The sequence below is a fragment of the Streptomyces sp. NPDC088817 genome (genome assembly GCF_044750345.1).
Taxonomy (GTDB): domain Bacteria; phylum Actinomycetota; class Actinomycetes; order Streptomycetales; family Streptomycetaceae; genus Streptomyces.
The window spans coordinates 224,428-282,098 of record NZ_JBIVJN010000001.1 but is presented as its reverse complement, the minus strand read 5'-3'; the positions used below and the strand labels follow the sequence as shown (position 1 = coordinate 282,098).

The 57,671-nt window shown below is 72.1% G+C and carries 45 protein-coding genes and 1 tRNA gene (2 of these 46 only partly in view); 24 read left to right on the top strand and 22 right to left on the bottom strand.

Annotated features, from left to right (window positions below; all coding sequences use genetic code 11):
- The 9 genes from ACIP4X_RS01315 to lgt form a co-directional block, all read left to right on the top strand.
- A protein-coding gene (locus ACIP4X_RS01315; RefSeq protein ID WP_401346062.1) for a TIGR02234 family membrane protein crosses the window boundary here: on the top strand, window positions 1–44 show its 3' portion. It extends 592 nt beyond the left edge of the window; only the last 44 of its 636 coding nucleotides appear in the window; the start codon falls outside the window, past its left edge; it ends in the stop codon at window positions 42–44.
- A 153-nt stretch (window positions 45–197) separates the two neighbouring features.
- A complete protein-coding gene (locus tag ACIP4X_RS01310; protein WP_358731267.1) occupies window positions 198–443 on the top strand; it encodes an HGxxPAAW family protein in 246 nt (81 codons plus the stop codon).
- Between the two features lie 92 nt (window positions 444–535).
- Window positions 536–1,036, top strand: coding sequence for a DUF2752 domain-containing protein (locus ACIP4X_RS01305; protein WP_358731269.1), 501 nt, complete (start codon window positions 536–538; stop codon window positions 1,034–1,036).
- Window positions 1,037–1,213: 177 nt separating this feature from the next.
- Entirely contained in the window at window positions 1,214–2,023 is an 810-nt protein-coding gene (gene trpC, locus ACIP4X_RS01300; RefSeq protein ID WP_358731271.1) for an indole-3-glycerol phosphate synthase TrpC, read from the top strand.
- Between the two features lie 46 nt (window positions 2,024–2,069).
- Window positions 2,070–2,258, top strand: coding sequence for a tryptophan biosynthesis modulator TrpM (gene trpM, locus ACIP4X_RS01295; protein ID WP_100569584.1), 189 nt, complete (start codon window positions 2,070–2,072; stop codon window positions 2,256–2,258).
- A gap of 209 nt (window positions 2,259–2,467) precedes the next feature.
- Window positions 2,468–3,751, top strand: coding sequence for a tryptophan synthase subunit beta (gene trpB, locus ACIP4X_RS01290; protein ID WP_358731273.1), 1,284 nt, complete (start codon window positions 2,468–2,470; stop codon window positions 3,749–3,751).
- On the top strand, window positions 3,748–4,584 hold the full coding sequence (trpA, locus tag ACIP4X_RS01285) for a tryptophan synthase subunit alpha (RefSeq protein ID WP_358731275.1): 837 nt from the start codon (window positions 3,748–3,750) through the stop codon (window positions 4,582–4,584). The genes trpB and trpA overlap by 4 nt, the downstream gene beginning before the upstream one ends.
- A 90-nt stretch (window positions 4,585–4,674) precedes the next feature.
- The gene (locus ACIP4X_RS01280; RefSeq protein ID WP_401346056.1) at window positions 4,675–5,451 is read left to right on the top strand and encodes a DsbA family protein; all 777 of its coding nucleotides are present in this window, start codon (window positions 4,675–4,677) and stop codon (window positions 5,449–5,451) included.
- Window positions 5,452–5,535: 84 nt separating this feature from the next.
- Window positions 5,536–6,543 (top strand): prolipoprotein diacylglyceryl transferase, encoded by a 1,008-nt coding sequence (gene lgt, locus ACIP4X_RS01275; protein ID WP_358731278.1) that lies wholly within the window; start codon window positions 5,536–5,538, stop codon window positions 6,541–6,543.
- 57 nt (window positions 6,544–6,600) lie between these two features.
- Here the strand turns inward: lgt and ACIP4X_RS01270 are convergent, their stop codons facing one another.
- Genes ACIP4X_RS01270 through ACIP4X_RS01245 form a run of 6 tightly spaced genes read right to left on the bottom strand, consistent with a single transcriptional unit; the run spans window position 6,601 to window position 13,576 of the window.
- Complete coding sequence (locus ACIP4X_RS01270; RefSeq protein WP_358731279.1) at window positions 6,601–7,455, bottom strand: CoA ester lyase; 855 nt, start codon at window positions 7,453–7,455, stop codon at window positions 6,601–6,603.
- Window positions 7,452–8,669 (bottom strand): CoA transferase, encoded by a 1,218-nt coding sequence (locus ACIP4X_RS01265; protein WP_358731280.1) that lies wholly within the window; start codon window positions 8,667–8,669, stop codon window positions 7,452–7,454. The genes ACIP4X_RS01270 and ACIP4X_RS01265 overlap by 4 nt, the downstream gene beginning before the upstream one ends.
- Window positions 8,666–10,057 carry an ADP-ribosylglycohydrolase family protein gene (locus ACIP4X_RS01260; RefSeq protein WP_358731282.1) on the bottom strand — a complete coding sequence of 464 codons (1,392 nt, stop codon included), beginning with the start codon at window positions 10,055–10,057 and terminating at the stop codon, window positions 8,666–8,668. The genes ACIP4X_RS01265 and ACIP4X_RS01260 overlap by 4 nt, the downstream gene beginning before the upstream one ends.
- Window positions 10,045–11,232, bottom strand: a complete 1,188-nt coding sequence (locus ACIP4X_RS01255) for an ADP-ribosylglycohydrolase family protein (RefSeq protein WP_401346053.1) — start codon at window positions 11,230–11,232, stop codon at window positions 10,045–10,047. The genes ACIP4X_RS01260 and ACIP4X_RS01255 overlap by 13 nt, the downstream gene beginning before the upstream one ends.
- Entirely contained in the window at window positions 11,229–12,482 is a 1,254-nt protein-coding gene (locus tag ACIP4X_RS01250) for an ADP-ribosylglycohydrolase family protein (RefSeq protein ID WP_358731286.1), read from the bottom strand. The genes ACIP4X_RS01255 and ACIP4X_RS01250 overlap by 4 nt, the downstream gene beginning before the upstream one ends.
- Window positions 12,479–13,576 (bottom strand): ADP-ribosylglycohydrolase family protein, encoded by a 1,098-nt coding sequence (locus ACIP4X_RS01245; RefSeq protein ID WP_358731287.1) that lies wholly within the window; start codon window positions 13,574–13,576, stop codon window positions 12,479–12,481. Before ACIP4X_RS01245 ends, ACIP4X_RS01250 begins: the two co-directional genes overlap by 4 nt.
- A 285-nt stretch (window positions 13,577–13,861) precedes the next feature.
- Between ACIP4X_RS01245 and ACIP4X_RS01240 the strand changes: the two genes are divergently transcribed.
- The 3 genes from ACIP4X_RS01240 (at window position 13,862) to ACIP4X_RS01230 (ending at window position 21,092) form a co-directional block, all read left to right on the top strand.
- Window positions 13,862–14,593 carry a VIT1/CCC1 transporter family protein gene (locus ACIP4X_RS01240; protein WP_391453575.1) on the top strand — a complete coding sequence of 244 codons (732 nt, stop codon included), beginning with the start codon at window positions 13,862–13,864 and terminating at the stop codon, window positions 14,591–14,593.
- Window positions 14,594–15,097: 504 nt separating this feature from the next.
- Complete coding sequence (gene gltB, locus ACIP4X_RS01235) at window positions 15,098–19,636, top strand: glutamate synthase large subunit (protein WP_391453836.1); 4,539 nt, start codon at window positions 15,098–15,100, stop codon at window positions 19,634–19,636.
- Window positions 19,629–21,092 (top strand): glutamate synthase subunit beta, encoded by a 1,464-nt coding sequence (locus ACIP4X_RS01230; protein ID WP_401346049.1) that lies wholly within the window; start codon window positions 19,629–19,631, stop codon window positions 21,090–21,092. Before gltB ends, ACIP4X_RS01230 begins: the two co-directional genes overlap by 8 nt.
- A 145-nt stretch (window positions 21,093–21,237) precedes the next feature.
- On the opposite strand, the gene ACIP4X_RS01225 is transcribed toward ACIP4X_RS01230, so the two are convergent.
- The 3 genes from ACIP4X_RS01225 to ACIP4X_RS01215 all read right to left on the bottom strand — a co-directional run bounded on the left by ACIP4X_RS01225 (window position 21,238) and on the right by ACIP4X_RS01215 (window position 24,134).
- The gene (locus ACIP4X_RS01225; RefSeq protein WP_358731293.1) at window positions 21,238–22,143 is read right to left on the bottom strand and encodes a chitosanase; all 906 of its coding nucleotides are present in this window, start codon (window positions 22,141–22,143) and stop codon (window positions 21,238–21,240) included.
- A 26-nt stretch (window positions 22,144–22,169) separates the two neighbouring features.
- The gene (locus ACIP4X_RS01220) at window positions 22,170–23,090 is read right to left on the bottom strand and encodes a rhomboid family intramembrane serine protease (protein WP_358731295.1); all 921 of its coding nucleotides are present in this window, start codon (window positions 23,088–23,090) and stop codon (window positions 22,170–22,172) included.
- 144 nt (window positions 23,091–23,234) lie between these two features.
- Window positions 23,235–24,134 carry a hypothetical protein gene (locus ACIP4X_RS01215; protein ID WP_358731296.1) on the bottom strand — a complete coding sequence of 300 codons (900 nt, stop codon included), beginning with the start codon at window positions 24,132–24,134 and terminating at the stop codon, window positions 23,235–23,237.
- Window positions 24,135–24,295: 161 nt separating this feature from the next.
- Here ACIP4X_RS01215 and ACIP4X_RS01210 point away from each other — a divergent pair, with 161 nt between their 5' ends.
- The 6 genes from ACIP4X_RS01210 to ACIP4X_RS01185 all read left to right on the top strand — a co-directional run bounded on the left by ACIP4X_RS01210 (window position 24,296) and on the right by ACIP4X_RS01185 (window position 31,546).
- Window positions 24,296–24,643 carry a chorismate mutase gene (locus tag ACIP4X_RS01210; RefSeq protein ID WP_358731298.1) on the top strand — a complete coding sequence of 116 codons (348 nt, stop codon included), beginning with the start codon at window positions 24,296–24,298 and terminating at the stop codon, window positions 24,641–24,643.
- Between the two features lie 109 nt (window positions 24,644–24,752).
- Window positions 24,753–27,266, top strand: a complete 2,514-nt coding sequence (gene pepN, locus ACIP4X_RS01205; protein WP_391453582.1) for an aminopeptidase N — start codon at window positions 24,753–24,755, stop codon at window positions 27,264–27,266.
- Window positions 27,267–27,412: 146 nt separating this feature from the next.
- On the top strand, window positions 27,413–27,856 hold the full coding sequence (locus ACIP4X_RS01200; RefSeq protein ID WP_358731302.1) for a helix-turn-helix domain-containing protein: 444 nt from the start codon (window positions 27,413–27,415) through the stop codon (window positions 27,854–27,856).
- Entirely contained in the window at window positions 27,853–28,734 is an 882-nt protein-coding gene (locus tag ACIP4X_RS01195) for an RNA-guided endonuclease InsQ/TnpB family protein (protein ID WP_401346043.1), read from the top strand. The genes ACIP4X_RS01200 and ACIP4X_RS01195 overlap by 4 nt, the downstream gene beginning before the upstream one ends.
- Complete coding sequence (locus ACIP4X_RS01190) at window positions 28,731–30,128, top strand: pyridoxal-dependent decarboxylase (protein WP_358731305.1); 1,398 nt, start codon at window positions 28,731–28,733, stop codon at window positions 30,126–30,128. Before ACIP4X_RS01195 ends, ACIP4X_RS01190 begins: the two co-directional genes overlap by 4 nt.
- Window positions 30,125–31,546: a SidA/IucD/PvdA family monooxygenase gene (locus ACIP4X_RS01185; RefSeq protein WP_358731306.1), complete on the top strand. Its 1,422-nt coding sequence runs from the start codon at window positions 30,125–30,127 to the stop codon at window positions 31,544–31,546. Before ACIP4X_RS01190 ends, ACIP4X_RS01185 begins: the two co-directional genes overlap by 4 nt.
- A 26-nt stretch (window positions 31,547–31,572) precedes the next feature.
- On the opposite strand, the gene ACIP4X_RS01180 is transcribed toward ACIP4X_RS01185, so the two are convergent.
- The gene (locus tag ACIP4X_RS01180; protein ID WP_358731308.1) at window positions 31,573–33,396 is read right to left on the bottom strand and encodes a 5'-nucleotidase C-terminal domain-containing protein; all 1,824 of its coding nucleotides are present in this window, start codon (window positions 33,394–33,396) and stop codon (window positions 31,573–31,575) included.
- Window positions 33,397–33,534: 138 nt separating this feature from the next.
- On the opposite strand from ACIP4X_RS01180, the gene ACIP4X_RS01175 reads away from it, so the two are divergent.
- The gene (locus ACIP4X_RS01175) at window positions 33,535–34,254 is read left to right on the top strand and encodes an SIMPL domain-containing protein (RefSeq protein WP_358731309.1); all 720 of its coding nucleotides are present in this window, start codon (window positions 33,535–33,537) and stop codon (window positions 34,252–34,254) included.
- 180 nt (window positions 34,255–34,434) lie between these two features.
- Window positions 34,435–35,871 carry a pyruvate kinase gene (pyk, locus tag ACIP4X_RS01170; protein ID WP_358731311.1) on the top strand — a complete coding sequence of 479 codons (1,437 nt, stop codon included), beginning with the start codon at window positions 34,435–34,437 and terminating at the stop codon, window positions 35,869–35,871.
- A 7-nt stretch (window positions 35,872–35,878) separates the two neighbouring features.
- Here the strand turns inward: pyk and ACIP4X_RS01165 are convergent, their stop codons facing one another.
- Both ACIP4X_RS01165 and ACIP4X_RS01160 read right to left on the bottom strand, forming a co-directional pair.
- Window positions 35,879–36,667, bottom strand: coding sequence for a helix-turn-helix domain-containing protein (locus tag ACIP4X_RS01165; RefSeq protein ID WP_358731312.1), 789 nt, complete (start codon window positions 36,665–36,667; stop codon window positions 35,879–35,881).
- An 81-nt stretch (window positions 36,668–36,748) separates the two neighbouring features.
- Window positions 36,749–36,831, bottom strand: a tRNA-Leu gene (locus ACIP4X_RS01160).
- 101 nt (window positions 36,832–36,932) lie between these two features.
- Between ACIP4X_RS01160 and ACIP4X_RS01155 the strand changes: the two genes are divergently transcribed.
- Window positions 36,933–37,604, top strand: a complete 672-nt coding sequence (locus ACIP4X_RS01155) for a response regulator (RefSeq protein ID WP_358731314.1) — start codon at window positions 36,933–36,935, stop codon at window positions 37,602–37,604.
- 86 nt (window positions 37,605–37,690) lie between these two features.
- Here the strand turns inward: ACIP4X_RS01155 and ACIP4X_RS01150 are convergent, their stop codons facing one another.
- The 8 genes from ACIP4X_RS01150 to ACIP4X_RS01115 form a co-directional block, all read right to left on the bottom strand.
- Window positions 37,691–38,407 carry an ABC transporter ATP-binding protein gene (locus ACIP4X_RS01150; protein ID WP_358731316.1) on the bottom strand — a complete coding sequence of 239 codons (717 nt, stop codon included), beginning with the start codon at window positions 38,405–38,407 and terminating at the stop codon, window positions 37,691–37,693.
- Entirely contained in the window at window positions 38,404–39,411 is a 1,008-nt protein-coding gene (locus tag ACIP4X_RS01145) for an ABC transporter ATP-binding protein (RefSeq protein WP_358731318.1), read from the bottom strand. The genes ACIP4X_RS01150 and ACIP4X_RS01145 overlap by 4 nt, the downstream gene beginning before the upstream one ends.
- 6 nt (window positions 39,412–39,417) lie before the next feature.
- Complete coding sequence (locus tag ACIP4X_RS01140; RefSeq protein WP_391453592.1) at window positions 39,418–41,247, bottom strand: branched-chain amino acid ABC transporter permease; 1,830 nt, start codon at window positions 41,245–41,247, stop codon at window positions 39,418–39,420.
- A gap of 5 nt (window positions 41,248–41,252) precedes the next feature.
- Complete coding sequence (locus ACIP4X_RS01135) at window positions 41,253–42,185, bottom strand: branched-chain amino acid ABC transporter permease (RefSeq protein ID WP_358731322.1); 933 nt, start codon at window positions 42,183–42,185, stop codon at window positions 41,253–41,255.
- Between the two features lie 110 nt (window positions 42,186–42,295).
- Window positions 42,296–43,525, bottom strand: coding sequence for a branched-chain amino acid ABC transporter substrate-binding protein (locus ACIP4X_RS01130; protein ID WP_358731324.1), 1,230 nt, complete (start codon window positions 43,523–43,525; stop codon window positions 42,296–42,298).
- A 287-nt stretch (window positions 43,526–43,812) separates the two neighbouring features.
- A complete protein-coding gene (locus ACIP4X_RS01125) occupies window positions 43,813–44,481 on the bottom strand; it encodes a Tat pathway signal sequence domain protein (RefSeq protein WP_358731326.1) in 669 nt (222 codons plus the stop codon).
- Window positions 44,482–44,668: 187 nt separating this feature from the next.
- Window positions 44,669–45,154 carry a hotdog fold thioesterase gene (locus ACIP4X_RS01120; RefSeq protein ID WP_358731328.1) on the bottom strand — a complete coding sequence of 162 codons (486 nt, stop codon included), beginning with the start codon at window positions 45,152–45,154 and terminating at the stop codon, window positions 44,669–44,671.
- Window positions 45,155–45,237: 83 nt separating this feature from the next.
- The gene (locus ACIP4X_RS01115) at window positions 45,238–47,517 is read right to left on the bottom strand and encodes an FdhF/YdeP family oxidoreductase (RefSeq protein WP_391453596.1); all 2,280 of its coding nucleotides are present in this window, start codon (window positions 47,515–47,517) and stop codon (window positions 45,238–45,240) included.
- 589 nt (window positions 47,518–48,106) lie between these two features.
- On the opposite strand from ACIP4X_RS01115, the gene polA reads away from it, so the two are divergent.
- Window positions 48,107–50,833, top strand: coding sequence for a DNA polymerase I (gene polA, locus ACIP4X_RS01110; RefSeq protein ID WP_358731330.1), 2,727 nt, complete (start codon window positions 48,107–48,109; stop codon window positions 50,831–50,833).
- 434 nt (window positions 50,834–51,267) lie between these two features.
- Window positions 51,268–51,654 (top strand): hypothetical protein, encoded by a 387-nt coding sequence (locus ACIP4X_RS01105; RefSeq protein WP_358732753.1) that lies wholly within the window; start codon window positions 51,268–51,270, stop codon window positions 51,652–51,654.
- Window positions 51,655–51,693: 39 nt separating this feature from the next.
- Here ACIP4X_RS01105 and ACIP4X_RS01100 read toward each other — a convergent pair whose 3' ends face one another.
- Window positions 51,694–52,635, bottom strand: coding sequence for a DUF4184 family protein (locus tag ACIP4X_RS01100; RefSeq protein ID WP_358732751.1), 942 nt, complete (start codon window positions 52,633–52,635; stop codon window positions 51,694–51,696).
- 284 nt (window positions 52,636–52,919) lie between these two features.
- Between ACIP4X_RS01100 and ACIP4X_RS01095 the strand changes: the two genes are divergently transcribed.
- Window positions 52,920–54,680, top strand: coding sequence for a lytic murein transglycosylase (locus ACIP4X_RS01095; protein ID WP_401346030.1), 1,761 nt, complete (start codon window positions 52,920–52,922; stop codon window positions 54,678–54,680).
- A 94-nt stretch (window positions 54,681–54,774) separates the two neighbouring features.
- Here the strand turns inward: ACIP4X_RS01095 and ACIP4X_RS01090 are convergent, their stop codons facing one another.
- Window positions 54,775–57,671: the 3' portion of an ATP-dependent RNA helicase gene (locus ACIP4X_RS01090; RefSeq protein WP_401346028.1), read on the bottom strand. Its footprint extends 31 nt past the window's final position; the window shows 2,897 of its 2,928 coding nt (coding positions 32–2,928); its start codon lies off the right edge, out of view — the gene reads right to left on this strand; the stop codon is at window positions 54,775–54,777.

Here is a 57,671-nt window from a genome sequence, read left to right as displayed (position 1 = left end):
TGTGGAAGGCCCTGGACCGCGGCGAGGACCCGACCGGCTCCTGACCCGCCCCGACCGGCCCCGGCCGGGGCGCGCGTCCCGCCCGCACCCGAACGGCGGTCGCGAGGAGCCACCCCCGCTCACGTCGCGTGCGCGCGTGCGGGACAATGGAGCCGAGCGTCCGGCTCAGACAAGAACACAGCAACGAGGAGCAAGTCATGGCGGGCAGCAGCCACGGTCACACCCCGGCCGCCTGGACCGGTGTCATCATCGCCTTCATCGGTTTCTGCGTCGCGGGCGCCTTCATGGTGATGGCCCAGCCGGTCGGCTTCTGGGTCGGCATCGGGGTCGTGCTGGCCGGCGGCGTCGTCGGCGGGGTCATGCGCATGATGGGCCTCGGCCAGAAGAACGAGCACCCGGTCCACCAGGTCGGCCCGCGCGAGGCGGCCCGCGCCGAGAGCTGAGGCCCGCGCGGGGGCGGGCCCGCACGACCCGAAAGCCCCAGGGGCGGCCCGGTGCCGCCCCTCGCGCGCGTGGGCGCCCGCTCCGGGGCACAATGCGAGGCGTGAACCCCGACAGCCAGAGGGTGACGCAGGACCGGACGCCCGTACCCCGCCCCCGGCGCAGCCCGGACGCCACCGCCGTCCCCCCGCACATCACCGCCGTCCTCAGGCGGCTCGCGGTCCCCGCCGGGGTGCTGACCGCCGTCGCCGGCGCCTTCGCCTACGTCGGGGCCGTGGACCCCAACCAGCCAGGCCACTACCCGGTCTGCCCCCTGCTGCGCTACGCCGGTGTCTACTGCCCGGGCTGCGGCGGGCTGCGCAGCGCCCACGCCTTCGTCCACGGGGACTTCGCGACGGCCCTGCACGACAACGCCCTGGCCGTCACGGGCTATCTGGTCTTCGCCGTGGCCTGGACGCTGTGGGCCCTGCGCGCCGCGCGCGGACGGCCGCCGCGCCCCGTGCTCGGACCGGCGCACCTGTGGGGCCTCGGTGCCCTGGTGCTGGCATTCACCGTTGTCCGCAACCTGCCGTTCGGTGGCCGGCTGCACCCTTGATCGGGCACGGTATGTCCAGGTAGTGGGACCGCCGTCCACCGGATGCGAGGTCGGTGCCCGCCTCCGGATACCATCGCAAGTACCACCGGTCCCGCCCGCCTGATCGGTTTCGCGGCGGGCCACCGGGGGCCGCAAGACCCGCTGGAACAGTCCACCGCCCGGAAGGGGGCCGCTCGCGTGAGTGTGCTCGACGAGATCATCGACGGAGTCCGTGCCGACCTTTCGGAGCGGCAGGCGCGCGTCAGCCTCGACGAGCTCAAGGAGCGCGCGGCGAAGGCACCCGCGGCCAAGGACGGCGCGGCCGCGCTGCGCGGCGACGGCGTCAAGGTCATCTGCGAGGTCAAGCGCTCCAGCCCGTCCAAGGGCGCGCTGGCCGCGATCGCCGACCCGGCCGGGCTCGCCGCGGACTACGAGGCGGGCGGCGCCGCCGTCATCTCCGTGCTGACCGAGCAGCGCCGCTTCGGCGGCTCCCTCGCCGACCTGGAGGCGGTCCGCGCGCGCGTGGACATCCCGGTCCTGCGCAAGGACTTCATCGTCACCTCGTACCAGCTCTGGGAGGCCCGCGCCCACGGCGCCGACCTCGCCCTGCTGATCGTCGCCGCCCTGGACCAGCCGGCCCTGGAGTCGCTGATCGAGCGCGCGGTGTCCATCGGACTCACCCCGCTCGTCGAGGTCCACGACGAGGAGGAGGTCGAGCGTGCGGTGGACGCGGGCGCCAAGGTGATCGGCGTCAACGCGCGCAACCTGAAGACCCTCGAGGTCGACCGCGACACCTTCGAGCGGGTGGCCCCGGAGATCCCCGACGGCCTCGTCAAGATCGCCGAGTCCGGCGTGCGCGGCCCGCACGACCTCATCGCCTACGCCAACGCCGGGGCCGACGCGGTCCTGGTCGGGGAGTCCCTCGTCACCGGCCGCGACCCGAAGACGGCGGTCGCCGACCTGGTGGCGGCCGGGGCGCACCCCGCGCTGCGGCACGGCCGGAGCTGAGCACGCCGCTCACCCGAGCGGCCGTACGCCGGTAGAGTGTGCCCCGATGACCCTCCCGATCGCCGAACCCGCCAGGGACCCGTACGCCCGCCTCGCGCGCGGCTGCCGGCCCCGGGGCTGCCGCGCGCCCGCACGCCGTGTGCACGGCCGCCGGGTGCGGTACGTCATCGGCGACGAACCGGGCCAGGTCAACGGCATGCGATGGCGTCGCCCGCGTGCGCGCCACCAGCGGTGAGCTGAGCCCCGTCGTCCGGTCCGAGGACCCCCGCCGGTCTCCGCCGCTCCCGGCCCCTGCCGCCGTACCGCGACCGCGGTCCGGCCGCCGGCCCGGTGGCCCGCCCGCCGGCACCCGTGCCCGCACAGCCGGAGCACGGCACGCGCACGCGACCACCGTGACCCTCAGACCGACCGATCCCGGGGCAGACGCCCCTGTGAGGTATCCGCATGCCCAGTGAGTTCTTCATTCCCGACCCGGAGGGCCAGGTGCCGAGCGCCGAGGGCTACTTCGGCGCGTTCGGCGGCAAGTTCATCCCGGAGGCGCTCGTCGCCGCCGTGGACGAGGTCGCCGTCGAGTACGACAAGGCCAAGGCCGACCCCGAGTTCGCGCGCGAGCTCGACGACCTGCTCGCCCACTACACCGGCCGCCCCAGCGCGCTGACCGAGGTGCCCCGCTTCGCCGAGCACGCGGGCGGCGCCCGTGTGTTCCTCAAGCGCGAGGACCTCAACCACACCGGCTCCCACAAGATCAACAACGTGCTCGGCCAGGCCCTGCTCACCCGGCGCATGGGCAAGACCCGGGTGATCGCCGAGACCGGCGCCGGACAGCACGGCGTCGCCACCGCCACCGCCTGCGCGCTCTTCGGCCTCCAGTGCACGATCTACATGGGTGAGATCGACACGGAGCGGCAGGCCCTGAACGTGGCCCGGATGCGGATGCTCGGCGCCGAGGTCGTCGCCGTGAAGTCCGGCAGCCGCACCCTGAAGGACGCCATCAACGAGGCGTTCCGCGACTGGGTCGCCAACGTCGACCACACCCACTACCTGTTCGGGACCGTCGCCGGACCGCACCCCTTCCCGGCCATGGTCCGCGACTTCCACCGGGTCATCGGCGTCGAGGCGCGCCGCCAGCTCCTCGAGCGCGCCGGACGCCTGCCCGACGCGGCCGTCGCCTGTGTCGGCGGCGGCTCCAACGCCATCGGCCTCTTCCACGCCTTCATCCCGGACGGCGGCGTCCGCCTCATCGGCTGCGAGCCCGCCGGGCACGGCGTCGACACCGGCGAGCACGCGGCCACCCTGACCGCGGGCGAGCCCGGCATCCTGCACGGCTCGCGCTCCTACGTCCTCCAGGACGACGAGGGCCAGATCACCGAGCCGTACTCCATCTCCGCCGGCCTCGACTACCCCGGCATCGGCCCCGAGCACTCCTACCTCAAGGACTCCGGCCGCGGCGAGTACCGCGCGATCACCGACGACGCGGCCATGCAGGCGCTGCGCCTGCTGTCGCGGACCGAGGGCATCATCCCGGCGATCGAGAGCGCGCACGCGCTGGCCGGCGCCCTGGAAGTGGGCCGTGAACTGGGCCGGGACGGGCTGATCGTGGTCAACCTCTCCGGCCGCGGCGACAAGGACATGGACACCGCCGCCCGCTACTTCGGCCTCTACGACACCGACGCCGAGGTGGCCGCCGACGCAGCCGACACCGCCGAGATCGAGGGGGACGCCAAGTGAGCGGGACCGTGACGACCGGTGGACAGGCCCGGCTGCTGGCCGACACCCTGGCCACCGCCAAGGCGGAGGGCCGGTCCGCCCTCATCGCCTATCTTCCGGCCGGGTTCCCGACCGTGGACGGCGGCATCGAGGCGATCAAGGCCGTCTTCGACGGCGGCGCCGACGTCGTCGAGGTCGGGCTGCCGCACAGCGACCCGGTCCTGGACGGTCCGGTCATCCAGACCGCGGACGACATCGCGCTGCGCGGCGGTGTCAGGATCGCGGACGTCATGCGCACGGTGAAGGAGGCCCACGCGGCCACCGGCAAGCCGGTGCTCGTCATGACGTACTGGAACCCGGTCGACCGCTACGGCGTCGAGCGGTTCACCGCCGAACTCGCCGCGGCGGGCGGCGCCGGCTGCATCCTGCCGGACCTGCCGGTCCAGGAGTCGGCCCTGTGGCGGGAGCACGCCGAGAAGCACGGCCTGGCGACGGTGTTCGTCGTCGCGCCCAGCAGCAGGGACGAGCGCCTCGCCGAGATCACCGCGGCCGGCTCCGGATTCGTCTACGCCGCCTCCCTGATGGGCGTCACCGGCACCCGTGAGTCGGTGGGCACACAGGCCCAGGACCTGGTGGAACGCACCCGGGCCACCGGCACCGGCCTGCCCGTCTGCGTCGGCCTCGGCGTGTCCAACCGCGCCCAGGCCGCCGAGGTCGCCGGCTTCGCCGACGGAGTGATCGTCGGTTCGGCCTTCGTCAAGCGGATGCTGGAGGCCCCGGACCCGGCCGCCGGCGTCGAGGCAGTCCGCGCCCTCGCGGGCGAGCTGGCGAGCGGGGTGCGCGGACAGGCGTAACCGACGGCCGCGGCACATCCTTCGATCGCCCGAACGGGTGGTCCTGGCACCGGGGAGGCGCAATGCGCCTCCCCGGTTCGTTCAGGGGGTGTGAGCGAGAAGAACCATCAGGGAAAGCGCGGCGCCCGGCAGCGTCTGGCGGCCGAGCGTGAGAAGCAGAAGGCCTCGGAGAGGCGACGGCGGACGCTGATCGTGGCCGCGACCGTCGTCTGCGTCCTGGGCCTGGCGGCGGTGATCGGCGTCGTCGCCGCCAACTCCGGCAAGCACAGGAGCAGCGGCGCGGCGGGCCCGGTCGTGGTGCCCTCCGGCGCTCAGGGCAAGGACAGCCTGGCGATCCCGGTCGGCCCGGGCGGAGCCAGGTCGACGCTCACCGTGTGGGAGGACTTCCGCTGCCCGGCCTGCCAGGCCTTCGAGACGATGTACCGGCCGACGATCCGGGAGCTGACCGAGGCCGGCAAGCTCAGGGTCGAGTACCACCTGGTCAGACTGATCGACGGCAACCTCGGGGGCACGGGCTCCCTGCGCGCGGCCAACGCGGCGGCCTGCGCCCAGGACGCCGGAAAGTTCCCCGCCTACCACGACGTGCTCTACCAGCACCAGCCCCACGAGACCGACGACGCCTTCGCGGACAACGACAAGCTCATCGGGCTCGCGGGCAAGGTGAGCGGCCTGAACACCCCGGCCTTCGACAAGTGCGTACGCGACGGCACGCACGACAGCTGGGTCGACAAGTCCCACCAGGCCTTCCAGTCCGGCAGCTTCTCGGGCACCCCGACCGTCCTGCTGAACGGGAAGAACATCCTCCAGGACCGGACGATGACCCCGGCGAAGCTGAAGCAGATGGTGGAAGCGGCCGCCAGCAAATGAGTGAGGCACGAGCCGCCCGTTATGGACCCGTAGCCGGGCCGCTTGCCGTGGCCCCGCACCGGCTGCGGTAGCGTCGACCCTGCCATGGAACTTGCCTACATTCCCAGCCCGTCGCGCGGGGTGCTGTACCTCGGTCCCATTCCGCTGCGCGGCTACGCCTTCAGCATCCTCGTCGGCCTCTTCGTCGCCCTCTGGATCGTCGACCGCCGGTGGGTCGCGCGTGGTGGCAAGAAGGGCACCGCCTGGGACATCGCCGTCTGGGCCGTCCCGTTCGGCCTGGTGGGCGGTCGCCTCTACCACGTCATCACCGACTACGAGCTCTATTTCGGTGACGGGCGGAACTGGGTCGACGCCTTCAAGGTCTGGGAGGGCGGACTCGGCATCTGGGGCGCCGTCGCGCTGGGCGCGCTCGGTGCCTGGGTCGGCTGCCGGCGCCGGGGCATCGCGCTGCCGCCGTACGCCGACGCCGTGGCCCCCGGACTGGCGATCGCGCAGGCGTTCGGGCGCTGGGGCAACTGGTTCAACCAGGAGCTGTACGGCCGGGAGACGCACGTCCCGTGGGCGCTGCACATCACGTCCTCGGCGGACGGCCGCGTTCCGGGGTACTACCACCCGACGTTCCTGTACGAGTCGCTGTGGTGCGTCGGTGTCGCGCTGCTGGTGATCTGGGCCGACCGCCGTTTCAAGCTGGGTCACGGACGGGCGTTCGCGCTGTACGTCGCCGCGTACTGCACGGGCCGGTTCTGGATCGAGTACATGCGGGTCGACGAGGCCCACCACATCCTCGGCCTGCGGCTGAACAACTGGACCGCGCTGATCCTCTTCCTCGCGGCCGTGGCCTACATGATCGTCTCGGCCCGGCTCCGGCCCGGCCGCGAGGAGACGGTCGAGCCGGACCTGCCGTCCTCCGAGGAGAGCGCCACGACCGCGGCCGGGACGGACACCGAGGACGAGAAGCCGGCCCGGGAGCAGGACGCGGAGGACGCGCCGGGCACCGAGGACACGCGAGCGGCCGCCGACAAGTCCCCCGACGCGGAGGACGGCGCGGCCGACGGCGGGAAGGACGGGGCCGAGACGGTTCGCAAGAACTGAGTCCGGCCGGACATACGGCTACGAGGGCGCCCGGATCACCCGGGCGCCCTCGTCGCGTCAGCACCGCCGGGCCAGGGCGAGGGTGCGCCGGGCCGCCGCCACCACCGCCGCGTCGACGAAACGGCCGTCCGGAAGGGCCTGCGCCCCCCGGTCCGCGGCGGCCGCCTTGACGACCGTCTCGGCCTCCTCCAGCTCCCGGTCGGTCGGCAGATAGGCGCGCTCGATGATCGGGAGCTGTCGCGGGTGGATGGCCGCGCGGCCGAGGAAGCCGAGGGCGCGGCCGTGCGCGCAGGAGGCCGCCAGGCCCTCCAGATCGCGGATGTCGGGGTGCACGGACTGGGTCGGCGGGGCGAGACCGGCCGCGCGGGCGGCGACGACGACCCGGGCGCGGCACCAGTCCAGCCCGGAGTCCTGCCGTACCCCCAGGTCGGCGCGGAGGTCGGCCTCGCCGATCGAGATGCCGCGCAGAGCGGGGTGCGCGCAGGCGATGGTGTGGGCGCGCTCGATGGCCAGCGCGGTCTCCAGGAGGGCGTACAGCGGAGGCCCCGAACCGTCCGCTGGCGGGTCCTGCGCGGTCTCCGTCCGTGCCACGACCCGGGCGACCTGCCCGGCGGACGTCACCTTCGGCAGCCGCAGCCCCGCGAGGCCCGGCCGGGGCGCCACCGCCGCCAGGTCCGCGGCGGCCAGCGGCCCGTCGACCGCGTTGATCCGCACATGCACCGGGACCGGCGGCGGCTCGGTCAGCAGCTCGGCGGTGGCCGCGCGGGCGTACTCCTTGCGCTCCGGGGCGACCGCGTCCTCCAGGTCGACGACCACCACGTCGGCGCCGGAGGCCAGCGCCTTGGCCACGACGTGCGGGCGGTCGCCCGGGGCGTACAGCCAGGTGAGCGGGCAGAAGGCGGTGGCCGTCACAGGGCGCCCTCCGCACGCAGCGCGGCCAGCTCCTCCACGGTGAGGCCGAGCTCGGTCAGGACCGCGTCCGTGTCCGCGCCGTGCGGGCGGCCCGCCCAGCGGATCGCGCCCGGGGTGGCGGAGAGCCGGAAGAGGACGTTCTGCATGCGCATCCGGCCGAGCTCCGGGTCGTGCAGGGTGGTCAGGGTACCGAGGGCCCGGTACTGCGGGTCGGCCATCACGTCCCGTACGTCCTGGATCGGCGCGATCGCCGCCTGGGCCTTCGCGAAGGCGGCCAGGACCTCGGTGCGGGTGTGCCGGGCGATCCAGCCGCCGACCGCCTCGTCGAGCAGGTCGGCGTGCGCGGCCCGCTCCTCGCCGCTCGCGAACCAGGGCTCGTCGATCAGCTCCGGGCGGCCCACCAGCCGCATCACGCGTTCCGCGACCGACTGGGCCGAGGTGGAGACCGCCACCCACGTGCCGTCGCTGGTGCGGTAGGTGTTGCGTGGGGCGTTGTTCCCGGTGCGGTTGCCGGTGCGGGGCTGGATGTAGCCGAGCTGGTCGTACCACAGGGGCTGCGGGCCGAGGACGGTCAGGATCGGCTCGATGATCGCCATGTCCACGATCTGGCCGGTCCCGGTGCGCTCCCGTGCCGTGAGCGCGGTCATCACCGCGTACGCCGTGGCCAGGCCCGCGATCGAGTCGGCGAGCCCGAACGGCGGGAGCGTCGGGGGCGCGTCCGGCTCGCCGGTGATCGCCGCGAACCCGCTCAGCGCCTCCGCCAGGGTGCCGAACCCGGGCCGGGAAGCGTACGGGCCGAACTGCCCGAACCCGGTGACCCGGGCCAGCACCAGGCGCGGATTGGCCGCCGCCAGCTCCGGCCAGCCGAGCTCCCACTTCTCCAGGGTGCCGGGCCGGAAGTTCTCGACGATCACGTCGGCGGTGGCCGCCAGCCGCAGCAGGGTGTCGCGGCCACCGGGTTTCGACAGGTCCAGTGTGATGGTGCGCTTGTTGCGGCCGAGCAGCTTCCACCACAGGCCCACCCCGTCCTTCGACGGCCCGTGGCCCCGGGACGGGTCCGGCTTCACCGGGTGCTCGACCTTGATCACCTCGGCGCCGAAGTCACCGAGCATGGTGGCGGCGATGGGCCCGGCGAAAAGGGTGGCGAGGTCGAGCACGCGCAGACCGGCGAGCGGGCCGCCGCCGTCGGACGCGGTGTCGTCGGGTCCGGTCATGAGGCGGACCCGTCGGCGTCGCCCATGGGGCGGGAGGCCTCCAGGTGCGTGAGGCGGGCCAGCGTGTCGAAGCCGGTGCCGTCGAAGTCGCCCACCGAAGTGGCCAGCCGGTTCTTGAGCGGCGCCGTCCAGCGGTCGGGCAGCGCGCCCGGGGAACCGGCGAGGAGGGCCGCGACACCGCCGGCCGTGGCACCGTTGGAGTCGGTGTCCCAGCCGCCGGAGACGGCACGGCAGACGGAACCGGTGAAGTCGCCGCCGGCGTGGGTCAGCGCGGCGGCGATCAACGCGGTGTTGGGCACGGCGTGCACCCAGTGGAAGTCGGCGTGGACGGCGTGGAGTTCGTCCACGACCCTGTCGAAGTCCTCGTGTTCCCGCGCCAGTCGGACGGCATGGCGCACCGCGCGGGCGAGGCGGGAGCCGGGCGGTACGACGGAAAGCCCGGTGGCCAGGCAGGTGTGGACGTCGTGGGTTCCGGTCGCCGCGGCGGCGATGACGGCGGCGGCGAACATCGCGGCGTAGACGCCGTTCGCGGTGTGCGTCAGGGCGGCGTCGCGGTGGGCCTGAGCCGCCGCAGCCGCCGGATCGCCCGGGTTGGTCCAGCCGTGCACGTCGGCGCGGGTCAGGGCGCCGATCCACTCGCGGAAGGGGTTGCGGTACCGGGCGGTGTACGGGGGTTCGATGCCGAGCAGCAGATTGCGGTAGGCGACGCGTTCGGCGGTGAAGGCGCGGCCGGCGGGGAGTTCGTCCAGCCAGAGGCGGGCGGTGTCGGCGGTCGTGAACCGCTTCCCGTGCCGTTGCAGCAGAAGGAGGTTGAGCAGCGGGTAGTTGAGGTCGTCGTCCTCGGGCATGCCGTCGATGTTCTCGGCCAGGGAATCGGCCGCCGAGCGGCGGTTCCAGGGATACTGGGCGGCCAGGTCCTCGGGCACGCCCCTGGCGGTGAACCAGGTGCGCAGGGGCCAGTTGCCGGTGGCCCGGGCGAGTTGGCGGATACCGGTGAGGGGCAGCTTCTCCACGGGCTTGCCCAGCAGACAGCCCGCGGCCCGGCCGAGCCAGGCAGCCTCCAGGCGCTCGGCGGTCACCGAGGGGGCGGGACCTTTTGGCGGCTGCGGCCAGTCCGGGCACAGCGCCTTGATCGCGGCCGGGTCCGTCGGTTCCGCGTCCGCCAACCGGCTGGGCAGTTCGGCCAGTTCGTCCAGCAGGTCCTCCGCCAGGAGGCGCAGATAGCGGGAGGCGCGCCCCGGGGAGGCGCCCGCGCGGGCCGGGGCCTCGGGGCCGCCCGCCGCGCGCCAGCGGGCGGCGATCGCCGACGGTTCGCGGCCGTCCTGCACCGCCTGGCGCAGTTCGTGGCCGAGCAGGTCCTCCGGCTGGACCCAGGTCAGTCGGAGCATTCCGGGCCTCCCATCCCGGCGAACGCCCGCTCGTGCGCGCGCCGCCGCCGTACGTCCTTCTCGAAGATCTCCCGGGTCACCCCGGCCAGTGTGCGCGCCGGTTCCCACAGGTCCAGGCGGCTGGCCTCGGCCACCGTCTTCGCCCAGTCCCCGGGAACGGGCGAGCCCAGCGCGCCCGCCAGCGCCCCGGCCATCGTCGCGATGGAGTCGCAGTCGCGGCCGTAGTTCACCGCGCCGAGCACGGCCTGCCGGAAGTCGCCGCGCGCCACCGTCAACATGCCGAGCGCGACGGGCAGTTCCTCGATCGCGTGCAGCCGGGAGGGGCGGCGGGCGCCAAGGGACGGGTTGCGGTAGTCCGGCCCGACCGTGTCGTACGGCGCCACCGCCTCCCGCAGCGGGCCGAGCGCCGACTCGAAGTCCGGGCAGCCGCGGGCCACTTCGCAGACCCGCTCGATCGCGGCGCGGGTGCCGTCCTTCGCCGACGACAGGCACGCCGCCACCACCGAGTCCGGGCTCGCCCCCGGCGCGCACGCCGCCGCCACCGCGGCCGCCAGCACGCCCGCCGCCTCCCGGCCGTAGGAGGACTGGTGGGCGCCCGCGATGTCCAGGCCCTCGGCGTACGCGGCCGCCGGGTTGGCCGCGTTGACCAGGCCCACCGGCGCCATGTACATCGCGGCACCGCAGTTGACGATGTTTCCGACGCCTGCCTCGCGCGGATCGACGTGGCCGTAGTGCAGCCGCGCCACCAGCCACTTCTCCGCCAGGAACACCCGGTGCAGCGGCAGCGCCTCCGCCTGGAGCTCCGGGATCCAGCGCGGGTTCGTCATCAGGTCGGGCACCAGGTGGTCGGCGACCGCGTGGGCGTCGAGGTGGTCGCGGACGCGCCCGTACACCCGGACCAGGGCGTGTGTCATCAAGGTGTCGTCGGTGACGTGGCCGTCGCCCTTGTGGTACGGGGCGATGGGGCGGGCGGTGCGCCACCGCTCGCCGTGCCAGGGGCCGACGACGCCGTGCACGCGGCCGCCGTGCCGCTCCAGGATCTGGTCGGGGGAGTAGCCCTCGACGGGGCCGCCGAGCGCGTCGCCGACGGCCGCTCCGACGAGCGCGCCGGTGATCCGCTCCTCCAGGTCCGCGTCCCGGAGCGCGCCTCGGCTCTGTTCTCTTTTGGGCGTCATGCCCGGAATCCTCCTCCTGGAGGGGCCGGTTGTGCGGCTTCCAGGAGTTCGGCGAGTTCCACCAGGTCGGTTCCGGTGAGGCGGGGCAGCACGCAGCCGGACAGGGTGCGGCAGGCCTCCCGCCAGGACGCCGGGATCGCCTCGCCGCCGCCGAGCGCGCCGGTCAGCGCGCCCGCCAGGGCCGGGGCTGAGTCGGCGACCCGGGACAGGCAGGCCGCGGCCGGCAGCGCCTCGGCGATCCGGCCGTCCGCGGCCGTGGCCAGGGCGAGGGCGACCGGTACGGTCTCGGCGGCGGCGACACCGTAGCTGTAGACGTGGTCGACGATCCGGTGTTCGAGCAGCGGCACGAGCGCGAACGTGCCCTCCGTGTCCCGGGCCAGGCGCAGCGCCAGCCGGGCGTTGCGGCCGATCTCCGTCCGCTCGGGCAGCTCGGCCAGCGCCGCCGCGACGCACACCCCGACCTTCGCGCCCGCCAGCGCCTCGGCGAGCGCCGCCGCCATCGCGCGGGCCCCGTGGACGCCGTCGCCGTCCTGGGTGTAGCGGGCGTCGAACTCGGCCAGGCAGGCCGCGCGCCGGGGGTCGCCCGGGTGGGCGGTGGCCAGCACACAGGCCCGTACGCAGGCGGCGTCGTCGAAGTAGTGCGGGTTGTCGTGCCCGCTGGCGGGCGGGCGCAGTCCGGTCGCCAGGTTGCCGAGCCCGGCCCGCACGGAGATGCGGGCGCGCAGCGGCAGCACCACCGACTCGGCCTCGGGGGCGCGTTCGGCCGCCGCCGCGACCTCGCCGGCGACGGCGTTCCAGGTCAGGTCGATCGCGGCCCGGACCCGCCGCTCCCGGCCGAGGTCGCCGAACGCCTCGTCGTCCCCCGCCCGCAGCAGGGCCTGCGCGGTGAACACCGCCCACTCGGCGTCGTCGGAGGGGCCGAGGCACAGCGGCTCGGGCGGCTGGTTCAGCGCGAGGGGTACCGGAAGGGTCGTCGTCGCGTTCAGCTCGGCGAAGGCGTCCAGCTCCCGGGTGAGACGACGGGTCCACTCCGGCAGCCGGGCGGCCCGGTGCCGCGCGGAGGGCCACCCGGCGGCGTCCCCGGCGGCCAGCCCCAGCAGCAGCCCCTCGACCCGCCGCGTCACGACCGTCTCCCCCCGCGGCCGTCCGGGGAGCCGTGGCTCGGGGCGCGCGTGCGGGCCGGGCGTCGCGAGCGTGTGGTCGCGGTGCACCGGGGGATCGGTGACCGGCACCTCGGTCTGATGGCTCATGTCCGGATCTCCTCGTCGCCCGCGATGAGGGCGTGGGCCGCGCGGTCGGGAACGGGGGGTGCCCCATGACGTGCGGGGGCTTCGTGACGGGGGAGCCACGCGGAGGTACTCGCGGCCACCAGCAGGTCGGCGACGTCCAGTACGTGCCGCCCCGCCATCGCCGGCAGGCAGCTTCCCCGGGCGGGGCCGATGACGCTCGCCCACTCGTCGGGGACGGCCGGGAGACCCTGCGTCGCGCCGGCCAGCGCGCCCGCGACCGCCGCCGTGGTGTCGGCGTCGCGGCCCATGTTGACGGCGGTGAGGACCGCCTCGCGGAAGTCGCCGTCGGCGGCGGCGTACGCGCCGAAGGCGAGGGCGACCGCCTCGGGGGCCAGGTCGGTCCACGGATAGCCGTCGACGACCACCGCGGAGCGGATCGCGCGTTCGCCGCGGTGGGCGGCGGCCGTGGCCCGGCGCAGCGAGCGGGCCGTCCAGGAGCCGTCGGGGACCACGGCGAGGGCGGCGGCCACGACCGCGACCGGCGGCGCGCCCGCCATCGCCGCCGCGACCCCGGCCGCCACCGCCCGGCCGCCGTGGATGCCCTCGCCCTCGTGGCTGACCGAGCCGTCGATCGCCACCAGCCGGGCCGCCTCGGCGGGCCGCCCGGCCGCGAACACGCCGAACGGCGCCGCCCGCATGGCCAGCCCGTCGCTCCAGGCGTGCCGGTGCTGGGCGGAGAAGGGAGCGGCCAGCCCCCGGCGCAGGTTCTCCAGCGTGCCCCGCTCGCTGAACCCGGCCCCGCGGAAGGGGCCCTCCTCGCGGTCGGCGATGAACTCGTGCCAGGCCGCCTCCACCCGGTCCGTGGTGAGCGCGTGGCCGTGCCGGGCCAGCAGCAGCCCGGAGAAGATCGCGTACTCGGTGTCGTCCGTGCCGGCCGGCCGGTCGGCGACGTAACCGGTGATCCGGCCCCAGCGGGCGCGGATCTCGGACGGCGTCAGATTCTCCGCGGGCGCCCCGAGAGCGTCTCCGACGGCGAGACCGAGCAGCGCGCCGCGGGCCCGTTCGCGCGAGACGGCCGGCGCCGGGGTCTGCGGGGCACGGATGGTCGATCCCATGGCGGGCGCTCCTCTCGGGGCGACCCGCAGCGCGGGAGCACCCCAGCGGAAACTGTCCCCGGCGCGGGGCCCGGTGCAGCCTCCGGCACCTCACCATCACCCGTACGACATGTGTGCGGATGGATTCACGGGTGAGCGTTCCAGTGCAAAACCGCAGGTAAGCACAGCCTTCCCTTGCTGGCGGCCGTGAAATGCGGAGCGTAGATTCAGTGTTGTCGAAAAATAGAACTCGTCCAAAAGTCAGCCTTACCTAAGTTCTCGCCCAGCTCCCAGGGGGACCACGCCATGGCCATCATCGACACCGAAGCGACGCTCCACGAGGCGCACCGCGACAACCACACGCACCGCGACGTGAACGGTGGCTGGCTGCGCCCCGCGGTCTTCGGCGCGATGGACGGCCTGGTCTCCAACCTCGCCCTGATGACCGGTGTGGCGGGCGGCGCGCTGGGCCGGCAGACCATTGTCCTCACCGGCCTCGCGGGCCTGGCCGCGGGTGCCTTCTCCATGGCCGCCGGCGAGTACACCTCCGTCGCCTCGCAGCGCGAGCTCGTCGAGGCCGAGCTGGACGTCGAGCGCCGCGAGCTGCGCAAGCACCCCGAGGACGAGGAGCGGGAACTCGCCGCCCTGTACGTCTCGCGCGGAGTGGAGCCCGCACTCGCCCAGGAAGTGGCACGGCAGCTGTCGAAGGACCCCGAGCAGGCCCTTGAGATACACGCCAGGGAGGAGCTGGGGATCGACCCCGGCGACCTGCCGTCCCCGCTGGTCGCCGCGGTGTCGTCGTTCGGCTCGTTCGCGCTCGGCGCGCTCCTGCCGGTGCTGCCCTACCTGCTGGGGGCCACCGTGCTGTGGCCGGCCGTGCTGCTCGCTCTCGTGGGACTGTTCGCCTGCGGCGCCGTGGTGGCCCGGGTGACGGCGCGGAGCTGGTGGTACAGCGGTCTGCGGCAGCTCGCTCTGGGCGGTGCCGCCGCCGGCGTGACCTACGCGCTGGGCACCCTGTTCGGCGCCGCCGTGGGATGACGCGCCGGACTTGTACGGTGTCGGTGTCACAAGTGAGCCAACAGTCGCTCATCCCCTGGTTTCGGCCGTGTGACCACGGGGCATGAGCCGTAGGCACCCTCAGGCAACGAGGCCTGTCGCGCATGCGCAGGGCCGGGCGACGCCGCCCTCCCTGTCCCCTCCGGGCCGACGGACACCGATCCGACCGATCTCGTCCGCCGCCCCCACAGCCTTCACCGCCGGGCGCGGTACCCCCGCCGTCAGCCCGAGGTGCCCGCATGCTGGAACCCGGTTTCCGATTCTTGAGAAACCGTCCATCATGTAATCTGCACGAAATCTCGCATTTCCGGCAGAGGGCCAGCGTCGTCCCTCGGCACTTCCCCCCAAAGCCTGAACGGCCTGGGAGGGACCCCCAGCCACATGACGACGACGGGAGAGCCGATGCGTATGCCGCGCCAGCCGTCCCAGCATCCCTCGAACGGCCAGAACTGGTCCTTCATGGATGCCCGCCCTGCCGCGCAGGGCATGTACGACCCCCGCGACGAGCACGACGCCTGCGGCGTCGGCTTCGTGGCCACCCTCACCGGCGAGGCGAGCCATGCGCTGGTCGAGCAGGCGCTCACGGTTCTGCGCAACCTGGAACACCGCGGCGCGACCGGCTCGGAGCCCGACTCCGGCGACGGCGCCGGCCTGCTGTCCCAGGTGCCCGACGCCTTCCTGCGCGAGGTGGCCGGATTCGGACTTCCCGCGGCCGGCGCCTACGCCGTCGGCATCGCCTTCCTGCCCGGCGACGGCACCGAGGACGCCGTCGCGCGCATCGAGGCCATCGCGGACGACGAGGACCTGACCGTCCTCGGCTGGCGCGAGGTCCCCGTCGCCCCCGAACTGCTCGGCGCCACCGCCCGCTCCACCATGCCCGTCTTCCGCCAGCTCTTCGTCACTGGGGGCACCTCCCGGACGGAGTCCGGGGGAGGCGCGAGCGAGGGCATCGCCCTGGACCGCAAGGCGTTCGTGCTGCGCAAGCGCGCCGAACGCGAGGCCGGCGTCTACTTCCCGTCGCTGTCGGCCCGCACCCTCGTCTACAAGGGCATGCTCACCACCGGCCAGCTCGAGCCCTTCTTCCCGGACCTGTCCGACCGCCGCTTCGCCTCGGCCATCGCGCTCGTCCACTCCCGCTTCTCCACGAACACCTTCCCGAGCTGGCCGCTCGCGCACCCGTACCGCTTCGTCGCCCACAACGGCGAGATCAACACCGTCCAGGGCAACCGCAACTGGATGCGCGCCCGCGAGTCCCGGCTGGCCTCCGACCTGTTCGGCCCCCGGGAGAGGCTGGAGCGGATCTTCCCGGTGTGCACACCCGGCGCCTCCGACTCCGCCACCTTCGACGAGGTCCTGGAACTGCTCCACCTCGGCGGACGCTCACTGCCGCACTCCGTGCTGATGATGATCCCGGAGGCGTGGGAGAACCACGACGCCATGGACCCGACCCGGCGCGCCTTCTACGAGTACCACTCCACGATGATGGAGCCCTGGGACGGCCCGGCCTGCGTCACCTTCACCGACGGCACCCAGGTCGGCGCCGTCCTCGACCGCAACGGCCTGCGCCCCGGCCGCTACTGGGTCACCGACGACGGACTCGTCGTCCTCGGCTCCGAGGTCGGCGTCCTCGACATCGACCCGGCCAGGGTCGTCCGCAAGGGCCGGCTCCAGCCCGGCCGCATGTTCCTCGTCGACACCGCCGAGCACCGCATCATCGAGGACGACGAGATCAAGGCGGCCCTCGCCGTCGAGCAGCCCTACGCCGAATGGGTCCAGGCCGGCGAGATCGCCCTGGGCGACCTGCCCGAGCGCGAGCACATCGTGCACACCCACGCCTCCGTCACCCGCCGCCAGCAGACCTTCGGCTACACCGAGGAGGAACTGCGCGTCCTGCTCGCGCCGATGGCCAAGAGCGGAGCCGAGCCGATCGGCTCCATGGGCACCGACAGTCCGATCGCGGCCCTCTCCGAGCGCCCGCGGCTGCTCTTCGACTACTTCACCCAGCTGTTCGCGCAGGTCACCAACCCGCCGCTGGACGCGATCCGCGAGGAACTGGTCACCTCCCTGCGCAGCTCGCTCGGCCCGCAGGGCAACCTCCTGGAGCCCACCGCGGCCTCCTGCCGCAGCGTCGTCCTGCCCTTCCCGGTGATCGACAACGACGAGCTGGCCAAGCTCATCCACATCAACGCCGACGGCGACATGCCCGGCTTCAAGGCCGCCACCCTCTCCGGCCTGTACCGGGTCTCCGGCGGCGGCGACGCGCTCGCCGCGCGCCTCGAGGAGGTCTGCGCCGAGGCCGACGCCGCCATCGGCAACGGCGCCCGCCTGATCGTCCTGTCCGACCGCCACTCGGACGCCGAACACGCCCCGATCCCGTCGCTGCTGCTCACCGCGGCCGTCCACCACCACCTCATCCGCACCAAGCAGCGCACCCACGTGGGCCTGCTCGTCGAGGCCGGCGACGTCCGCGAGGTCCACCACGTCGCCCTGCTGATCGGCTACGGCGCCGCCGCGGTCAACCCGTACCTGGCGATGGAGTCCGTCGAGGACCTGGTCCGCGCGGGCACCTTCCTGCCGGGCGGCGAACCCGAGAACGCCATCCGCAACCTGATCCACGCCCTCGGCAAGGGCGTACTGAAGGTCATGTCCAAGATGGGCATCTCCACCGTCGCCTCCTACCGCGGCGCCCAGGTCTTCGAGGCCGTCGGCCTGGACGAGACCTTCGTCGGCAAGTACTTCGACGGCACCGCCACCAAGATCGGCGGGGTCGGCATCGACGTCATCGCCAAGGAGGTCGCCGCCCGCCACGCCAAGGCCTACCCGGCCTCCGGCATCGCCCCCGCGCACCGCGCGCTGGAGATCGGCGGCGAGTACCAGTGGCGCCGCGAGGGCGAGCCGCACCTGTTCGACCCGGAGACGGTCTTCCGCCTCCAGCACTCCACGCGCACCGGCCGCTACGACATCTTCAAGAAGTACACGGACCGGGTGAACGAGCAGTCCGAGCGCCTGATGACGCTCCGCGGCCTGTTCGGCTTCGCCTCCGGCCGGACGCCGGTCCCCGTCGACGAGGTCGAGCCGGTCTCCGAGATCGTCAGGCGCTTCTCCACCGGCGCCATGTCGTACGGCTCCATCTCCAAGGAGGCGCACGAGACCCTCGCCATCGCCATGAACCAGCTCGGCGGCAAGTCCAACACCGGTGAGGGCGGCGAGGACGCGGACCGCCTCTACGACCCGGCCCGCCGGTCCGCCATCAAGCAGGTCGCCTCCGGCCGCTTCGGAGTGACCAGCGAGTACCTCGTCAACTCCGACGACATCCAGATCAAGATGGCCCAGGGCGCCAAGCCCGGCGAGGGCGGCCAGCTGCCCGGCCACAAGGTCTACCCGTGGATCGCCGGGACCCGTCACTCCACCCCCGGCGTCGGCCTGATCTCCCCGCCGCCGCACCACGACATCTACTCCATCGAGGACCTGGCCCAGCTGATCCACGACCTGAAGAACGCCAACCCGCGGGCCCGGATCCACGTCAAGCTGGTTTCCGAGGTCGGCGTCGGCACGGTCGCCGCGGGCGTCTCCAAGGCCCACGCGGACGTGGTCCTGATCTCCGGCCATGACGGCGGCACCGGCGCCTCCCCGCTGACCTCACTGAAGCACGCGGGCGGCCCCTGGGAACTCGGCCTGGCCGAGACCCAGCAGACGCTCCTCCTCAACGGACTGCGGGACCGGATCGTCGTGCAGACCGACGGCCAGCTCAAGACCGGCCGCGACGTGGTGATCGCCGCGCTGCTCGGCGCCGAGGAGTTCGGCTTCGCGACCGCGCCGCTGGTCGTCTCCGGCTGCATCATGATGCGCGTCTGCCACCTGGACACCTGCCCGGTCGGCATCGCCACCCAGAACCCGGTGCTGCGCGAGCGGTTCACCGGCCAGGCCGAGCACGTGGTGAACTTCTTCCGCTTCATCGCCGAGGAGGTCCGCGAACTCCTCGCCGAACTGGGCTTCCGCTCGATCGAGGAGGCCGTCGGCCACGCCGAGGCCCTCGACGTGACCCGCGCGGTCGACCACTGGAAGGCACAGGGCCTGGACCTGGAACCGCTGCTCCACGTGCCCGAACTGCCCGAGGGCGCGGTGCGCCACCAGGTGACCGCCCAGGACCACGGCCTGGAGAAGGCGCTCGACAACGAGCTGATCAGGCTCGCCGCCGACTCCCTGGCCGCGCCCGGCGCCGCCGGCGCCCAGCCGGTGCGCGCCCAGGTCGCCATCCGCAACATCAACCGCACGGTCGGCACCATGCTCGGCCACGAGGTGACGAAGAAGTTCGGCGGCGCGGGACTGCCCGACGACACCATCGACATCACCTTCACCGGCTCCGCCGGCCAGTCCTTCGGCGCCTTCGTCCCGCGCGGCATCACGCTGCGCCTGGAGGGCGACGCCAACGACTACGTCGGCAAGGGCCTGTCGGGCGGCCGGATCGTGGTCCGCCCGGACCGCGCCGCCGAACACCTCGCCGAGTACAGCGTCATCGCGGGCAACACCCTCGCCTACGGCGCGACCGGCGGCGAGATGTTCCTGCGCGGCCGGACCGGTGAGCGGTTCTGCGTGCGCAACTCCGGCGCGCTGGTCGTCTCCGAGGGCGTGGGCGACCACGGCTGCGAGTACATGACCGGCGGACACGCGGTGGTCCTCGGCGAGACCGGCCGCAACTTCGCGGCCGGCATGTCCGGCGGCATCGCCTACGTCATCGACCTCGACCGGGACAACGTCAACCCCGGCAACGCCGACGCCGTCGAGGCGCTGGACGACTCCGACCGGCGGTGGCTGCACGACGTCGTGCGCCGGCACCAGGAGGAGACGGGCTCGACCGTCGCCGAGAAGTTGCTCGCCGAGTGGGACACCGCGGTGGAGCGCTTCAGCAGGATCATCCCCCGTACGTACAAGGCAGTGCTCGCCGCCAAGGACGCCGCCGAGCGGGCCGGTCTGACCGAGACCGAGATCACCGAGAAGATGATGGAGGCGGCGATCCATGGCTGACCCGAAGGGCTTTCTGAACCACGGCCGCGAGGTCGCCGCGTACCGTCCGGTCGAGGAGCGCACGAAGGACTGGAACGAGGTCCACGTCCCCGGCTCGCTGCTGCCGATCATCAGCAAGCAGGCCGGCCGGTGCATGGACTGCGGCATCCCGTTCTGCCACAACGGCTGCCCGCTCGGGAACCTGATCCCGGAGTGGAACGACTACGCCTACCGCGAGGACTGGGCCGCCGCCTCCGAACGGCTGCACGCGACGAACAACTTCCCCGAGTTCACCGGCCGGCTGTGCCCGGCGCCCTGCGAGTCGGCGTGCGTGCTCGGCATCAGCCAGCAGCCGGTCACCATCAAGAACGTCGAGGTCTCGATCATCGACAAGGCGTGGGAGAACGGCGACGTCGCCCCGCGCGTCCCCGAGCGGCTGTCCGGCAAGACCGTCGCGGTCATCGGCTCGGGACCGGCGGGCCTGGCCGCCGCCCAGCAGCTCACCAGGGCGGGCCACACGGTCGCCGTCTACGAGCGCGCCGACCGCGTCGGAGGCCTGCTGCGCTACGGCATCCCCGAGTTCAAGATGGAGAAGCGGCACATCAACCGCCGTATCGAGCAGATGCGCGCGGAGGGTACCCGGTTCCGTACGGGCGTCGAGATCGGCCGCGACCTGACGGCGACCGACCTGAAGAAGCGCTACGACGCGGTCGTCGTCGCCGCCGGCTCCACCACCGCCCGCGACCTGCCCGTCCCCGGGCGCGAACTGGGCGGCGTCCACCAGGCGATGGAGTACCTGCCCCTGGCCAACAAGGTCCAGGAGGGCGACTACGTGGTGGCGCCGATCTCGGCCCGGGGCAAGCACGTCGTCGTCATCGGCGGCGGTGACACGGGCGCCGACTGCGTGGGCACCGCCCACCGCCAGGGCGCCGCCTCCGTCACCCAGCTGGAGATCATGCCCCGCCCGAACGACGAGCGGCACCCGGTCGACCAGCCCTGGCCGACCTTCCCGCTCCTCTACAAGGTCACCTCGGCCCACGAGGAGGGAGGCGAACGGATCTACTCGGCGTCCACGACCCGCTTCGAGGGCGACGAGGACGGCAATGTGCGGTGGCTGCACCTGGCCGAGGTCGAGTTCGTGGACGGCAGGCCGGCCCCCAAGCCGGGCAGCGAGCGCAGGATCCCGGCCCAGCTGGTCACCCTCGCCATGGGCTTCACCGGCACCGACCGGGAGAACGGCCTCGTCGACCAGTTCGGCCTGGAACTCGACGCGCGCGGTAACATCGCCCGTGACGCGGACTTCCAGACCAACGTGCCGGGTGTCTTCGTCGCCGGTGACGCCGGCCGCGGCCAGTCCCTCATCGTGTGGGCGATCGCCGAGGGCCGCTCGGCCGCCCGCGGCGTCGACCGCCACCTCAGGGGAGCCGGCGACCTGCCGGCCCCGATCCGGCCGACGGACCGCTCGCTGACGGCCTGACCGCCAGGACCGTGACCTGACGGCCACTCATGTACGTCCCGCACAAAGGCGTGTGGGGGCGGGATATCCGGGGACACCCCCGGACCCCCCGAGGCGGCGCCTGCCCAGTCCCCGACCGGACAACGGGCAGGCGCCGCCGTACGTCTCAGGGGATCCTGTAGGTCTCCCCGTACGTCTTCCACACCAGCGGCGTCTCCAGATCCATGTTGCCGTCGTACAGGAACTGCCGCTGGGCGGTGTCGATACGGCTGGTGTCGCGGTTCGTCCTGCGGGCCTTCATGGCCTCGCGGCGAATGTCGAGGAAGACGTCGAGGTAGGTCTTCTCCCGGCCGCCCGCTGCCGGGGTGTCGGCCTCCTTCAGGGCGCGCTCGCGCAGGGCGTAGAAGCCGTCCCTGTCGACGCCGGGGCCGTGGAAGACCATCGCGTCGTAGTAGATGAACTGGCCCAGCGTGCCCAGGCCGTCGAGCTTGGCGAGACGGACGGCCGGGTCGAAGTAGGCGCGGTCGCGCTCCTCCTCCTGCGCCTCGCGGAAGGCCGGACGCTCCGACTCCGTCTTCCACGCCGCGGTGAAGCCCGGATCCAGGCCCTCGTGGGAGTCGGTGCCGTCGACCTCGCGCAGCGCGGGCAGGTACCGGGCGAGGCCGTTGTCCGGGTGGGCCCTGGTGTACCGCTCGACCAGGGTGAGCAGGTCGTGGGTGCCGGTGCAGTAGCCGATGATCCCCGCGGTGTACCCGTCGCCGTCGCCGGCGTCCTCGATGGAGCCGTAGGTGCCGCGCCAGTCGAGTGTGGCGTTCTCGGCGCTCGCCACGAGCCGCTGGGCGAGTTCCTTCTTCGCGGGCGCGGCCAGACCCGGCGGCGCCTCGGCGACCACCTTGTCGTCCTGGTCCTTCTTGGACTGTTCGGCCCGCGCCCTGGTGTCCTCGCGGGACTCGTGCGCGGTCGAGTGCCGCTTCGCCGGGGGCGGCTCCGGGTCCCGCGGATCGAAGGCGAGCAGCGCCACCAGCACAAGGGCCGGGACGGCCACCAGAAGCAGTATTCCAGGACGTTTCATGGCATCAGACACCCGTACGGCCCTGATCAGGCCGCCCCTCCAGACAGTTCCGAGACCTTCGCCCAGCCGAGCGCCACCAGCAGGACCAGCAGGGCCACGCACACGCACGCCTGGACCAGGGTGCGACGGCCGTCGCGCGGCGCGTACGCGTACGCCAGCGTCACCAGCCCGCCCGTCAGCAGACCGCCCAGGTGCGCCTGCCAGGACGTGAGCCAGGCCGAGGCCACCAGCCACAGCAGCAGGCCCGCCATGTACCGGTTGACGGCGCTCATGTCGTAGCCCAGGCGGCGGGCCATGACGTAGTACGCGGCGCCGAGACCGAAGATGGCGCCGGACGCGCCGACCGTCAGCGCGTCCGGGTCGATCAGCAGGACCAGGACCGAGCCGCCGAGCGCCGACAGCAGATACAGGGCGAGGTAGCGGGCGCGGCCCAACTGCGCCTCGACCACCCGGCCGGTGCTCCACAGCGCCGCCATGTTCATCACGATGTGCAGGATGCCGAACGTCCCCTCGGTGGCCGGCACATGCAGGAACGCGCCGGTCAGCAGCCGGTACCACTCGCCGCCGACCAGCCCCTCCGCGTGCAGGTCGGAGCTGTACGGGAACTCCCACAGGTAGTGCCCGCCGTCGGGCCCCACCAGACCGCTCCCGAGCATCCCGAACCGGTCCACGATCGCCGGGCGCACCAACTCGCCCAGATAGGCGAGGATGTTGAGCCCGATGAGGACGTAGGTGACGACCGGCACCGCGTTGATCCGGCCGCCGAACGCCGTCCGCGCCTGCCGCACCGACCGGGCGCCCTCCCGCACGCACTCCACGCACTGGTGGCCCACGGCGGCCTCCCGCATGCAGTCCGGGCAGATGTACCGGTCGCAGCGGACACAGCGGACGTGGCACTCCACCCGGCTGTGGCGATAGCAGGTGGTGACGACGGACTCGGCATCCACGGCCGGCTCCTCGGTGAAACGTGGGGACATGGCTGAGCCGGTGGGGGACGGCGCGAACAAAATAGCGAGCTAGTGTGACAGATGGTAAAGGTGGGGCCCGCGATTCCGGAACCGCGAAGCGGCCGGAACATGGTCAGGACGGGCTCAGGTGTCGCACTCCAGAACCGTGCGGCACAGGGCGCACCGGGCGCGCATACGGCCCCCGACCGGGACCCTGATGCGCTGGTGGCAGGTGGGACAGGAGAAGGACACCCGCAGCGGCTCGCGGCCCACGGAACTGAAGGAGTACGGCACCTCCGCCCGGGGGAGCGGCTCCCGGCCGTGGTCCTGGGCGTTCCGGCGGTCGCGGGCGTACCGGCGGCGGCCCGCCCAGCCCGCCGCCGTCAGGGGCGGCTGCTGCTCGTCACGGCGGGCCCGGGCCATGCCCTGGACGTACGCCTCGTAGCCCTGCGCGCTGGTGAACCACGTCGAAGGGTCCTCGCCGAACACCAGCGCCCGCTTGGCCAGCACATAGCCGAACTCCTCCGGGGTGAGGTAGCCGAGCTTCTGCGACGACACACCGTCCTCCCGGAAGGCGTCGAGAAGCAGCCAGCCCGCGCCCAGGTACGCCGCCACCGTGTCCGTGAGGATCTCGTTGTCGCGGGTGCCGGGAAAGGACAGGTCCAGGCGGTGCAGGTAGACGTGGGCCACCTCGTGGGCGAGGGCCGCCCCGATGTCCCGACGATGGGTGCGGAAACGGTCGTTCAGCTCGACGAAGTACTCGGGGCCGTCCGTCAGCTCGACGCTCGCCGCATGCGTCATCTCACGGAAGCTGACGATCATGCGGGCGTCCGGCAGCCGGTAGTGGGTGACCAGCTCGTGCGCCACGCGCTGGGCCCCCAGATGCAGATCGTCGGTGTCGCAGAAGGCCACGTCGGCCGGGGCCACACTGGCCGCGAACGTCTGCACCGTGCCGTACGAGAGCCGCTTGTAGAGCGCCGTGATCGCCGCCCGCACCGTCTCCAGATGCGGGAAGCCGTGCACCACCGGTCCGCCGTTCGCCACGTCCGAACCCCCAAAGACGGCCCTGAACCCACTCCCACTCTAGGCGCGGGAACCCTCGTTCCGCCCGGGTGCCCGCACCCCCCGCCGCCGTCCGCCACCCGCCGTACCATCCGTCGGACGCTCACGATCCGAACACCGACCACCCCGTAGGGTGGGCGCCCATGACCACCAGCAACACCGGCACCGGTGACGCCGCCCCCGCCGTCCAGGAGGAGCTCGCGCGGCTGCGCGACAGCATCGACAACATCGACGCGGCCGTCGTCCACATGCTCGCCGAACGGTTCAAGGCGACCCAGCAGGTCGGCCACCTCAAGGCCGCCCACCAGCTGCCGCCCGCCGACCCGTCCCGCGAGGCCCGGCAGATCGCCCGGCTGCGCGCCCTCGCCGAGGACGCCAAACTCGACCCGGCGTTCGCCGAGAAATTCCTGAACTTCATCATCGCGGAGGTCATCCGCCACCACGAGCGCATCGCCGAGGACGCGGGCAACGGCGAGACCCCCGCGACCTGACCGCAGGCCCCCCGGCCCCGCGCGCCGCCCAACGCGCCCCCCCGAGGACCGCAAAGCCCTGCGTCCGTCGGCGACACCCCCTCGTGCCCGGCCCCGGCCATCAGGCAGCATGGCGTCCATGTCCGTACTCACGCGCGACGAAGCGCAAACCCGTGCCAAGCTCCTCGACGTCCACCGCTACAGCGTCGACCTCGACCTGACCGGCGGGGACGACACCTTCGACTCCCGGACCGTGATCCGGTTCACCGTACGGGCAGGCCGGGACACCACGGACACGTTCGTCGAGCTCAAGCCCGCCGAGCTGCGCTCCGCCACCCTCGACGGACAGCCCCTCGACCCGCGGGACCTCACCGGCAACCGCCTGCCGCTGAGGAACCTCGCCCCCGGCGAGCACGAACTGCGCGTCGACGCCGCCATGCGCTACTCCCGCACCGGCGAGGGCATGCACCGCTTCACCGACCCCACCGACGGCGAGACCTACCTCTACACCCAGCTGTTCATGGAAGACGTCCAGCGCGTCTTCGCCGCCTTCGACCAGCCCGACCTCAAGGCCGTCTTCGACCTCACCGTCACCGCCCCCGACGGCTGGACCGTCCTCGCCAACAGCGTCACCGAGCACACCGGCGACGGCGTCTGGAAGGCCGCGCCCACCCCGCTGATCTCCACCTACCTCGTCGCCGTCGCCGCCGGCCCCTGGCACTCCGTACGCACCGAGCACCGCGGCCTGCCCTTCGGCATCCACTGCCGCCGCTCGCTGGCGCCCCACCTCGACGCCGACGCCGACGAGATCCTCGACGTCACCCGCGGCTGCTTCGACCGCTACCACGAGAAGTTCGACGAGCCCTACCCCTTCGACTCCTACGACCAGGCCTTCGTGCCCGAGTTCAACGCGGGCGCCATGGAGAACCCGGGCCTGGTCACCTTCCGCGACGAGTTCGTCTACCGCTCCGCCGTCACCGACACCGAGCGGCAGACCCGCGCCATGGTCATCGCCCACGAGATGGCCCACATGTGGTTCGGCGACCTCGTCACCCTCAAGTGGTGGGACGACATCTGGCTGAACGAGTCCTTCGCCGAGTACATGGGCTACCAGACCACCGCCGAAGCCACCCGCTTCACCGACACCTGGACCGACTTCGGCGTCGCCCGCAAGGCCTGGGGCTACGACGCCGACCAGCGCCCCTCGACCCACCCCGTCGCCCCCGACGCCGTCGACGACACCGCCTCCGCACTGCTCAACTTCGACGGCATCTCCTACGCCAAGGGCGCCTCCGCCCTGCGGCAACTGGTCGCCTGGCTCGGCGAGAAGGACTTCCTGGCCGGCATCAACACCCACTTCAAGCGGCACCGGTTCGCCAACGCCACCCTCGCCGACTTCATCGACTCCCTCGCCTCCGCGACCGACCGCGACGTGCACGCCTGGGCCGAGGCCTGGCTGCGCACCACCGGCGTGGACACGCTCACCGCGTCCGTCGACGCCGTGCCCGGCCAGTGGACCCTCGCCCTCGACCGCGACGGCAGCCGGCCGCACCGCGTCACCGTCGGCGTCTACGACCACGACCTCGGCGACGGCCGCAGCCTCGTCGTCCGGGAGCGCTACGACACCGACGTCCCGCAGGACGGCACCGGCCTGCCCCGCCCCGGCACCCGGCCCGCCCTGGTCGTGCCCAACGACCAGGACCTGACCTACGCCAAGATCCGCCTGGACGAGACCTCCCTGGAGACCGCCCTGCGCGGACTGTCCGGCATCCCCGACGCGCTCACCCGCGCCGTGGTGTGGAACGCGCTGCGCGACATGGTCCGCGACGGCGAACTCGCCCCCGCCGACTACCTGGCGGCCGCCTCCGCCCACCTGCCCGAGGAGACCGACCTCGCCGTCGTCGAGGGCGTCCTCGCCTTCGCCACCGCGCAGATCGCCGACCGGTACGTCCACCCCGAGCAGCGGCCCGCCGCCCTCGCCACCCTCGGCGCCCTGTGCCGCGACCTCATCCGCCGCACCGAGGACGGCGACAACCCCGGCCTGCGGCTGATCGCCGTGCGCCATGTCATCGACGTCGCCGCCCAGCCGGACACCATCGCCGCCTGGTTCGCCGACGGCACCGTCCCCGGCGGGCCCGAACTCGACCCCGAGCTGCGCTGGCGCGTCCTCGGCCGCCTCGCCGTCCTCGGCGCCGTCGACGAGGCCGCCATCGCCGCGGAACTCGACCGCGACCCGTCCGCCACCGGACAGGAGGGCGCCGCCCGTTGCCGGGCCGCGCTGCCCGACCCCGGGGCCAAGCGCGCCGCCTGGGAGTCGATGTTCGCCACGGACGAGCGCACCGACCTGTCGAACTACCTGTTCACCGCCACCGCGAAGGGCTTCTGGCAGCCCGAACAGGCCGACCTCGTACGGGACTACGTCGCCCGCTTCTACCAGGACGCGGTCGCCCTCGCCGAGCGCCGGGGCCCCGCCATCGCCGAGGCCGCCGGCCGCTGGGCGTTCCCGGTGCACGCCATCGACCCCGACCACCTGCGCCTGGGCGAAACCTGCCTGCACGAGGGCGACCCGACCCCGGCCCTGCGCCGCAAACTCATCGACCAGCTCGACGACCTGGCCCGGACGCTGAAGGTACGGGAGGCATAGAAAACACGGCCGGTCGCCGACGGTTTGCGGGCCGTCGGCGACCAGGGGGGTGCCCGGCGTTCAGGGCAGTGGCGCGGTGGTCACTCGTTCGTGTGGGCCTGGTGGGATTCGAAGAGGGGAACGAGTCGCGGGATTACGTTGACGGCATGTCACGTTTCCGTATGTATCCGACGAGCGAGCAAGCGGGCATCATGCTCGAACACTGCGCGCACGCTCGGTACGTGTGGAACCTGGCCGTCGAGCAGCACGCGCACTGGGCGCCGGGCAGGAACAACGCCCCGGGGTTTGCACAGCAGTGCCGCCAGCTGACCGAGGCGCGCCGGGCAAGCGAGTGGCTGCGCGCGGGGAACGCCGATGTGCAGCGGCAGGCATTGAAGGATTTCGCCAGGGCGAAGAACGCGCGGTTCACCTCCGGGCTCGGAGAGCCGACATGGCGGAAGAAGTTCCTGCATGAGGGTTTCCGCGTGATCGGCACGGATCGGGTGCCGGAGTTCGAGGGCGACGGAAGGCCGAAGCCGAACGCCAAGGGCAGGCAGGTCATGAGCCGGTTGGTGGTGGTTCAGAACTCAACCGGCGCTGGGCTCAGGTGAGAATTCCCGGCTGTGCCTGGGTACGGTTCAGGCTCACCCGCCCGGACCTGCCCAGAGCGAAGACGTTCCGTGTCACCTTCCGCAACGGTCAGTGGCACATCGCGTTCGCGGTCATCCCCGAGCCGATCGGCGCATCGGGTACGGGTGGGGTCATCGGTGTCGACCGGGGAGTGAGGATCACTGCCGCGCTGTCCGACGGGCGGAAGCTGAACTGCCCGCAGCTCACCGTCCGGGAGCGTGCCCAAATCCGTAAGCACCAGCGCCGGGCGGCCCGCACCCCGAAGGGAAGCGAGCGCAAGCGGGCCGAGCACGGTCAGGTGGCCAAGCTCAAGGCCCGCGACGCCAGCCGATGCAAGGACTGGTGCGAGAAGACCTCGACGATGCTCGCCCGCAGCTACGATCTGGTGCGGTTCGAAAAGCTGAACATCAAGAACATGACCGCCTCAGCGAAGGGGACCATCGAGCAGCCCGGCAGGAACGTACGGGCCAAGGCTGGGCTGAACCGGGCGATCCTCGCCCAGGGCTGGGGCCTGCTGCGTCGTCGGACGCAGGAGAAGGCCCCTGGCCGGGTCGAAGACGTACCCGCCCAGTACACCTCTTTACGCTGCAGTGCCTGCGGATGGATCGAGAAGAACTCGCGCAAGAGCCAAGCCGAGTTTGTCTGCGTGTCCTGCGGGTTCAGCTGCAACGCCGATGAGAATGCGGCACACAACGTCGCGGCAGGACAGGGCGGCATTCCCCGCCCCCGGCGCACAGCCGGTGCCGGAGGGGTGACAGTGACCACCAGCCGCTCGAGTGCCCGTGAACCTCAACCCGCCCGGGTTGGAATCCCCCTCTTGCGAAAGAGGGGGAGGATGTCAAGGAGGACAGTCCCATGAGCACCCCGCCGCCCCCGGCCCGCCCCGCCCGCCTCGCCTCCGGTCCCGACGGCCCGCACGCGCTGCGGCCCCTGCTCGACACCGTGCTCGACGCCCTCGACAGCGGCCGCCGCGCCCGCGGCGGCCCCCTGCCCGCCGGCGGCCCCGACGCCGTGGCCGCCCGCATACGCGACGTCGTCGGCGACGTCCTGCCCGAGCACGGCGACCCCGACGCCCTGCGCGACCTCGTCCACGCCCTCGCCGAAGGCGCCGCCGACCCCGCCGACCCCCTGTGCGCGGCCCACCTGCACTGCCCGCCCCTCGCCACGGCCACCGCCGCCGACCTCGCCGTCAGCGCCCTCAACCCCTCCCTGGACTCCTGGGACCAGGCACCCGCCGCCTCCGAGCTCGAAGCCCTCGTCACACGGACACTCGCCCACGAGACCGGCCTCGCCGACTCCGTCGTCACCACCGGCGGCACCGAGTCCAACCAGCTCGCCCTGCTCCTCGCCCGCGAGTCCCACGGCGGCGGCGTCCGCCTGGTCTGCGGCGCCAACGCCCACCACTCCCTGCCCCGCGCCGCCTGGCTGCTCGGCCTGCCCGAACCCGTGATCGTGCCCGCCCCCTCCGGCACCCTCGACCCCGCCGCCCTGCACAGCGCCCTCACCGACCTCGGCGGCCCCCGCGGCTCCCGCGGCTCCGTCGTCGTAGCCGCCACCGCAGGCACCACCGACGCCGGACTCATCGACCCCCTCCCGGAGATCGCCGGACTGTGCGCCGCCCACGGCGCCCGGCTGCACATCGACGCCGCCCACGGCGGGGGACTGCTGTTCAGCGAACGCCACCGGGACAAGCTCACCGGACTCGAAGCCGCCCACACCGTCACCCTCGACCTGCACAAACTCGGCTGGCAGCCGGTCGCCGCCGGACTCCTCGCCGTCCGCCACCCCCGCGACCTCACCGTCCTGCACCAGCGCGCCGACTACCTCAACGCCGACGACGACACCGAGGCCGGCCTGCCCGACCTGCTCGGCCGCTCCCTGCGCACCACCCGCCGCCCCGACGTCCTCAAGATCGCCGTCACCCTCAAGACCCTCGGCCGCAGCGGCCTCGGCGCCCTCGTCGACCAGGTCTGCGCCCGCGCCCGCGAGTTCGCCGACCTCATCCACGACCACCCCCGCTTCGAGCTCCACGACCGGCCCACCATCAGCACCGTCCTGTTCCGGCCCGCCGGCGCCACCGACGACACCGTCGCCGCCGTCCGCCGCACGCTCCTCACCGAAGGCCGCGCCGTCCTCGGCCGCGCCCGCCTCGACGACCGGCTCTGGCTCAAGGCCACCCTGCTCAACCCGGACACCCGGACCGAAGACCTGGCCACCCTGCTGAAACTGGTGGAAGGAAGCATCCCCAGATGAACCAACCCGCGCCCCACACCCCCCGGGCTTCCCACGACCTGGTCGGCATCGGCATCGGACCGTTCAACCTCTCCCTGGCCGCGCTCGCCCACCCGCTCACCGGCCTCGACACCGTCTTCTACGAACAGCGCCCCCGCTTCCACTGGCACCCCGGCCTGCTCATCGACGGCTCACGCCTCCAAGTGCCCTTCCTCGCCGACCTCGTCACCCTCGCCGACCCGGCCAGCCCCTGGTCCTTCCTCAACTACCTGAAGACCCGCGACCGGCTCTTCCCCTTCTACTTCGCCGAACGCTTCCACATCCAGCGCGCCGAATACGACGCCTACTGCCGCTGGGTCTCGGAGAACCTGCCCGCGGTGCGCTACGGCCACCACGTCGACGCCGTCCGCTGGAACCCCGAACTCCGCCTCTTCGAAGTCGACTTCACCCAGCTCGACGCCGACGGCGAAGCGAACGCCGTCGGCCGCGCCCACACCCGCAACGTCGCCCTCGGCATCGGCACCGCACCCCACGTCCCCGCCCCGCTCAGGCCCCTCGCCGACGCCCCCGGAATCCCCGTCGTCCACGCCGCCGACTACCTCGACCACCGCGACACCCTCCTCGCCGCCGGCCACATCACCGTCGTCGGCTCCGGACAGTCCGGCGCCGAGGTCTTCCTCGACCTGCTGCGCCACCGCCCGGCCGGCGCCGAGCGGCTGCACTGGATCGGCCGCACCGAGGCCTTCGCCCCGATGGAGTACTCCAAGCTCGGCCTGGAGCACTTCACCCCCGACTACATGCGCTACTTCCACGCCCTGGCCGAACCCGTCCGCGACCGCCTCGTCACCGGCCAGTGGCAGCTCCACAAGGGCGTCGACACCGACACCCTCGCCGCCATCCACGACGAGCTCTACCGCCGCACGCTGGACGGCGGCTGGCCCGACGCCGTCCTGACCCCCGGCGTCCGGGTCCGCACCGCCGGCCGGGTCGCCGGCTCCCGGATCGAACTCCACCTCGAACACCCGCAACAGGGCACCCGCACCCGCCACACCACCGACGCCGTCGTCCTCGCCACCGGCTACCGCGAACGCCCCGTCACACCCCTGCTCACCGGACTCGACCCCCACCTGCGCCGCGACAGCGGCCAACGCCTCCGCGTCGACGAGCAGTTCCGCCTCGACCTCGACCCGGCCATCACCGCCACCGGCTGCCACGTCTACGTGCAGAACGCCGAACGCCACACCCACGGCGTCGGCGCCCCCGACCTGGGCCTCGCCGCCTGGCGCAGCGCCACCATCCTCAACTCGGTGACCGGCACACGGCCCTACCCGCTGCCCGCCCGGACCGCCTTCACCACCTTCGGCCTGGAACGGCGACGGCCCCAGATCCCGCCGTCCCGCCAGATCAAGGCGCTGACGCCCCTGGCGGACGGGATCTGAGGCCGTCCCCGGAAGAAGGAAACCGATCAGAACACCGGCGTGCCGTTACGCGTCAGCTTCCAGTCCAGCGACGCGAAGTCCTTCGGGTCCAGCTCGCCCTTGGCCGTGACCCACTCCGCGATCCGCGTGCGGATCTCGGTCGACTCCGCCCACAGCTCCTTGGCCGAGGCCACGTACGGGAAGGCGCCACCACCGTTGGCCCGGTAGTTGTTCACCGCCATCACGAACTCCTGCGCGTCGTCCAGCGGCGCACCGCCGAACGTCAGGTTCTTGATCCGCGAACCGGCCGGCTGGGCGACGTCGATGTCGTACTGAAGGCCCGACACGTAGTCGTAGTTGTAGTCCGGGCGGCCACCCGCGTTCGTCAGCTTGTCCACGTCGACCGGTGCGCCGGCGGCGGTCTGCACGAAGTACTCCGCCGAGTACTCCAGGTACGCCCGCAGCTGGCCACCCGTCATCAGCTTGGCGACCAGCGTGTTGTCGTACACGTACAGGCTCGACAGGTCCCGGATCGTCACGTTGCCGGCCGGGATCTCGGAGGTGCGCGAGAAGGGGGAGGCCTGCGAGACGACCGGCAGCGCGGCGTACTGCGTGCCCGCCAGCGCGGCCTTCACCACGTCCTCCTGCACCTTGTTGATCAGGTCGATGATCGGGGCGTCCTTGTAACGGGCGTCGACCGTGGTGAGGGTCTGCGTCGCCCGGCCGACCACCTGGTTGACGTACTTCACGACCTTCGCGTGCTCGTCCTTGAGCAGCTTGGTGATCTTCGGGTCGTCGGCGACGGTGTTGGTGTTGCGCAGCGAGGCGGAGACCGACTCCACCTCCCACTTGCCCTTGACGAACACCAGCTCGATGTCGAACAGGGAGAGCCGCTCGGCGTAGCACAGGGGCTCCGACAGCACGACCGTCTTGCCGGTCTTGGCGTTGGTGACCTTCAGCTCGGCGATCTCCTTGTGCGCGTGGCCCACCAGGATGGCGTCGATACCGGGCACCTGCCGGGCCACGTTCGCGGCGGCGTCCTCCACGTACGGGAGCTGGTCGCCGTACGACGAGGTGCCGGACGTGCCCGAGTGCGCCGAGACGATGACCACGTCCGCGCCCATCGAACGCAGCTTGGGCACCCACTTCGCGGCCTGCTCCTCAAGACCCGGGAAGTCCAACTTGCCCTGGACGTAAGCCTTGTCCCAGATCGCGATGCCCGGGTTGGTCAGACCCAGCACGGCTACCGTCACCGGAGCGGCACCCGGCGAGTGGAACTTCTTGATGAAGTACGGCGGGAAGGCCGGCTTCTGCGTCTTGTGGTCCACCGCGTTCGCGCCGAGCAGCGGGAAGTCGCACTGCTCCTCGAACTTGCGCAGCGTCTCGATGCCGTAGTTGAACTCGTGGTTGCCGAGCGCCACCGCGTCGTACCCGATGGCGTTCATCGCCTTGGCCATCGGGTGCACCGGACCGCGCTTGGCGGTGATCGGGTCCACCTTCGCGTAGTAGTACGTCAGCGGGGTGCCCTGAATCGTGTCACCGGCGTCCAGGAGCAGCGTGCGGTCACGGCCCTTCTCCTTGCGGACCTGGTCCACCAGCGCCGAGACCCGGGCCAGGCCCTGGACGTTGCCCGCCGCGTCGCTGTACTCGCCGTCCTTGAAGTAGTCCCAGTTGAACACGTGCCCGTGCAGGTCGGTCGTGCCCATGACGGTCAGGGAGTAGCGCTTGCCCGGCTTCTCGGGCTTCTGGCCCGCCGCGGCGGAAGCGGCGGGCGCGGCCTCCGCCGCCGGAGCCGCCACGGCGCCGGTCAGCGCCACCCCCGCCCCGGTGGCGGCGGACTTCGTCAGGAACTTCCGGCGGTTCAACGGCATGTCTGGTTCTCCTCGTGAAACAAGTCGATGACGCGCGTAGATTCTGGCGGTCCGCGGCGAACCGCAACACCCCCGGAAGGTTGCGATCTGATGACCGGCAGACGCGGGAAACCGGCCACCGGTGACAGAGTGGGGCGTATGACCTCAGCCCCCGCGCCGGAAAGCGGCCCCGCCGTCCCCCACGGCACCCCCGACGCGCCCCGGATAGCCGTCCGCGGCGAGGCACACCTCGAAGTCGACCCCGAGATCGCCCGGATCGACATCACCGTCACCGCCCGCGGCAAGGGCCGCCGTTCCACCCTGGACGACCTCACCCGGCGCAACGCCCACGTCCTCGACCTCGTCAAGTCCTACGGCGAGGCGGTGGAGAACCTGGAGACCGGCGCCCTCACCCTCACCCCCGAACCGGCCCGGCACGGCCGCGGCGAGCGCGTCCGCACCTACCACGGCGCCGTCCGCCTCACCGCCGCACTCCGCGACTTCACCGCCCTCGGAGAACTCACCACCCGACTGGCCGACTCCGAACTCACCCGGGTGGACGGCCCCTGGTGGGCACTGCGCCCCGGCTCACCGGCCCACCGGGAGGCACGCCGGCAGGCCGTACAGGACGCCGTCCAGCGGGCCAGGGAGTACGCCGAGGCACTCGGCACCACACTCACCGCCCTCGTCGAACTCGCCGACACCGGCGCGGAGATCGCCCAGCCCTGGGCACCGGCTCCCGGGCGAATGCGATCGAGGCAGGCCTACGCGGGCGCCGCCCCCGAGGACGAGGCCGCGCCCCTGGACCTCGAACCCGAGCGGCAGCACGTCCACGCCCACGTCGACGCGCGCTTCACCATGGCACCACCCAGACTGTGATGACGTGACGTCCGTCGCGTCATCCGGACCGTTGCGTCTTCCGGTCCGCGAACGGGACGAACGCTTGCCGGATCGCCGCCCCGCACAGTTCAACAGTTGTCAATACTCCTTCATCCAAAGGTTGTTGAGTAGTCACGTCGCACCAATCGTCTACCCACTGGTAAGGCCTAGGCTCACATCATGCGCCGAGCAAAGATCGTCTGTACTCTGGGGCCCGCCACCGACACGTACGACCAGATCAAGGCACTGGTCGACGCCGGAATGGACGTCGCCCGCTTCAACCTCAGCCACGGCGACCACGCCGAGCACGAGGCGCGCTACCGGCACGTACGCAGAGCCGCCGACGAGACGGGACGCAGCGTCGGAATCCTCGCCGACCTTCAGGGCCCGAAGATCCGGCTCGGCCGCTTCCGCGAAGGACCCGTACTCCTCGAACGCGGCGACACCTTCACCATCACCGTCGAGGAGGGCGTCGAGGGCGACGGCGACATCTGCGGCACCACCCACGCGGGCCTCGCCGAGGACGTCACCCCAGGCGAGCGCGTCCTCGTCGACGACGGCAAGGTGTGCCTGGAGGTCACCGCCGTCGACGGCCCCCGCGTCCGCACCCGGGTGATCGAGGGCGGCGTGATCTCCGACCACAAGGGACTCAACCTGCCCGGCGTCGCCGTCTCGGTCCCCGCCCTGTCCAAGAAGGACGAGGACGACCTGCGCTGGGCGCTGCGCACGGGCTTCGACGTCGTCGCACTGTCCTTCGTCCGCGGCGGACGGGACATCCTCGACGTCCACCGCGTCATGGACGACGAGGGCCGCCGCCTCCCCGTCATCGCCAAGATCGAGAAGCCGCAGGCGGTGGAGGCCGTCGACGACATCGTGGCCGCCTTCGACGGCATCATGGTCGCCCGCGGCGACCTGGGCGTGGAGATGCCGCTGGAGCAGGTTCCGATCGTCCAGAAGCGCGCGATCAAACTGGCCCGGCGGAACGCCAAGCCGGTGATCGTCGCCACGCAGATGCTCGACTCGATGATCGGCCACTCCCGCCCGACCCGCGCCGAGGCCTCGGACGTGGCCAACGCGGTGCTCGACGGCACGGACGCGGTGATGCTCTCGGGCGAGACCAGTGTGGGCAAGCACCCGGTGGCGGCGGTGCGGACGATGGCCCGCATCGTCGCGGCGGCCGAGGAGGACCTCCTGGCCAACGGCCTGCCGCCGCTGACCGACCACAACAAGCCCCGCACCCAGGGCGGCGCCGTGGCCCGTGCGGCGGCGGAGATCGGCGACTTCCTCGGCGCGAAGTTCCTGGTCGCCTTCACCCAGTCGGGCGACACCGCCCGCCGGCTCTCCCGCTACCGCTCACCCATCCCGCTGCTGGCCTTCACCCCGGAACCGGCCACCCGCTCCCAACTCAGCGCCACCTGGGGCGTCGAGACGTTCCTCGGCCCACGCGTCGACTCGACCGACGCCATGGTCGACCAGGTCGACGAACTGCTCCTGCGGTACGGCCGCTGCGAGAAGGGCGACGTAGTGGTGATCACGGCAGGCTCACCCCCGGGAGTACCGGGCTCGACGAACCTGGTCAGGGTCCACCACATCGGAGAGGACGACAGCCCCCGGTAGCACCGGCTCAGTACTTGGGCCCGACGTGCGCGTCCATGAGGGCCACGGAGGCTTTGCGGGCGACGGAGACATTGAACGGATCGCCGCCGCGAGCCAGCGTCGTCCACTCGACGCCCACCTTGTCGAGTGTGCCGGTGAAGAGCATCCGGATGTCGTCCGACTTGTTGGAGAAGATGTATCGCGGATACTCGTAGCGCTTGCGCTCGCCGCCGACGAGGCGGGTCGTCCAGTTGGTGACACGGCAGCCGTCGGAGTGGATGAGCCCCCGGATGAACTCCCAGGGGTGCACATCGACGATCTCCTGCTGCCAGGGCTCCAGAGCGATCCGGCGCTCATGCTTCTTGCCGGGGCCGTGCTGGGGGAACATGCAGTGCAGGTGCTTGGAGTACACCTTCACGTTGCGGCATCCCGTCCTGCGGACGCGGCATACGGAGTTGTCGGGGAAGACCGCACGCATGGCCCGCTCGCAGTCGTCCATGAGCCCGCCCCATGTCTCGGTGCACGTGATCATCAGGTTGGGTACGCGGTGCCCGGAGTAGTGACTGATGTGGCCATCGCCGAGATAGAGGCCGAGCAGGTAGCTGTATGCCGCGTGATCCAGACGGCGCCCGTCGCAGCGCGGGCACTCGGGGTCGTGCCTGCCCGGACACTCGTCTCGTTGGGCCCGGTCCAGGTGCTTCCAGTAGCCGACTGTGCCGAGCGGCACGTTCAGCCGACGGGCCACGTCGGCGTTCCTCGCGCCGCTCCTCAGGAGCGCCAGGGCCTTTTGTCGCACATGTGTGCCGTGGGAGTGCATAGGAGCACGGTGTGTGACCAGCAAAGGCGACACGCGGCAAAAAACGGAGGATCACGCGAACGCGATCCTCCGCTTCAGGAGTGCCGGGTGCGGGATTCGAACCCGCAAGCCCTCACAGGCAGAGGTGTTTGAGACCTCCGTGTATACCGTTCCACCAACCCGGCAAGGCACTGCGGTGAGTGTACCGGGTGAGCTCAGCCCCGCGCCTCTAGGTAGGCTGCTTACGCAGCAGTACCTGCCCCGCCCCGGACCAAGGAGCGCCCCCGTGACCGCCGAGTCGCCCCAGCCCGTAGACGTGTCCGACGACGACAAGTCGCACGTGCCTCCGCTGACGACCCGGGTCGTCATCGCCGAGGACGAGGCGCTGATCCGGCTCGATCTCAAAGAGATGCTCGAGGAGGAGGGCTACCAGGTCGTCGGCGAGGCCGGCGACGGGGAGCGGGCCGTGGAGCTGGCCCGCGAGCACCGCCCGGACCTGGTGATCCTCGATGTGAAGATGCCCAAGCTCGACGGCATCTCGGCCGCGGAGCGGATCGCCGAGGAGCGCATCGCACCCGTGCTCATGCTCACCGCGTTCTCGCAGCGCGACCTGGTGGAGCGGGCCCGGGACGCCGGGGCGATGGCGTATCTCGTCAAGCCGTTCAGCAAGAGCGACGTCGTGCCGGCGATCGAGATGGCCGTCTCGCGGTTCACCGAGCTGAAGGAGCTGGAGAAGGAGGTCGCGGACCTCTCCCAGCGGCTGGAGACCCGCAAGCTGGTCGACCGTGCCAAGTCGATCCTTCAGACGGAGTACGGGCTGACCGAGCCGGCCGCGTTCCGCTGGATCCAGAAGACCTCGATGGACCGCCGCATGTCGATGCAGCAGGTCGCGGAGGCGGTCATCCAGGACAGCGAGGAGAAGAAGGCCGCGAAGGGCGCCAGGCCCGACAAGGACTGAGCCGGACAGTACGGCGGAAAGGGAATGGGCTCGCGTCCCGTGCAGGGACGCGAGCCCGTTCTCGTCTCGGCGGTCACTCGGCGGGGTCAGTCCTCGCCCAGGTACGCCTTGCGGACCGACTCGTCGTGCAGCAGGTCCTGGCCGGTGCCGGACAGCACGATGTTGCCGACCTCCATGACGTGCCCCTGGTCGGCGAGGGAAAGCGCCGCCTGGGCGTTCTGCTCGACCAGCAGAATCGTCGTGCCCTGGGATTTCAGTTCGGCGATGGTCGCCATGATCTTCTGCATCATGATCGGCGAAAGGCCCATGGAGGGCTCGTCGAGCATGAGCAGTTTCGGCTGGGACATCAGCGCCCGGCCCATGGCGAGCATTTGCTGTTCGCCGCCGGAGAGGGTGCCCGCGGCCTGCTTTCTGCGTTCGCCGAGGATGGGGAAGAGGTCGTAGGCGTGCTGAATGTCCTTTTCGATGCCTTCCCTGTCCTTGCGCAGGAAGGCGCCGAGCCGGAGATTGTCCTCGATCGTCATCCGCGGGAAGATGTGCCGCCCCTCGGGGGAGTGGGCGAGTCCCAGGGAGACGATCTGGTGGGCGGGGACCTTCTTCAGCGACTTGCCGTTGAACCTGATCTGCCCGCCGACCGGCTTGAGCAGCCCGGACAGGGTGCGCAGCGTGGTGGTCTTGCCGGCGCCGTTGGTGCCGATGAGGGTGACGACCTGACCGGCCTCGACCGTGAAGGAGATGCCCTTGACGGCCTCGATCTTGCCGTAGGCGACGCGGAGGTCCTCGACTTCGAGCAGTGCGGTCATCGGTCGTTCTCCTTGCCGGGCGCGGCGTCCTGCGGGGTGTCGTCGTCCTCGGCCTGCGCCTCTGCCTGTGTCTCGGCTGCCTCGGCCTGCTCCTGAGCCTGCGTCCCGGCCGTCTCGGCCTGCTCCTGAGCCTGTGTCTCGGCCTGTGCCTCGGCGTTCTCGACCTCGGCGACCTCCTCGGCGCCGGGCGCGCCTTCGAAGGGTTCGCCGAGGTAGGCGGCGATGACACGCTCGTCGCCCTGGACGGTGGCGCTGTCGCCCTCGATGAGCTTCTCGCCCTGGACGAGCACGGCGACGCGGTCGCAGAGGTTCATGATGAACCGCATGTCGTGCTCGATGACGAGTACGGCGATGCCCATGTCCCGGATGGCGAAGACGAGTTCCTCGGTGGCCCGGGTCTCCTGGGGGTTCATGCCGGCGGTGGGCTCGTCCAGGAGGAGCAGGCCCGGCTCGCTGGCCAGGGCGCGGGCGATCTCCAGCTTGCGCTGCTCGCCGTAGGGCAGGTTGCGGGAGAGGTGCTCGGCCTTGTGGGCGAGGCCCACGAACTCCAGGAGTTCCATGGCCCGTGCGCGGGAGGCGGCTTCGGCGCGGTGGAATCCGGGGCCACGCAGCAGGGCGGACCAGAGTCCTTCCTTGGTGCGGGTGTGCCGGCCGACGAGCACGTTCTCCAGGACCGTCATGTTGGCGAACAGGCGGATGTTCTGGAAGGTGCGGGCGATGCCGGCGGCGGTGACTTTGAAGGACTTGGGCGGCAGGACGTTGCCCTTGTAGCGGACCTCGCCCTCGGTGGGGGTGTAGAGGCCGGTGAGGCAGTTGAAGAAGGTGGTCTTGCCGGCGCCGTTGGGGCCGATGAGTCCTACGATCTCGCCGCTGTTGACGGTGAGGTCGACTCCGCGTACGGCGGTCAGGCCGCCGAAGCGCATGGTGACGCCGCGTGCGTCGAGGACGGGGTTGCCGGGGGTGGTGGTCACCGGCGTGTCCTTGGTGGTGGTGTCGGTGGTCATGGTGGGTCAGGCCCCCGTCTTGCTGAGGACTGTGGGCGCGTCGGCCTTGTCGTGGAATTCGAGCTGGCGGCGACGGTTGGCGATCAGGCCCTCCGGCCGGAAGCGCATGAGCAGGACCAGCGCGAGTCCGAAGACGAGGAGCTGGGAGTTGCCGAGGAACTGGAGCTTGTTCGGGATCAGGAAGAGCAGTGAGGCGCCGATGAGCGGTCCGGCGATGGTGCCCATGCCGCCGAGGACGACCGCGGCGAGCAGGAAGGCGGAGTTCGGCGGGGTGGAGCTGGCGAAGAGGTACTGCTCGGGGGTCACGGTGTAGGTGACATGGGCCTGTACGGTGCCGGCGAGGCCGGCCAGGCAGGCGCCGACGGCGAAGGCGATCAGCTTGACCCGGAAGCCGTTGATGCCCATGGCCTGGGCGGCGGTCTCGTCCTCGCGGATGGCGACCCAGGCGCGCCCGATGCGGGAGTCGCCGCTGCGCCGGAAGACGAGCACGACGACGGCGGTGATCAGCAGCATCAGGAGGAAGTAGTTGGCGAAGCGTCCGATGGTGAATCCGGCCATGTCGTGCTCGGTGCCGAAGTCGAAGCCGAAGATGTTCAGGTTGGGGACGGCGGAGACGCCGTTGGAGCCGTTGGTGAGGTTGGGTCCCGAGGTGCCGTCGAGGTTGTTGGCGGTGATGCGGAAGATCTCACCGAAGCCGAGGGTGACGATGGCGAGGTAGTCGCCGCGCAGCCGCAGGGTGGGTGCGCCGATGAGGACGCCGAAGACCAGGGAGGCGGCGGCGCCGACGAGAAGGGCGGCCCAGAACGGGAAGTGCACGTGGAAGGGGGAGCTGGGGGAGCCGGAGACCAGGGAGGCGGCGTAGGCGCCGACGCCGAGGAAGGCGACGTATCCGAGGTCGAGGAGGCCGGCGAGGCCGACGACGATGTTCAGGCCGAGTGCGACGGTGGCGAAGATCAGGATGTAGACGCCGAGGGTGGCGTACTGGTCGTCGGTCTGGGTGAAGGGGAAGGCGGCCGCTGCCAGGAAGGCACCGCAGATGGCGATGTTCTGGTGCCGGCTGCTGATCTGGGAGGCGCGGGCGATGAGGCCCGACTTGTTGAGGGCGGCGAAACCGAAACCGGCGACGATGAGGAAGCCGATGAACAGTTCGTCGTATTCGGTGCCGATCCCGTAGGTGAAGATGGTCAGGCCCAGTCCGAGGATCGCGACGATGATCAGGATCTCGGCGTAGGACGGCAGCGTGGCCAGGGGGCGGGGGGTACCGGACGCGAAGGCCGCCTTGACGATGTCCCGGCCGTGGGCCACCTCGTGCTTGAAGTGCTCCCAGCCGCTGTCGTCGGGGTCGATCGGATCCGGTTCGGGGCGCTCGAAGGGCAGGGCCAGGGCGCCGGTGAGGGCGGCGAGGCTGCCCACGGCGGCGATGTAGGCGCCGGGTTCGAGGTTGACGACGCCGCCGAGTTCGACGCTGATGGCGATGACCGTGTACAGCGCGGTGCCGCAGGTGGCCAGCGCGGCGAACTTGATGGCCGCGTCGGCGCCTGAGGGGGTGAGCCAGCGCAGGCCCTTGACGCCGTAGGAGGAGAGCGCGAACAGGGTGGTGAGGGCGGCGCCGACGAGGACGAGGACCTGCAGGCCGCCGGGGTAGCCGTAGACCGTGAGGTCGCCGGGGAACTCGGCGGTCCAGGTCCAGGCGAGGAAGGTGGCGGCGAGGGTGAGGACACTCGCGCCGGTGGCGAGGGCGCGGCCGATGTGCTCCGGTATCGGGACGAGGCCGGTGCGGGCGCTGTCGGCGGCGGGGGTGCTGGGGGTCTGGGGTGCCGTGGTCTGTGTGGTCATCGGTGTCACGCCCTGTCCGCGACGCGCTCGCCGAGCAGGCCCTGGGGCCGGAAGAGGAGCACGAGGATGAGAAGTACGAACGCCCAGACGTCGGCCCAGGTGTTGCTGCCGAACTGGTGCATGCCGGGGATGTCGGCGACGTAGGCGGTGGCGAGGGTTTCGGCGACGCCGAGGACGAGGCCGCCGATCATGGCGCCGTAGATGTTGCCGATGCCGCCGAGGACGGCCGCGGTGAAGGCCTTGAGGCCGAGGAGGAAGCCCATGCGGAATTCGATCTGGCCGTACTTGAGGCCGTAGGCGACACCGCCGACGGCGGCGAAGGCGGCACCGAGGGCGAAGGCGATCACGATGATGCGGTCGGTGTTGACGCCCATGAGCCTGGCGGTGTCGGGGTCCTGGGCGGTGGCCTGCATGCCGCGTCCGGTGCGGGTCTTCATGACGAAGTAGCCGAGGAAGGCCATGCTGAGCGGCGCGGCGACGACGAGGAAGATGTCGCCGGTCTGGATGGTGACACTGCCGATCTCGAAGGGGCCTCCGGCGATCTGCGGGAAGGTGAGGGCGTCCTTGGCGCCCGGGAACCCGGCCCACACCGCCTGCTGCAGGGCGAGGGAGAGACCGATGGCGGTGATCAGGGGCGCCAGGCGTGGGCCGCCGCGCAGGGGACGGTAGGCGAACCGTTCCGCCCCGATGGCGACGAGGACGGCGACGATGACGGCGCCGAGGAGCATGAGCGGCAGCGCGATCCACATGGACGTGCCGTTCGGAAGTACCCACAGATAGACCGAGAGTCCGCCGAAGGCGCCGGTCATGAAGATCTCGCCATGGGCGAAGTTGATGAGCTGGACGATGCCATAGACCATCGTGTAGCCGATGGCGACCAGCCCGTACATGGATCCCAGTAGCAGGCCGTTGACCAGCTGCTGCGGCAGTTCGTTCACCGCATGTCCTCCGAGACTTCGGATGTTTGTCGAATGTGGCCGGATGCGAGTGCGCGCGGGGCGCCAGTGGAACAGCGCCCCGCGCGACTGGTGAGCGGTGCCGGTGAGGCTCAGCCAGTGAAGGTGCCGGAGTGGACGGACACCCACTTGCCGTCCTTGACGGCGTACACGGTGATCTGCTTGTTGGTGGCGTCGCCGAACTCGTCGAAGGAGACCGTGCCGGTCACACCGTCGAAGGAGACGTTCTGCATGGCCTCGGTGACCTTGGCGCGGGCGTCGGAGGGCAGCTTGCCGTCGTTGTCCTCGACGACCTTCTTGACGGCCTCGATGATGGCCCAGGCGGAGTCGTAGGAGTAGCCGCCGTAGGCGGAGTACTCCTCCTTGTAGCCCGCGGACTTGTAGTCGTCCACGAACTGCTTGGCGGAGTCGAGTTCCTCGACGGGGGCGCCGACGGAGGTGGAGAGGTCACCGCCGCTGTCGGCGCCGGCCAGCTCGATGAACTTGGCGTCGTTGATGCCGTCGCCGCCGATGAGCGGGATCTTGGCGCCGGCGGCCTTGATCTGCTTGCTGAGCGGGCCGGCCTGCGGGTATTCGCCGCCGTAGTAGACGACGTCGGCGCCGGAGTTCTTCACCTTGGTGGCGACCGCGGAGAAGTCCTTGCTCTCAGGGTTGATGTGCTCGGTGCCGACGACCTTGCCGCCGAGCTTCTTGAACTCCTCGGTGAAGGTGCCGGCCAGACCGGCGCCGTAGGTCTTCTTGTCGTCGACGACGAAGACCTTGGTCTTCTTGGCGGTGTTGTACAGGTACTGCGCGGCGAACGGGCCCTGGATGGCGTCCGTGGTCGCGGTACGGAAGTACGACTTGTACTGGCGCACCTTCTTGTTGCGCCAGTCCGTGCCCTGGGTGAGGGAGGGGCCGGTGTTGGCGGGGGAGACCTCGACGAGGTGGGCGTCGTCGAAGACCTTCTGCATGGCCTCGGCCACGGACGAGTTCAGGGGGCCGACGACACCGAGGACGGACTTGTCCGCGACGAACTTGGTGGCGTTCTGCTGGCCCACGGAGGCCTGAATCTGGTCGTCGAGGGCCTGGATCTTGAAGGTGACGCCCTTGACGAACTTCTGCTTGTTGGCCGTCTTGGCCGCGAGGTCGGCGGAGTTCTTGATGCCGAGGCCCATCGCGGACAGGCCGCCGGTCAGCGGCGCGTCGACGCCGATGGTGACGATGGTGTCACCCTTGCCGGAGTCCGAACCCTTGTCGTCGCCCCGCGAGCCGCAGGCGGTGAGGGTGAGTGCTCCCGCTGCCAGTGCTGCGGTTACGGCGATGAGTGAACGTTGACGCACGATCAGTCCTTTCCCTGGCACGGCCCCTCCCCCCTGGAAGAGGTCGAGTCGAGCGCGGAGTCGAAGAGGTAATCCGACGCGCCGTGACTGGCCGTGACTCTAGGCGCGTGCAGGGAACGTCGAGGAGGGCTTGGCCAAGGCTGTGACTCTCTTGTTATGACACGACGTAATGCAGAGCGGTACGCGCCGGGTGGAAGTGTGGAATTCAGGCAGATTCGCCCGGTCCGGATTCTGAGAACCCGCAGGACGGACGCTGCTGCGATCAGGCGTCTCAACGGTTTTGGTGATTACCGAGAATCGTTGCCGCAGGCGACTTGCAGAGCCTGGGAGAGGCTCTGCGCATACCGTGAGCCGAGGATGAAGCTGTGCACCTGGATTGCACGTTTATTACGCAGTGTTACGTCCAGGAAAGGGAGTCCGGCGTTCCCCGGCACTTTTCCGCATTCCTTCACATGCATGGTGATCGCAACTTTATGGGCGGATCCTGCCCGGATGAGGAAAGGAGTCCGCGGCTCGGAGGTGAGGGAAAGCCCCGCGTACGGCTGGTCGATGCCGGTGACGGTCACGGGCGGGCCGGACCGCACGCTGACCAGCACCGCGAAGCTGAATGTCCTGGTTCCTGCCGCGTGGGGTGCGGCGACCTCGTCCAGATAGGACACGTCGGTCACCAGGGACGGGTAGGGCGGCGCCGGGGGTGGTGGAGGGGGCGGCGGCGCGTCCTGGCGGACGGCGGTCAAGTAGCCGCCGCCCGCGAGGAGTAGAGCGAGTGTCAGGGTCGTGAGGGCGGTCCGGCGGTGCCGCCGGTACAGCCGGGCGAGGGGCGCGAGGGGGCCGTGCGCGAGGATGCCGGTACGGGGCGGGGGCTCCGGGGCATCCAGGTCGTCCGGGTCGTCCCGGTCGGACGTGCCCCACGCGCGCGTGCCTTCGCCCGGTTCGAGCGGCCCGATGCCGTTCACGGCAACGGTCTCCTGCCGGGGCGGGCCGCCTCGACCCGGCGGCACGTCAGATCCCCTGCCGCGAAAGGCGGTTGAGGGCGGGACAGGTTCGACCGCGCCCCCGGCCGGGGCGCTCCTCCCGTTGTCATGGCAAGAAGCTAGGCGGCCCGGTGTCCGGGGGCAACGGTCGGGGAGGCGGCTTTGTGGCTCAGCCGGCCGCGCCGGCGGGGCCGTCGCCCGGGTTCACGTCGCGCAGCAGGCAGGTCAGACGGGCACTGCACACCCGCCGCCCCTCCTCGTCGCTGATCACGATCTCGTACGTCGCCGTCGAGCGTCCCTTGTGGACGGGTGTGGCCACACCGGTGACCAGCCCGGAGCGCGCCCCGCGGTGGTGGGTGCAGTTCAGGTCGACACCCACGGCGATCTTGGAGCTGCCGCCGTGCAGCATGGCGCCGACCGAGCCGAGGGTCTCGGCGAGGACGGCGGAGGCGCCGCCGTGCAGCAGTCCGTAGGGCTGGGTGTTGCCCTCGACCGGCATGGTGCCGACGACGCGGTCGGCGGACGCCTCCAGGATCTGCACGCCCATGCGGGTGCCGAGGTGTCCGGCGGAGAAGAGGGCGGGCAGGTCGACGCCGAGTGCGGCGTACTCGGCGAGGACTTCCTGCGGGAACTTCACGTGCTGCTGCTCGCCCATGGGGTCCGGCTCCGTTCGTCCTTGATCGGCTCGGTGCCGACCGGCTCGTGGTCGGTCGGCCACCGCATGCACTGAGCGAACGCTCAGTCGGCCGTCGATTGTTCCAGACGCACCACGACGGACTTGCTGGCCGGGGTGTTGCTGGTGTCGGCGGTGGCGTCGAGCGGTACCAGCACGTTGGTCTCCGGGTAGTAGGAGGCGGCGCAGCCGCGGGCCGTCGGGTAGTGCACGACCCGGAAGCCCGGTGCCCGCCGCTCCACGCCGTCCTTCCACTCGCCGACCAGGTCCACGTACGAGCCGTCGGCCACTCCGAGCGCCCGCGCGTCCTCCGGGTTGACCAGCACCACGCGCCGGCCGTTCTTGATGCCCCGGTAGCGGTCGTCGAGGCCGTACACCGTGGTGTTGTACTGGTCGTGCGAGCGCAGCGTCTGCAACAGCAGGCGGCCCTCGGGCAGTTCGGGGTACTCCACCGGCGCGGCGGTGAAGTTGGCCTTGCCGGTGGCCGTCGGGAAGCGGCGCTCGTCGCGCGGGGCGTGGGGCAGCGCGAAGCCGCCGGGGTGGGCCACGCGCGCGTTGAAGTCCTCGAAGCCGGGGACCACCCGGGCGATCCGGTCGCGAATCGCGGCATAGTCCTGCTCGAACTCCTCCCACGGCACGACGCTCCTGCCGCCCAGCACGCGGCGGGCCAGAGCGCACACGATGGCCGGTTCCGACTTCAACTGCGTGCCCGCGGGCCGCAGTCGGCCCCGGGAGGCGTGCACCATGCCCATGGAGTCCTCGACGGTGACGAACTGCTCGCCGCCGGCCTGCACGTCCCGCTCGGTGCGGCCGAGGGTGGGCAGGATCAGCGCACGCGCGCCCGTGACCACGTGGGAGCGGTTGAGCTTGGTCGACACGTGCACCGTCAGCCGGGCCCGGCGCATGGCGGCCTCGGTGACGTCGGTGTCGGGGGAGGCGGAGACGAAGTTGCCGCCCATGGCGAAGAAGACCTTCGCCTCGCCGTCGCGCAGGGCCCTGATGGCCCGTACGACGTCGTAGCCGTGTTCGCGCGGCGGTGCGAAGCCGAACTCCTTCTCCAGGGCGTCCAGGAAGGCGGGGGCGGGGCGTTCGAAGATGCCCATCGTGCGGTCGCCCTGCACGTTGGAGTGGCCGCGCACCGGGCACACGCCCGCGCCCGGGCGGCCGATGTTGCCGCGCAGCAGCAGGAAGTTGACGACCTCGCGGATGGTCGGCACGGAGTGCTTGTGCTGGGTCAGGCCCATCGCCCAGCACACGATCGTGCGCTTGGAGGCGAGGACCATCTCCAGCGCGCGGTTAATCTCCGCGCGCGTGAGGCCGGTCGCGGTGAGCGTCTCGTCCCAGTCGGCGGCGCGGGCGGCCTGCGCGAACTCCTCGTAGCCATGGGTGTGTTCGCGGACGAACTGCTCGTCCACCGCGCCCTCGGTGTCGAGGATCAGCTTGTTGAGGAGGCGGAAGAGGGCCTGGTCGCCGCCGATGCGGATCTGCAGGAACAGGTCGGTGAGCGCGGCGCCCTTGAGCATGCCCTGCGGGGTCTGCGGGTTCTTGAACCGCTCCAGGCCGGCCTCGGGCAGCGGGTTGACGCTGATGATCCTCGCGCCGCCCGCCTTGGCCTTCTCCAGCGCGGAGAGCATCCGGGGGTGGTTCGTCCCCGGGTTCTGACCGGCGACGATGATCAGGTCGGCCTTGTACAGGTCCTCCAGGAGGACGCTGCCCTTGCCGATGCCGATCGTCTCCGTCAGTGCCGAACCGGAGGACTCGTGGCACATGTTGGAGCAGTCGGGCAGGTTGTTGGTGCCGAGTTCGCGCGCGAAGAGCTGGTAGAGGAACGCGGCCTCGTTGCTGGTGCGGCCCGAGGTGTAGAAGAGGGCCTCGTCGGGGGAGTCGAGGGCGGTGATCTCCTCGGCGACGATGTCGAAGGCGTGCTCCCAGGTGACCGGTTCGTAGTGATCGGCGCCCTCGGGCAGGTACATGGGGTGGGTGAGCCGTCCCTGCTGGCCCAGCCAGTAGCCGCTGCGGTCCGCCAGGTCGGACACGGAGTGCGCGGCGAAGAACTCCGGGGTGACCCGGCGCAGGGTGGCCTCCTCGGCGACCGCCTTCGCGCCGTTCTCGCAGAACTCCGCCGTGTGCCGGTGCTCCGGCTCCGGCCAGGCGCAGCCCGGGCAGTCGAAGCCGTCCTTCTGGTTCACCCGCAGCAGGGTGAGCGCGGTGCGCCGCACCCCCATCTGCTGCTGGGCGATCCGCAGGGTGTGCCCGATGGCCGGCAGCCCCGCCGCCGCGTGCTGCGGCTCGGCTACCTGCGGCGCGTCCTGAACCGGATCACCCTTGGGCGGCTTCGTGGCCATAGCACGCTCTCCTTCGACTCGCGGCACATGAAGAACGCTCCCGATCCTCGCACGACCGTACGAAAGCCCCTAGGCCCGGGACACGGACCGTGGCAACCACGCCCATGGGCCGCCCGGGGCCGCCCGGCCGACTGCCGCCCGGACCGAGCCACAGGAGCGCCCCCGTCCGCCCCAGATCTGTCCCGCGCCGCACGACCGGCCGCCGGGCTGCGGAGCGTGCCGTGGCGCGGACCGTCTTCCAGCGGGGCGGGGCGGGCTCCGGGTGGCTGGGCGCCGCGGGGTGTCGCGACGGCGGCCGGGGCGGGGCGTCCCCCGGCCCCTGGAGGTGGCCGCGGACTGCGCCGCAGGGCTCACGGCCCGGCACGACGGCCAGGCGCGCGGGCCTGCCGTGGCGTGCGACCGGGCCCTCGGCTGCGAAGCGTGCCGTCGTGCGCACTGTCTTCCTGCGCGGCGCAGGGGTGGGCCCCAGGCGGCACAGGCCCGCCGGGCACTGGGGCGGGCGTCCCGGAGGCCGCAGAGGTGGGCGGTGAGGCCGCGGCCGTCAGGGCGTGGGCTTCGGCTGTCAGTGGTACGTGGCAGGATCGGGGGCGTGGCAGAGACAGCATCGAAGAAGACCGACACCACCCCCGGCGGCGCCCGGCCGCGGCTGATGCTCATGGACGGGCACTCGCTGGCCTACCGCGCGTTCTTCGCGCTGCCCGCGGAGAACTTCACGACCGCGACGGGCCAGCCGACGAACGCCATCTACGGCTTCGCGTCGATGCTGGCCAACACCCTGCGTGACGAGGAGCCGACGCACTTCGCGGTCGCCTTCGACGTCTCCCGCAAGACCTGGCGCTCGGCGGAGTTCACCGAGTACAAGGCGAACCGCTCCAAGACCCCGGACGAGTTCAAGGGGCAGGTCGAGCTGATCGGCGAACTGCTCGACGCGATGAACGCGTCCCGCTTCGCCGTCGACGGGTTCGAGGCGGACGACGTGATCGCCACCCTCGCCACCCAGGCCGAGGCCGAGGGCTTCGAGGTGCTGATCGTCACCGGCGACCGCGACTCCTTCCAGCTGGTCTCCGAGCACACGACGGTGCTCTACCCCACCAAGGGCGTCTCCGAGCTGACCCGCTTCACCCCGGAGAAGGTCTTCGAGAAGTACGGGCTGACACCGGCCCAGTACCCGGACTTCGCGGCGCTGCGCGGCGACCCGTCGGACAACCTGCCGGGCATCCCCGGTGTCGGTGAGAAGACCGCCGCGAAGTGGATCAACCAGTTCGGTTCGTTCGCCCAGCTCGTGGAGCGGGTCGAGGAGGTCAAGGGCAAGGCCGGCCAGAACCTGCGCGACCACCTGGAGTCCGTCAAGCTCAACCGCCGGCTCACCGAGCTGGAGCGGAGCGTGGAGCTGTCGAAGACGGTCACCGACCTCACCCGCACTCCGTACGACCGCAAGGCCGTCGCGATGATCCTGGACACCCTGGAGATCCGTAACCCCTCCCTGCGCGAGCGGCTCTTCGCCGTGGACCCGGGCGCCGAGGAGGCCGAGACGACCCCGATCACGACGGACGGCGTGCAGCTCGACGGCACCGTGCTCGGCACCGGCGAGCTGGCCGGCTGGCTCACCGAGCACGGCACGCAGGTCCTCGGCGTCGCCACCGTCGACACCTGGGCCCTGGGCGCGGGCTCCGTCGCCGAGATCGCGCTCGCCGCGCCCGGGGGAGCGGCCGCCTGGTTCGACCCGTCGCAGCTCGACGAGGCGGACGAGAGCGCGTTCGCGGCCTGGCTGGCCGACGCGGACCGGCCCAAGGTCTTCCACAACGCCAAGGGCGCCATGCGGGTCTTCGCCGAGCACGGCTGGACCATCGAGGGCGCCACCATGGACACCGCGCTCGCCGCCTACCTGGTCAAGCCGGGCCGTCGCTCCTTCGACCTGGACGCGCTGTCCCTGGAGTACCTGCACCGGGAGCTGGCCCCCGCCGCCGCGGCCGACGGTCAGCTCGCCTTCGGCGCCGACGAGGGCGCCGAGGCCGAGGCCCTGATGATCCAGGCTCGCGCCGTCCTCGACCTCGGCGAGGCCTTCGAGGCCCGTCTCCCGGAGGTCGGCGCGGCTGACCTGCTGCGCGACGTGGAGCTGCCGACGTCCGCCCTGCTGGCCCGCATGGAGCGGAACGGCATCGCGGCGGACCGCACCCACCTCGAGACGATGGAGCAGATGTTCGCGGGCGCGGTGCAGCAGGCCGTGAAGGAGGCCCACGCTGCGGCGGGGCACGAGTTCAACCTCGGCTCGCCCAAGCAGCTCCAGGAAGTCCTCTTCGGCGAGCTCGCCCTGCCGAAGACGAAGAAGACGAAGACCGGCTACACCACCGACGCCGACGCCCTGGCCTGGCTGGCCACCCAGACGGACAACGAGCTGCCGGTCGTCATGCTCCGCCACCGCGAGCAGGCGAAGCTGCGCGTCACCGTCGAGGGCCTGATCAAGACGATCGCCGCCGACGGCCGTATCCACACCACGTTCAACCAGACGGTCGCCGCGACGGGCCGCCTGTCGTCGACGGACCCGAACCTGCAGAACATCCCGGTCCGCACGGACGAGGGCCGGGCCATCCGGCGCGGCTTCGTGGTCGGCGAGGGCTTCGAGTCGCTGATGACCGCCGACTACAGCCAGATCGAACTGCGCGTGATGGCCCACCTGTCCGAGGACGCGGGCCTGATCGAGGCGTTCACCTCCGGCGAGGACCTGCACACCACCGCGGCCTCGCAGGTCTTCGGCGTCGACCGCTCGGCGGTGGAGCCGGAGATGCGGCGCAAGATCAAGGCGATGTCCTACGGCCTGGCGTACGGGCTGTCGGCCTTCGGCCTCTCCCAGCAGCTGAACATCGAGGCGGCCGAGGCACGCGCCCTGATGGACGCCTACTTCGAGCGCTTCGGCGGTGTACGGGACTATCTGCGCCGCGTGGTCGACGAGGCGCGGGCGACCGGCTACACCGAGACCCTCTTCGGCCGCCGCCGCTATCTGCCCGACCTCAACAGCGACAACCGCCAGCGCCGTGAGATGGCCGAGCGCATGGCCCTCAACGCGCCCATCCAGGGCACGGCGGCCGACATCGTCAAGATCGCCATGCTGCACGTGGACCGCGCCCTGCGCGAGGCCGGCCTCGCCTCCCGGATGCTCCTCCAGGTGCACGACGAAATCGTCCTGGAGATCGCCCCCGGTGAACGCGAGACGGTGGAGCAGATCATCCGCCACCAGATGGCCGGCGCGGTACAGCTCAGGGCCCCGCTGGACGTCTCGGTCGGCGTGGGCCCGGACTGGGAGTCGGCAGCGCACTAGCCGTGCGGCGCGCGTGCGGAGGCAGATCCGGGCCACCGGGCCCACATGGACGGCCCTGCGGCCGTGGCTCGGGGCTGTCCTGCCCTGTACGGGTGCCGTGCGACGGCGCCGGTGCGGGCAGCCACCCTGCTCGGCCCCCCGCTGTCGCGGGTGCGTCACGTCGGCGAACGGCTCCCAGTCCCGGCACACCCCGCAGCCGCAGTCTCCAGCCGCAGCCGCAGCTGGAGACGGTGACGGAGCCCCGGTCGGCGCCGACGCCTGAGCCCTGCGTGTCCCGTGGGCACCGCGTGCAGGTCACCGAAGGGCCGCTTCGCCCGCTGCGGGGTGCGCCGACAGCGGGGTTCTCCCCCGCGTGGCGCACCCGTGGCAGGGCCCGTCACTCACGTGGACCCCGAAGAGGCGCAGCCGCGGGCCGTGCCCGACAGGATGCGGGCATGGGTATACGCATGCTCAACCGCCGCCCGGCGGTGATACGGGTGGACATCGGTGAGGCCCCCAAAGGGGCACCTCTGTCGGTCCGGCCCTTCGCTCCCGGGGCCGGCACGGCCCGCGTTCCGGCGGATGTGACGGCGACCCTGCGCCGTGCCGCGAGCGGGCTGCGCGACCGGTTCGGCCCCGGCGACCCCGTCCTCGCGGAGACACGCGCCTGGCGCCTGTGGGCGGACACCGCTCGCGGCTACCTCGCCCTGCTGCTCTCCCCACTGCACCGCCCCCGCCCGGTGCGCAGCATCACCGTCTTCGTCGCCACCGCGACCCCCACCGGCGACCGGCTGGGCGAGCCGTCCCCACACCGCTCCCGCCAGGACCGCCGGAACCCCTGAGCCCGGCCGAACCGGCCCCGGGCGAAGAGGCGGCCCGGCTCAGCCCGCCGGGGCTGAAGAACCACTCCCGCCGTCCGGACCGGAAGAAGCACCGGCACAGTCCCCCTCGCGGCCGGAACCGACCGATCCGGCCGACCGTGTCACGCCGTCCCGGCCTCCGCCCTCGCCCCCGGCACTCGCACGCCGGGCCCCGCGCCGGACCCTGACGTCCAGGGCGTACAGAGGCAGGCCCACGGCCAGCCCCGCGCCCGCGCCGAAGCACAGGGTCGGAATCAGCTCCCAGAGAGCGGCTGCCGACCCCCGGCCCGTCCACCAGTGCCAGGTCCGCTGGACGGCACCGGCGACCGCGCAGACCGCGATCACGGCCCAGGCCCGCCGCCGGTCCCGTACCGACAACCCGGGCACTCCCACCGGCTCGCCCGCCGGAGTCCGCCGCAGCGCGTGCACCAGGAACCCCGCGATCACGACGGCCGCCACCGCCGAGCTGCCGTACTGCAGGTACCAGTAGACGGGTGCCCCGGCCAACTCCCGGCCCAGCACGGGGAACAGCCGCATCCCCCACCGGTCGTGGTGGGTGAACGCGTCCCACACCACGTGCGTCAGGGCGCCCAGCGCGGCGGAGGCGTACCACCACGGCACCGAGGCCGGGCGCGGTCGCGTCCAGGGGGTGCCGCACCGGGTCAGCGCCGCCGCCCGTCCCTGCCGGGCGCGCGGCAGCAGCGCGACGAGCGGCTCACGCAGCAGCAGCCACACCCCGACCAGCAGCCAGGCGAACAGCACGTCGAGGGTGAAGACCCCGGGGAAGGAGTGCGTGACCGCGCCGAACTCCATCGCACCGGGCACGAACCCCGCCGTGTAATAGATCAGGTCGGGCGCGAAGGAACCCGCCACGAGCACCGAGGGGACCAGCCGGCCCCGCCCCGTTCCGTCGCCGCGTATCGCGGGCAGTACGGCCGCCGCATGGCTCAGAGTGAACGGCAACGGGGCTCCTCCTGGCGTGCGGCGACGGGGCCGGCGGGCCCCTGTGATCATCGCCGTTCAGTATGCGTGGCACACGAGGGGCGCACCCGTTAACCAGTCGTGGCCAACCGGTGAAAATCGGGCGCGAACGGGTCCCGATGCCAAGGAAGTTGTCGTAGGGTCACCTGGATTCGTCAACCTGTGCGGCCCCGCGAGGGCAACCAGTCACACGGGTCGATCGTCACAACATGGCGAACGGACAGACAGAGACGGACGCTCGGGCGTCCACAGGAGGGGCTCACTCTATGGCGGCGCATTTCGGCAGCAGGTTGCGCAAGGGAGCGGCAACCACGGCCGTGGCCGCGGCGGCGGTCGCGGCTCTGTCCGCCTCGCAGGCTCCCGGCGTCATCGTCGACGAAAACAGCAGACAGACCGCCGCCGAGGCGACGCCCCAGCCCGAGGGGACCATCGACGGCAGCGCGACCGGCGATTCTCCGTACTACACGGACCTGCCGCCCCTCAACAGCCCCAGCCCGGCGCCCGTCGTCGGCACGCCGATCTCCAAGGGCCCGGCCGAGGCCGGCATACCGGCCACCGTGCTCGACGCCTACAAGAAGGCCGAGGCCGAACTGCGGGCGTCCAAGCCGGGCTGCAACCTGCCCTGGCAACTGCTCGCCGCCATAGGCAAGGTGGAGTCCGGACATGCCCGCGGCGGCAACGTCGACGCCAACGGCACCACGGTGTCCCCGATCCTCGGCCCGCGCCTCGACGGCAACGGCTTCGCCCACATCAGCGACACTGACCACGGCCTGTACGACGGGGACAGCAGGTACGACCGCGCGGTCGGGCCCATGCAGTTCATCCCCTCCACCTGGGCCTGGGCGGGCCGCGACGGCAACGGCGACGGCAAGAAGGACCCCAACAACGTCTACGACGCCGCCCTCGCCGCCGGCCACTACCTGTGCCGCTACGGCTGGGACCTGTCCACCGACGCCGACCTGCGGCGCGCGATCCTCAGCTACAACAACTCGACGGACTATCTGCACACCGTCCTGACGTGGCTTGAGTTCTACCGCGAGGGCAGCCACTCCGTCCCGGACGGGACCGGCCCCCTGCCGTCCCACCGCAGCGACCACACCACCGGCGCGAACCCCGGTCCGACGCCGCAGCCGCCCACCCCGAGGGCCACCCCCTCACCCGGCAGCTCCGGAAAGCCCGCCGCGCCCGGCAAGCAGGGCGGCGGTTCCTCGACGCCGAGCCCGGACCCTTCCACGCCGGCCCAGCCGTCCGAGCCGAGCCCGCCGTCCACCCCGGGCACGCCCAGCGCGCCGCCCACTCCGACCGACACCGTGCACCACCTCCAGGACGCGGGCACGGACAAGCTCACCGCCATGGCGGGCGACGCGTTCACGGAGAAGATCAGCACCCGTGCCGTGACCGGGGACGGCAAGGCCGTCGGCAAGGTGCGGATCCGGTTCACGATCATCGGTGACACCGATGCCGCCTTCACCGGCGGCGAGAAGGTCGCCACCGTCGCCACCGACGCCTCCGGCGTGGCCGTGGCGCCGGCGCTGCTGGCCGGCGAGAGGACGGGCGACTTCACCGTCCGGGCGGCGGTCGTCGGACGTACGCTCCCTGGCATCGACTACACGGCCACGGTCACCGAGCGCGCCGCGGACGCCCTCGCCCGCACCACCGACACCGCGCTGGTCTGCGTCCCGGGCGGCGAGTTCGCCGGCCAGGTCGAGGTCAGGGCCACCTACAAGGGCGCCGTCGCGGACCGGGTCGCGGCCACCGCCACCCTGGTCAGGTCGGCCGACGATCCCGCCCAGAACGACAAGGGCCCCTACTTCAAGGACGCCGACGGCAAGCCGGTCCGCACCCTGAACCTTCAGACGGACGCGAACGGCCTGCTGAAGCTGCCGAAGCTGTACGCGGACGACACCGCCGGCACGTTCCTGCTGCGCGTCACCACCGCGGGCGGCGCGACGCTGACCGTGGAGCTGAAGGTGGCGCCGGCCGACACCCCGGCCACGCCGTCCCCCAGTCCTTCGGCATCCTCGTAGCACCGGCGCGAACACCCCGAGGGCGCCCCGCCGCAGTGGCTGGGCGCCCTCGGCGTTTTCCGGCGGGCGGATCCCCGCCGGGGGCCGGAACCGGTCAGCGCCTGAGCCGGGCGTTGGTGTGCCGGGTCGGCTCCGCGGACGCCGGGTCCTCCGGCCAGGGGTGCTTCGGATACCGCCCGCGCAGCTCCGCCCGTACGTCCCGGTAGCCCGTCCGCCAGAAGGAGGCGAGGTCGGCGGTGACGGCGGCGGGACGCCCGGCCGGCGAGAGGAGGTGCACCAGCACCGGGACCCCGGCGACCGTGGGCGAGTCGTGCAGGCCGAACATCTCCTGGAGCTTCACGGCGAGCACGGGCCGTTCGGGATCCGCGTAGTCGATCCGGATCCGGGACCCGGAGGGCACGGTGAGCCGCTCCGGGGCCAGCTCGTCCAGCCGGGCGGCGTCACCGGAGGCCCAGGGCAGCAGCCGGGCCAGCGCCTGCCCGGCGTCGATCCGCGCCAGGTCGGCGCGCCGCCGGGCCCGCCCGAGCTCCGGCTCCAGCCACTCGTCCACGCGCGCGTGCAGCGCGTCGTCGGACACGTCGGGCCAGGGCTCGCCGAGGTGCCGGCGCAGAAACGCGAGCCGCTGCCGCAGCAGGTTCGCCTCCGCCGCCCCGCGCAGCAGCCCGAAGCCCTCCTGCCGCAACCCGTCGAGCAGCGCCTCCCGTACGAGGCCGGGCTCGGCGTCCGCCAGGGGCCGCACCGCCAGCTCGACGGCCCCCAGCCGCTCGACCCGCCGCGCGACGACGTCGCCGTCGCCCCAGCGCACCTCGTCCCGCTCCGTACGGAGCGCCCCGGCCGCGAGCCGGGCGACGTCCTCGTCGACGACCGCGGCGAGCTGCACGCGCGCGTGCCGTCTGCCCACCGGCCGGTCGGCCACGGCCACGGAGATCCAGGGCGCGCCCCACAGGGGTGACCCCTCCGCAAGCTCCGCCCGGGTCCCGGACGCCATCAGATACGAGCCACCGTCGAGCCGGCCCACCCGCTCCGGAAAGGCGAGAGCGGCCACCAGCCCGACAAGCCCCGCGTCCCCGGACCGAAGCCCGCCCCCGCCCCCGGCGACCGGCTCGCCGGCCTTCTCCTCCGGGGCCACTGATTCCGTCCCATGGCCGGTCCGTGAATGGGCGGGCCGGAGCTCAACGGGATCCGCGTCCCCCGGCCGACGCACGGCACCGCTCTCGGTGACCGGCTCGCTGGCCTTCCTTCCCGGGGCCACCGGTCCCGTCCCGTGGCTGGTCCGTGCACGGGCGGGCCGAGACTCAACGGGGCCCGCGGCCCCAGGCCGACGTCCGCCCCCGCCCCTGGTGACCGGCTCGCTGGTGATCCCATCCGCGGCCACCGGTTCGGTCCGTGAACGGGTGGGGCGAAGCCCGACGCGGCTCGTGTTCTCGCCGCCTCCCGACCGGCTCCCGCCCCCGCCCCCGGCGCCGGGCAGCAGCTCCGCCTCGCGGGCCGTGCCTGAGTGGGCGGGGCTGCCGGAGGCCTCCGGTACCGCGGCCCGCAGGCGGCGGACCTCCGTTCGCCAGCGTGCCGCGTACGCGTCGCCGCCGCGCCGGGCAGCCCGCAGGGCCGCGGCGAGATCGTCCCCGTACTCCCTCGGCAGCTCCTCGCTCAGCAGTGCGACGATCTCCGCGACCCGCTCGGCCCCGCCCACGGCGGACGCGTCGAGCAGGGCCCGCCCCAGCCTCGGATGCACCCCCAGCCGTGCCAGCGAGCGCCCGCGGTCCGTGGCGCGCCCGGCACGGTCCACCGCGCCCACGGCCGTCAGCACCTCCCGCGCCGCCGCCATCGCCCCGCCCGGCGGCGGGTCGGGCAGCGCGAGCCCGGAGGCGTCCGGATCGCCCCAGCAGGCCGCCTGGAGGGCGAACGCCGTCAGATCGGCCACCTTGATCTCCGGTGCGGGGAAGGCGGGCAGACGTGCCTCCTCGGCCTCCGCCCAGCACCGGTACACCGCGCCCGGCGCCTCACGTCCCGCACGGCCCGCCCGCTGCCGCCCGGAGGCCCGCGAGGCCCGTACCGTCGTCAGCGCGCTCAGCCCGCGCGCGTGGTCCACGCGGGGCTCCCGCGCGAGCCCCGAGTCGACGACCACCCGCACCCCGGGCACCGTCAGCGACGACTCTGCGACCGAGGTCGCGAGGACCACACGGCGCCGCCGCCCCGGCACCAGCACCGCGTCCTGCACGTCCGCGGGGGCCCGACCGTGCACCCGGAGCACGTCCACGTCTCCGAGATCCCCCAGCAGCCCCGCGACCCGCCCGATCTCGCCCACGCCGGGCAGGAAGCACAGCACGTCACCGGCGCGCTCGGCCAGCGCCCGCCGCACCACCGACGCCACATGCGTCAGCAGCGCGGGGTCCACCCGCGTCCCGTGCGGTGGGCGCACCGGCCGGGAGGGAGGCGCCCACACCACCTCCACCGGATGCGCCACACCGTGCGCCTCGACCACCGGCGCCCCGCCCAGCAGCTCCGCCCACACGCGCGCGTCCGTGGTGGCCGAGGCGGCCACGAGCCGCAGCTCCGGCCGCAGCGCCTCGCGCACGTCCCACAGGAACGCAGCCACCGTGTCCGCGTCCAGATGCCGCTCGTGGCACTCGTCGAGCACCACCACGTCGACTCCGGCCAGCTCCTGGTCCCGCTGCAACCGCTGGAGCAGCACACCGGTCGTGACGACCTCCACGCGCGCGTGGCGCCCGACGACGCGCTCCCCGCGCACGGTGTAGCCGACGCCGACGCCGGCCTTCTCGCCCAGCAGCCACGCCATCCGCCGGGCCGCCGCACGCGCCGCGATCCGCCGTGGCTCGGCCACGACCACCCGCCGCGCGGGACCCTCACCCAGCAGCCCGGCCAGCGCGAGGGGCACCAGCGTGGTCTTGCCGGTGCCGGGCGGCGCCACCAGGACCGCGGTCCCGTGGCCGTCCAGGGCCTCGTGGAGGGCCGGCAGCGCGCCGCGCACCG

Excerpts from the sequence above, each read along its gene's own strand:
- ACIP4X_RS01305 (WP_358731269.1), top strand. The coding sequence starts at position 536 with ATGCGAGGCGTGAACCCCGACAGCCAGAGGGTGACGCAGGACCGGACG.
- ACIP4X_RS01150 (WP_358731316.1), bottom strand. The coding sequence starts at position 38,407 with ATGACCGCACTGCTCGAAGTCGAGGACCTCCGCGTCGCCTACGGCAAG.
- ACIP4X_RS01140 (WP_391453592.1), bottom strand. The coding sequence starts at position 41,247 with ATGACCACACAGACCACGGCACCCCAGACCCCCAGCACCCCCGCCGCC.
- ACIP4X_RS01190 (WP_358731305.1), top strand. The coding sequence starts at position 28,731 with ATGAGCACCCCGCCGCCCCCGGCCCGCCCCGCCCGCCTCGCCTCCGGT.
- ACIP4X_RS01210 (WP_358731298.1), top strand. The coding sequence starts at position 24,296 with ATGACCACCAGCAACACCGGCACCGGTGACGCCGCCCCCGCCGTCCAG.
- ACIP4X_RS01115 (WP_391453596.1), bottom strand. The coding sequence starts at position 47,517 with ATGGCCACGAAGCCGCCCAAGGGTGATCCGGTTCAGGACGCGCCGCAG.
- pyk (WP_358731311.1), top strand. The coding sequence starts at position 34,435 with ATGCGCCGAGCAAAGATCGTCTGTACTCTGGGGCCCGCCACCGACACG.
- ACIP4X_RS01165 (WP_358731312.1), bottom strand. The coding sequence starts at position 36,667 with ATGCACTCCCACGGCACACATGTGCGACAAAAGGCCCTGGCGCTCCTG.
- trpB (WP_358731273.1), top strand. The coding sequence starts at position 2,468 with ATGCCCAGTGAGTTCTTCATTCCCGACCCGGAGGGCCAGGTGCCGAGC.
- ACIP4X_RS01120 (WP_358731328.1), bottom strand. The coding sequence starts at position 45,154 with ATGGGCGAGCAGCAGCACGTGAAGTTCCCGCAGGAAGTCCTCGCCGAG.
- ACIP4X_RS01095 (WP_401346030.1), top strand. The coding sequence starts at position 52,920 with ATGGCGGCGCATTTCGGCAGCAGGTTGCGCAAGGGAGCGGCAACCACG.
- ACIP4X_RS01175 (WP_358731309.1), top strand. The coding sequence starts at position 33,535 with ATGACCTCAGCCCCCGCGCCGGAAAGCGGCCCCGCCGTCCCCCACGGC.
- lgt (WP_358731278.1), top strand. The coding sequence starts at position 5,536 with ATGGAACTTGCCTACATTCCCAGCCCGTCGCGCGGGGTGCTGTACCTC.
- ACIP4X_RS01260 (WP_358731282.1), bottom strand. The coding sequence starts at position 10,057 with ATGCTCCGACTGACCTGGGTCCAGCCGGAGGACCTGCTCGGCCACGAA.
- gltB (WP_391453836.1), top strand. The coding sequence starts at position 15,098 with ATGTACGACCCCCGCGACGAGCACGACGCCTGCGGCGTCGGCTTCGTG.
- pepN (WP_391453582.1), top strand. The coding sequence starts at position 24,753 with ATGGCGTCCATGTCCGTACTCACGCGCGACGAAGCGCAAACCCGTGCC.
- ACIP4X_RS01105 (WP_358732753.1), top strand. The coding sequence starts at position 51,268 with ATGGGTATACGCATGCTCAACCGCCGCCCGGCGGTGATACGGGTGGAC.
- ACIP4X_RS01225 (WP_358731293.1), bottom strand. The coding sequence starts at position 22,143 with ATGAAACGTCCTGGAATACTGCTTCTGGTGGCCGTCCCGGCCCTTGTG.
- ACIP4X_RS01255 (WP_401346053.1), bottom strand. The coding sequence starts at position 11,232 with ATGACGCCCAAAAGAGAACAGAGCCGAGGCGCGCTCCGGGACGCGGAC.
- ACIP4X_RS01200 (WP_358731302.1), top strand. The coding sequence starts at position 27,413 with ATGTCACGTTTCCGTATGTATCCGACGAGCGAGCAAGCGGGCATCATG.
- ACIP4X_RS01180 (WP_358731308.1), bottom strand. The coding sequence starts at position 33,396 with ATGCCGTTGAACCGCCGGAAGTTCCTGACGAAGTCCGCCGCCACCGGG.
- ACIP4X_RS01240 (WP_391453575.1), top strand. The coding sequence starts at position 13,862 with ATGGCCATCATCGACACCGAAGCGACGCTCCACGAGGCGCACCGCGAC.
- ACIP4X_RS01185 (WP_358731306.1), top strand. The coding sequence starts at position 30,125 with ATGAACCAACCCGCGCCCCACACCCCCCGGGCTTCCCACGACCTGGTC.
- ACIP4X_RS01265 (WP_358731280.1), bottom strand. The coding sequence starts at position 8,669 with ATGACCGGACCCGACGACACCGCGTCCGACGGCGGCGGCCCGCTCGCC.
- ACIP4X_RS01245 (WP_358731287.1), bottom strand. The coding sequence starts at position 13,576 with ATGGGATCGACCATCCGTGCCCCGCAGACCCCGGCGCCGGCCGTCTCG.
- ACIP4X_RS01310 (WP_358731267.1), top strand. The coding sequence starts at position 198 with ATGGCGGGCAGCAGCCACGGTCACACCCCGGCCGCCTGGACCGGTGTC.
- trpM (WP_100569584.1), top strand. The coding sequence starts at position 2,070 with ATGACCCTCCCGATCGCCGAACCCGCCAGGGACCCGTACGCCCGCCTC.
- ACIP4X_RS01230 (WP_401346049.1), top strand. The coding sequence starts at position 19,629 with ATGGCTGACCCGAAGGGCTTTCTGAACCACGGCCGCGAGGTCGCCGCG.
- ACIP4X_RS01250 (WP_358731286.1), bottom strand. The coding sequence starts at position 12,482 with ATGAGCCATCAGACCGAGGTGCCGGTCACCGATCCCCCGGTGCACCGC.
- ACIP4X_RS01145 (WP_358731318.1), bottom strand. The coding sequence starts at position 39,411 with ATGACCACCGACACCACCACCAAGGACACGCCGGTGACCACCACCCCC.